This is a genomic window from Caulobacter sp. FWC2 (assembly GCF_002742625.1).
Classification (GTDB): Bacteria; Pseudomonadota; Alphaproteobacteria; order Caulobacterales; family Caulobacteraceae; genus Caulobacter.
In genome coordinates, this window is record NZ_PEBF01000001.1 from 3310393 (window position 1) to 3368063 (window position 57671).

Annotated in this window: 47 protein-coding genes and 3 pseudogenes (2 of these 50 only partly in view); 24 read left to right on the forward strand and 26 right to left on the reverse strand. The window is 68.2% G+C overall.

Features of this window, described 5'->3' with window-relative positions:
- Nucleotides 1-568, reverse strand: the 5' portion of a protein-coding gene (locus CSW62_RS15825; RefSeq protein WP_099579404.1) for a DUF882 domain-containing protein. Its footprint begins 77 nt before the window's first position; 568 of the gene's 645 nt are visible here — the first part of the coding sequence; the start codon lies at nt 566-568; the stop codon falls past the left edge of the window.
- Between the two features lie 57 nt (nt 569-625).
- Nucleotides 626-2179 (reverse strand): murein L,D-transpeptidase, encoded by a 1554-nt coding sequence (locus tag CSW62_RS15830; protein WP_099579406.1) that lies wholly within the window; start codon nt 2177-2179, stop codon nt 626-628.
- A 209-nt stretch (nt 2180-2388) separates the two neighbouring features.
- Between CSW62_RS15830 and CSW62_RS15835 the strand changes: the two genes are divergently transcribed.
- The 5 genes from CSW62_RS15835 to CSW62_RS15850 all read left to right on the forward strand — a co-directional run bounded on the left by CSW62_RS15835 (nt 2389) and on the right by CSW62_RS15850 (nt 9746).
- Entirely contained in the window at nt 2389-4200 is a 1812-nt protein-coding gene (locus CSW62_RS15835; protein WP_099579408.1) for a glycoside hydrolase family 15 protein, read from the forward strand.
- 94 nt (nt 4201-4294) lie between these two features.
- A complete protein-coding gene (locus tag CSW62_RS15840; RefSeq protein WP_233206704.1) occupies nt 4295-7210 on the forward strand; it encodes a TonB-dependent receptor in 2916 nt (971 codons plus the stop codon).
- A gap of 6 nt (nt 7211-7216) precedes the next feature.
- Entirely contained in the window at nt 7217-7333 is a 117-nt protein-coding gene (locus CSW62_RS26175; protein WP_143324463.1) for a hypothetical protein, read from the forward strand.
- A gap of 143 nt (nt 7334-7476) precedes the next feature.
- Complete coding sequence (gene otsB, locus CSW62_RS15845) at nt 7477-8271, forward strand: trehalose-phosphatase (protein WP_099579411.1); 795 nt, start codon at nt 7477-7479, stop codon at nt 8269-8271.
- Complete coding sequence (locus CSW62_RS15850; protein ID WP_099579413.1) at nt 8268-9746, forward strand: trehalose-6-phosphate synthase; 1479 nt, start codon at nt 8268-8270, stop codon at nt 9744-9746. The genes otsB and CSW62_RS15850 overlap by 4 nt, the downstream gene beginning before the upstream one ends.
- Before the next feature lie 142 nt (nt 9747-9888).
- On the opposite strand, the gene CSW62_RS15855 is transcribed toward CSW62_RS15850, so the two are convergent.
- On the reverse strand, nt 9889-10254 hold the full coding sequence (locus tag CSW62_RS15855; protein ID WP_099579415.1) for a BlaI/MecI/CopY family transcriptional regulator: 366 nt from the start codon (nt 10252-10254) through the stop codon (nt 9889-9891).
- A 254-nt stretch (nt 10255-10508) separates the two neighbouring features.
- On the opposite strand from CSW62_RS15855, the gene CSW62_RS15860 reads away from it, so the two are divergent.
- From CSW62_RS15860 to CSW62_RS15895, 8 genes are all read left to right on the forward strand, one after another.
- Nucleotides 10509-11333: a 2-keto-4-pentenoate hydratase gene (locus tag CSW62_RS15860; protein WP_099579417.1), complete on the forward strand. Its 825-nt coding sequence runs from the start codon at nt 10509-10511 to the stop codon at nt 11331-11333.
- Nucleotides 11334-11362: 29 nt separating this feature from the next.
- Nucleotides 11363-12637, forward strand: a complete 1275-nt coding sequence (locus CSW62_RS15865) for an MFS transporter (protein ID WP_099579419.1) — start codon at nt 11363-11365, stop codon at nt 12635-12637.
- Between the two features lie 71 nt (nt 12638-12708).
- Nucleotides 12709-13764 carry an oxidoreductase gene (locus tag CSW62_RS15870; protein WP_099579421.1) on the forward strand — a complete coding sequence of 352 codons (1056 nt, stop codon included), beginning with the start codon at nt 12709-12711 and terminating at the stop codon, nt 13762-13764.
- Nucleotides 13765-13815: 51 nt separating this feature from the next.
- On the forward strand, nt 13816-15051 hold the full coding sequence (locus CSW62_RS15875; protein WP_099579423.1) for a PQQ-dependent sugar dehydrogenase: 1236 nt from the start codon (nt 13816-13818) through the stop codon (nt 15049-15051).
- A 470-nt stretch (nt 15052-15521) separates the two neighbouring features.
- Nucleotides 15522-17249, forward strand: coding sequence for a serine hydrolase (locus CSW62_RS15880; RefSeq protein ID WP_199170621.1), 1728 nt, complete (start codon nt 15522-15524; stop codon nt 17247-17249).
- Between the two features lie 96 nt (nt 17250-17345).
- Nucleotides 17346-18893: a tryptophan halogenase family protein gene (locus tag CSW62_RS15885; protein WP_099579425.1), complete on the forward strand. Its 1548-nt coding sequence runs from the start codon at nt 17346-17348 to the stop codon at nt 18891-18893.
- A gap of 59 nt (nt 18894-18952) precedes the next feature.
- Entirely contained in the window at nt 18953-19306 is a 354-nt protein-coding gene (locus tag CSW62_RS15890) for a helix-turn-helix transcriptional regulator (protein WP_099579427.1), read from the forward strand.
- Complete coding sequence (locus CSW62_RS15895) at nt 19299-19766, forward strand: SRPBCC family protein (RefSeq protein ID WP_099579429.1); 468 nt, start codon at nt 19299-19301, stop codon at nt 19764-19766. Before CSW62_RS15890 ends, CSW62_RS15895 begins: the two co-directional genes overlap by 8 nt.
- Before the next feature lie 47 nt (nt 19767-19813).
- Here CSW62_RS15895 and CSW62_RS15900 read toward each other — a convergent pair whose 3' ends face one another.
- Nucleotides 19814-21178 (reverse strand): cation:proton antiporter, encoded by a 1365-nt coding sequence (locus CSW62_RS15900; protein ID WP_099579431.1) that lies wholly within the window; start codon nt 21176-21178, stop codon nt 19814-19816.
- Nucleotides 21179-21384: 206 nt separating this feature from the next.
- On the opposite strand from CSW62_RS15900, the gene CSW62_RS15905 reads away from it, so the two are divergent.
- Nucleotides 21385-21636 carry a type II toxin-antitoxin system Phd/YefM family antitoxin gene (locus CSW62_RS15905; RefSeq protein ID WP_099579433.1) on the forward strand — a complete coding sequence of 84 codons (252 nt, stop codon included), beginning with the start codon at nt 21385-21387 and terminating at the stop codon, nt 21634-21636.
- Nucleotides 21636-22136: a PIN domain-containing protein gene (locus CSW62_RS15910; protein WP_099579435.1), complete on the forward strand. Its 501-nt coding sequence runs from the start codon at nt 21636-21638 to the stop codon at nt 22134-22136. The genes CSW62_RS15905 and CSW62_RS15910 overlap by 1 nt, the downstream gene beginning before the upstream one ends.
- 4 nt (nt 22137-22140) lie before the next feature.
- On the opposite strand, the gene CSW62_RS15915 is transcribed toward CSW62_RS15910, so the two are convergent.
- Nucleotides 22141-22854: a hypothetical protein gene (locus CSW62_RS15915; protein ID WP_233206705.1), complete on the reverse strand. Its 714-nt coding sequence runs from the start codon at nt 22852-22854 to the stop codon at nt 22141-22143.
- Nucleotides 22855-23005: 151 nt separating this feature from the next.
- Here CSW62_RS15915 and CSW62_RS27005 point away from each other — a divergent pair.
- A pseudogene (locus tag CSW62_RS27005) lies at nt 23006-23149 on the forward strand (hypothetical protein); the annotation flags it as partial.
- Between the two features lie 781 nt (nt 23150-23930).
- Nucleotides 23931-24116: a hypothetical protein gene (locus CSW62_RS15920; RefSeq protein WP_099579439.1), complete on the forward strand. Its 186-nt coding sequence runs from the start codon at nt 23931-23933 to the stop codon at nt 24114-24116.
- 4 nt (nt 24117-24120) lie between these two features.
- Here CSW62_RS15920 and CSW62_RS15925 read toward each other — a convergent pair whose 3' ends face one another.
- The 8 genes and pseudogenes from CSW62_RS15925 to CSW62_RS15960 all read right to left on the reverse strand — a co-directional run bounded on the left by CSW62_RS15925 (nt 24121) and on the right by CSW62_RS15960 (nt 33842).
- Complete coding sequence (locus CSW62_RS15925) at nt 24121-25227, reverse strand: sugar kinase (RefSeq protein ID WP_099579441.1); 1107 nt, start codon at nt 25225-25227, stop codon at nt 24121-24123.
- The gene (locus tag CSW62_RS15930; RefSeq protein ID WP_099582329.1) at nt 25228-25902 is read right to left on the reverse strand and encodes a bifunctional 4-hydroxy-2-oxoglutarate aldolase/2-dehydro-3-deoxy-phosphogluconate aldolase; all 675 of its coding nucleotides are present in this window, start codon (nt 25900-25902) and stop codon (nt 25228-25230) included. It lies immediately after the preceding gene.
- Nucleotides 25902-26054 (reverse strand): annotated as a pseudogene (locus CSW62_RS27510) (hypothetical protein); the annotation flags it as partial. The pseudogene CSW62_RS27510 and the gene CSW62_RS15930, both read right to left, overlap by 1 nt.
- 423 nt (nt 26055-26477) lie before the next feature.
- Nucleotides 26478-29207: a phosphoenolpyruvate carboxylase gene (gene ppc / locus CSW62_RS15940; protein ID WP_099579443.1), complete on the reverse strand. Its 2730-nt coding sequence runs from the start codon at nt 29205-29207 to the stop codon at nt 26478-26480.
- A gap of 183 nt (nt 29208-29390) precedes the next feature.
- Nucleotides 29391-30161 (reverse strand): 2-dehydro-3-deoxy-D-gluconate 5-dehydrogenase KduD, encoded by a 771-nt coding sequence (kduD, locus tag CSW62_RS15945; protein WP_099579445.1) that lies wholly within the window; start codon nt 30159-30161, stop codon nt 29391-29393.
- A gap of 156 nt (nt 30162-30317) precedes the next feature.
- On the reverse strand, nt 30318-31160 hold the full coding sequence (gene kduI / locus CSW62_RS15950; protein ID WP_099579447.1) for a 5-dehydro-4-deoxy-D-glucuronate isomerase: 843 nt from the start codon (nt 31158-31160) through the stop codon (nt 30318-30320).
- A 24-nt stretch (nt 31161-31184) separates the two neighbouring features.
- Nucleotides 31185-32648 (reverse strand): glucuronate isomerase, encoded by a 1464-nt coding sequence (gene uxaC / locus CSW62_RS15955; protein WP_099579449.1) that lies wholly within the window; start codon nt 32646-32648, stop codon nt 31185-31187.
- 117 nt (nt 32649-32765) lie between these two features.
- Nucleotides 32766-33842, reverse strand: coding sequence for a LacI family DNA-binding transcriptional regulator (locus CSW62_RS15960; protein ID WP_099579451.1), 1077 nt, complete (start codon nt 33840-33842; stop codon nt 32766-32768).
- A gap of 162 nt (nt 33843-34004) precedes the next feature.
- Here CSW62_RS15960 and CSW62_RS15965 point away from each other — a divergent pair, with 162 nt between their 5' ends.
- Both CSW62_RS15965 and CSW62_RS15970 read left to right on the forward strand, forming a co-directional pair.
- Nucleotides 34005-35513 carry a UxaA family hydrolase gene (locus CSW62_RS15965; protein WP_099579453.1) on the forward strand — a complete coding sequence of 503 codons (1509 nt, stop codon included), beginning with the start codon at nt 34005-34007 and terminating at the stop codon, nt 35511-35513.
- A gap of 86 nt (nt 35514-35599) precedes the next feature.
- Nucleotides 35600-37048, forward strand: a complete 1449-nt coding sequence (locus CSW62_RS15970) for a mannitol dehydrogenase family protein (RefSeq protein ID WP_099579455.1) — start codon at nt 35600-35602, stop codon at nt 37046-37048.
- On the opposite strand, the gene CSW62_RS15975 is transcribed toward CSW62_RS15970, so the two are convergent.
- The 3 genes and pseudogenes from CSW62_RS15975 to CSW62_RS27515 all read right to left on the reverse strand — a co-directional run.
- Nucleotides 37045-37605, reverse strand: coding sequence for a sugar transferase (locus CSW62_RS15975; RefSeq protein ID WP_099579457.1), 561 nt, complete (start codon nt 37603-37605; stop codon nt 37045-37047). The two genes, CSW62_RS15970 and CSW62_RS15975, sit on opposite strands and share 4 nt — an antisense overlap.
- 8 nt (nt 37606-37613) lie before the next feature.
- Nucleotides 37614-40283 carry a polar localization protein TipN gene (locus CSW62_RS15980; protein WP_099579459.1) on the reverse strand — a complete coding sequence of 890 codons (2670 nt, stop codon included), beginning with the start codon at nt 40281-40283 and terminating at the stop codon, nt 37614-37616.
- A 307-nt stretch (nt 40284-40590) separates the two neighbouring features.
- Nucleotides 40591-40663, reverse strand: a pseudogene (locus CSW62_RS27515) (hypothetical protein); the annotation flags it as partial.
- A 228-nt stretch (nt 40664-40891) separates the two neighbouring features.
- Between CSW62_RS27515 and cysD the strand changes: the two are divergent.
- Together cysD and cysN are read left to right on the forward strand one after the other, a co-directional pair.
- Nucleotides 40892-41872, forward strand: coding sequence for a sulfate adenylyltransferase subunit CysD (cysD, locus tag CSW62_RS15990; protein WP_199170622.1), 981 nt, complete (start codon nt 40892-40894; stop codon nt 41870-41872).
- The gene (gene cysN, locus CSW62_RS15995) at nt 41872-43779 is read left to right on the forward strand and encodes a sulfate adenylyltransferase subunit CysN (RefSeq protein ID WP_099579464.1); all 1908 of its coding nucleotides are present in this window, start codon (nt 41872-41874) and stop codon (nt 43777-43779) included. Before cysD ends, cysN begins: the two co-directional genes overlap by 1 nt.
- On the opposite strand, the gene CSW62_RS16000 is transcribed toward cysN, so the two are convergent.
- The 4 genes from CSW62_RS16000 to CSW62_RS16020 all read right to left on the reverse strand — a co-directional run bounded on the left by CSW62_RS16000 (nt 43767) and on the right by CSW62_RS16020 (nt 49275).
- The gene (locus tag CSW62_RS16000) at nt 43767-44966 is read right to left on the reverse strand and encodes an MFS transporter (RefSeq protein WP_099579466.1); all 1200 of its coding nucleotides are present in this window, start codon (nt 44964-44966) and stop codon (nt 43767-43769) included. The genes cysN and CSW62_RS16000 overlap by 13 nt on opposite strands.
- A gap of 1 nt (nt 44967) precedes the next feature.
- Nucleotides 44968-46677 carry a methionine--tRNA ligase gene (metG, locus tag CSW62_RS16005; protein ID WP_099579468.1) on the reverse strand — a complete coding sequence of 570 codons (1710 nt, stop codon included), beginning with the start codon at nt 46675-46677 and terminating at the stop codon, nt 44968-44970.
- 215 nt (nt 46678-46892) lie between these two features.
- A complete protein-coding gene (locus tag CSW62_RS16015) occupies nt 46893-48425 on the reverse strand; it encodes an acyl-CoA carboxylase subunit beta (protein ID WP_099579470.1) in 1533 nt (510 codons plus the stop codon).
- A 127-nt stretch (nt 48426-48552) separates the two neighbouring features.
- Nucleotides 48553-49275 (reverse strand): ATP12 family chaperone protein, encoded by a 723-nt coding sequence (locus CSW62_RS16020; RefSeq protein WP_099579472.1) that lies wholly within the window; start codon nt 49273-49275, stop codon nt 48553-48555.
- Nucleotides 49276-49330: 55 nt separating this feature from the next.
- Here CSW62_RS16020 and CSW62_RS16025 point away from each other — a divergent pair, with 55 nt between their 5' ends.
- Together CSW62_RS16025 and CSW62_RS16030 are read left to right on the forward strand one after the other, a co-directional pair.
- Complete coding sequence (locus tag CSW62_RS16025) at nt 49331-50761, forward strand: DUF1800 family protein (RefSeq protein WP_099579474.1); 1431 nt, start codon at nt 49331-49333, stop codon at nt 50759-50761.
- Complete coding sequence (locus CSW62_RS16030; RefSeq protein ID WP_099579477.1) at nt 50758-52038, forward strand: DUF1501 domain-containing protein; 1281 nt, start codon at nt 50758-50760, stop codon at nt 52036-52038. Before CSW62_RS16025 ends, CSW62_RS16030 begins: the two co-directional genes overlap by 4 nt.
- Before the next feature lie 3 nt (nt 52039-52041).
- Here the strand turns inward: CSW62_RS16030 and CSW62_RS16035 are convergent, their stop codons facing one another.
- A complete protein-coding gene (locus CSW62_RS16035) occupies nt 52042-53037 on the reverse strand; it encodes an RluA family pseudouridine synthase (protein ID WP_099579479.1) in 996 nt (331 codons plus the stop codon).
- Nucleotides 53034-53417 (reverse strand): fluoride efflux transporter CrcB, encoded by a 384-nt coding sequence (gene crcB, locus CSW62_RS16040; protein ID WP_099582330.1) that lies wholly within the window; start codon nt 53415-53417, stop codon nt 53034-53036. Before crcB ends, CSW62_RS16035 begins: the two co-directional genes overlap by 4 nt.
- Nucleotides 53418-53581: 164 nt before the next feature.
- Between crcB and CSW62_RS16045 the strand changes: the two genes are divergently transcribed.
- The gene (locus tag CSW62_RS16045; protein ID WP_099579481.1) at nt 53582-54814 is read left to right on the forward strand and encodes a hypothetical protein; all 1233 of its coding nucleotides are present in this window, start codon (nt 53582-53584) and stop codon (nt 54812-54814) included.
- Here the strand turns inward: CSW62_RS16045 and CSW62_RS16050 are convergent, their stop codons facing one another.
- The 4 genes in view from CSW62_RS16050 to CSW62_RS16065 are tightly spaced (at most 34 nt apart) and all read right to left on the reverse strand, a layout consistent with a single transcriptional unit that may run on beyond the window.
- Nucleotides 54815-55324 carry a hypothetical protein gene (locus tag CSW62_RS16050; RefSeq protein ID WP_099579483.1) on the reverse strand — a complete coding sequence of 170 codons (510 nt, stop codon included), beginning with the start codon at nt 55322-55324 and terminating at the stop codon, nt 54815-54817. It abuts the gene before it with no gap.
- Nucleotides 55325-55335: 11 nt separating this feature from the next.
- Nucleotides 55336-56151, reverse strand: coding sequence for an RluA family pseudouridine synthase (locus CSW62_RS16055; RefSeq protein WP_099579485.1), 816 nt, complete (start codon nt 56149-56151; stop codon nt 55336-55338).
- Nucleotides 56148-57449, reverse strand: a complete 1302-nt coding sequence (locus tag CSW62_RS16060; protein WP_099579487.1) for a replication-associated recombination protein A — start codon at nt 57447-57449, stop codon at nt 56148-56150. Before CSW62_RS16060 ends, CSW62_RS16055 begins: the two co-directional genes overlap by 4 nt.
- Nucleotides 57450-57483: 34 nt before the next feature.
- Nucleotides 57484-57671 carry the final stretch of a DegQ family serine endoprotease gene (locus CSW62_RS16065; RefSeq protein WP_099579489.1) on the reverse strand. Its footprint extends 1249 nt past the window's final position, so only the last 188 of its 1437 coding nucleotides appear in the window; its start codon lies beyond the right edge, outside the window — the gene reads right to left on this strand; the stop codon is at nt 57484-57486.

Here is a 57671-nt window from a genome sequence, read left to right on the forward strand (position 1 = left end):
CGCGCCCGAGGTCCAGGGCCGCGGCCCGGAGGTAGCGCAGGTCGACGTCTTCGAGGAACACGTCCATGGCCTTGCCGTCCATGTGCAGGCTGCGCTTGGCCACCTCGCCGCTGCGCTCGGACAGCAGCTTGTTGGTGGCCGGCGAGCGATAGCCGGAGATGATCTGGAACGGCGACTTGCTCTGGGTCTTGGCCCGGATCTGGTCGAGGATGTCGTAGAGGCCCGTATCCATCGGATGGGTCTCGTCGTTGCGATAGTCGCGCAGCACCTTGTTCAGGGCCTGGACGGCGTCGGGCACGTAGTCGCCCTTGTCCCAGTAGACCGCTTCCAGCTTCTCGTCGGTGTGGATGTTGCGCAGGTGGACCCAGCGCGGCTCGACGGCCGTGTTGGCGGCGAAGCTCTCGACCGGGGTCGGCCGCAAGCCTACCGGTGGAACCGAAGCGGCCGGCGGGATTTTCCCTTCCAGGATCTGGCCGATGATGTCGTCATCGGCCCGAGCGTCCGCGACCGGCAGCAGGCCGGCGCCAAGCACGCCAAGCCCCATACGAAGCAGCTTACGTCGATCCATGCGTACGCCCTATCCCGACACTAAGGTCGGGGAGGACATCCTAAAAACGTCGGGAGATCAAGCTGAGCCGGGACGAAGTGCGGCGATACGCTGCACCAGTTCGCGATCCCAGCCGTATGGGTCCTCGCGGAAATTGACCTGCCCGTCGGGGGTCACATAGGCCGTCCAGTACAGCAGGAACACCGCGATCTGCTGCGGCAGCTTGGCCCGCACGGTGTCGCCCGAGGCCAGGGTCTCGTCGATCTTTTCCGGCGTCCAGGTCGCATCGCCGGCCAGCAGGGCCTTGGCCAGCTCGACCGGCTTTTGCAGGCGCACGCACCCGTGGCTAGCCAGGCGGCTGAAGCTGTCGAAGCGCGCCCGGCTGGGCGTGTCGTGCAGATAGACGCCGTAGGGGTTGTTGAAGTCGAACTTCAGCTTGCCCAGCGCGGCCTTGGGGCCGGCCTTCTGCTGCAGGCGCGAGCCGCCATCGCCGGTCGGGATGACGATGAAGTCGTTGCGGCTGAAATAGCCCGGACTCTTGCGCTCCTTGGGCCACAGCTCCTTGGTCGCGATCGAGGACGGCACGTTCCACGGCGGGTTCAGGACGATCGAGTGGATCATCGACGTCAGCATCGGTGTCTCGTCGCCGGGACGGCCGGTGACCGCGCGCATGGTCAGGGTCGGGGTGTCGTGGCTGAACACCGACAGGATGGCGGCGGCGACATTGACCTGGATGCGATCGGCCGGCAGCACCTGGGGCAGCCAGCGCCAGCGCTCCATGTTGGCGGTGATCTGGTCGATGCGGCGTTCGACCGGCGTGTTCAGCGCGTCCAGCGTGGCCTTGTTGACGATGCCGGTGGGATTGAGGCCGAAGCGCTTCTGGGCGCGCTGCACGGCCTGGGTCAGGGCGACGTCGAAGACCGGCGCGGCGTCGACGGCGACGGTCGGATCCTCGGCGGCCAGGCGGGCCTCCAGCGCCACGACGCGCGGACCCGTTGAGCCTTCCTTCAGCTCCGGACCGGCGGCCAGCAGCGCCCACCCGCCCCTGGCGGCGATGTCGCGATAGGTGACCAGGCCCTTCTGCAGGGTCTGGTAGCCGGTATAGGGCGGCGGCAGCGTCCCCAGCCACGCGGCCAGGCGGTCCTGCTGGACGGCGGCGTAGAATTCGGGCGCGGGATCATAGGCGGCGGGACGCAGGCCCCACTCGTTCATGAAGCCGCTGACCGGCAAGCGGCCCGAGCGCACGGCGCGGGCATAGGCCAGGGTCAGGTTGATCAGTTGGGTCTGGCCGACGATCCGGGCCATGGCGTCCCGCGACTGCAGCTGGGCGATCGCCTGGTCCGGCGCGAAGGCCCCAGGCTCGAAGCCATGCAGATAGGCGTCGCTCAGCACCTGACGCAGCAGGTCGATCTGCTCGGACCGCAGCTGGATGTTGGAAGAGTCCGGCGGGATCACCGACGCCCGGGGGGCCTGGATCTGTGGGACCGACTGAGGCGCCATCTGGGGAGCACGGCCGCCCGCCAGGGGCGGACGCTGCGACTGACCCATCGACGGTTGAGCTTGCGCGACCTCCAGGGACAGCAGGCTTATCGCCGCCGCCAGGACGCCGCAGGATCTCGAAACTCGCATCACCGTCGAACTGCCCGCCCGTACATACCCGCGGCCAGACCGCGTTAAGGTTTCCAGATGGCCGACCTCGGCCCCCCGCGTCAACGAAGGTAGCGTGAAGGGCGAACCCTCCCGCGTCTCCTGAAGACGTTTTCCAACAACAGGAACCCGCAAGCCACACCGTCGGTTTCATTCAAAACGGGGACCGCCGGAAAACGAACCGGCCAAAGGCGATGGACAAGGCTTTGCATCAGAAGACTCTCGACCTGTATCCGATCGGCAATTGCGCCGTCAGCGCGTTGATCGACACCCACGGCCGCTTCGTCTGGGGCTGCGCCCCGCGCGTGGATTCCGATCCCGTGTTCAGCGCCCTGCTCGACAATGCCGACATCGAGGGCGTCGAGGCCAAGGGCGTCTGGGACGTGCAGGTCGATCGCCGGGCCGAGACGCGCCAGGGCTATCTGCGCAACACGCCGATCCTGCGCACCGAGATCGCCGACGAGGACGGGGCGCGGTTCGAGATCCTCGACTTCGCCCCCCGCTACCAGCAGTTCGGACGCACCTTCCGCCCCACCGCCTTCATCCGCCTGATCCGGCCGATCGTCGGCGTGGCCCGGATCACCCTGCGCCTGAGGCCCACCGCCGGCTGGGGCGCCAAGGTCGCCGAGCACACCTCGGGCTCCAACCACATCCGCTATCTGTGCTCGGACATGACCCTGCGCCTGACCACCGACGCGCCGGTCTCGCACATCCTGGAAGAGCGCACGTTCCGGCTGGAGCGGCCGATCGCCATGTATCTCGGGGCCGACGAGGGCTTCGACGCCAATATCGGCGCGACCTGTGAGCGGATGCTGCGCGAGACCGACGCTTACTGGAAGCACTGGGTGCGCGGCCTGGCCGTGCCGCTGGACTGGCAGACGGCGGTGATCCGCGCGGCCATCACCCTCAAGCTCTGCATGCACGAGGAGACGGGCGCCATCGTCGCGGCCCTGACCACCTCGATCCCCGAACACGCCGACAGCGGCCGCAACTGGGACTATCGCTACTGCTGGCTGCGCGACGCCTATTACGTGGTCCAGGCCCTGAACCGGCTGGGCGCGGTCGATATCCTGGAGAACTATCTGGGCTATCTGCGCAATATCGTCGACCGGGCCGGCGGCGGCCATATCCAGCCGCTGTTCGGGGTCGGCTTCGAGGAGGTGCTGACCGAGCGCTTCGCCCCCGACCTGCCCGGCTATCGCGGCATGGGCCCCGTCCGGGTGGGCAACCAGGCCTTCGAGCACATCCAGAACGACGTCTACGGCCAGATCGTCCTGTCGACCGTCCAGGCCTTCTTCGACGAGCGCCTGCTGCGCCCCGCCACGGTCGAGGACTTCGAAGCCCTGGAGCCTGTGGGCGAACGGGCCTTCCAGCTGCACGACCAGCCCGACGCCAGCCTGTGGGAGTTCCGGGGCCGGGCCAATGTTCACACCTACTCCTCGGCCATGTGCTGGGCAGCCTGCGACCGCCTGGGCAACGCCGCCGAGAAGCTGGGGCTGAAGGACAAGGCCGCCCTTTGGAACGGCCGCGCCGCCCAGGCGCGCAAGGTCATCGAGGATCGCGCCTGGAACGACGAGCTGGGCCGCTTCGCCGCCACCTTCGAGGGCGCCGAACTGGACGCCTCCCTGCTGCAGCTCGTGGACCTGCGCTTCCACACAGCCGACGACCCGCGCAATGTCGCCACGCTGAAGGCGGTCGAGGACGGGCTGCGGCGCGGGGCTTATTTGCTGCGCTACGCCACCCCAGACGACTTCGGCTCGCCGCAGACGGCGTTCAACATCTGCACCTTCTGGCTGATCGAGGCCCTGCACATGTCCGGCCGCTCGGACGAGGCGCGCGCGCTGTTCGAGGACATGCTGTCGCGCCGCACCGGCGCGGGACTGCTGTCCGAGGACATCGGCTTCGCCGACGGCGAGCTGTGGGGCAACTATCCCCAGACCTATTCGCTAGTGGGCCTGATCAATTGCGCTGTGCTGCTGAGCCGTCCCTGGACGTCGGTCCGCTAGACTTGCCGAGCCGTGTTGCGGCTTTGACATCCAGCCGTCACAACTCGCGGGCAACTGCGGAGCTGGGACGCTCGAAAATCGGAGACGCTCTTTGTTGAGCCGCAAACTGGCCTTGGCCGGCGCCCTGAGCTGTGTGGCCGCGAGCGCCCACGCTCAGGCGACCAAGCCCGCTGTCCCCGCCCCCGCCGAGCAACCCGCCAAGCCGGCCGCCAAGCCGCCCGTCACGCCCGAAGACCTCGACACCGAGGTCGAGGCCGTCACCATCACGGCCAGCGGCAAGGCCTATGGCGCGGTGATGGGCGACATCCCGCCGGAAGAGACCTTCAGCGCCGCCGACGTGCGGTCGTTCGGGGTCTCGTCGATCACCGACCTGCTGACCGAGCTGACGCCCCAGACCACCAGCGGCCTGGGCGGCGATCCGGTCGTGCTGCTGAATGGCCGCCGAATCTCCGGCATGGGCGAGATCCGCGACATCCCGACCGAGGCCATCCAGCGCGTCGAGATCCTGCCCGAGGAGGTCGCGCTCAAATACGGCTACTCGGCCGACCAGAAGGTCGTGAACGTCGTGCTGCGCCAGCGCTTCCGCGCCGCCACGGTCGAGGGTCAGGTCGGCGGCTCCACGGCGGGCGGCCAGCTCAGCGAGATGGGCAACTACAGCCGCCTGCAGCTGAACCGCCAGGGCCGCACCAACATCGCGGTGAAGGTGCAGAACAGCGACCGGCTGCTGGAAAGCGACCGCGACCTGATCAGCCGCACCGACAGCGGCCTCTATGACCTGGTGGGCAATATCGGCCCCGCCCTGCCCGGCGCGACGCAGATCGACCCGGCCTTCAGCGCCCTGGTCGGAACGCCCGTCACCGTGGCCGGCGTGCCGGGCTCGGCGGCCAGCGGTCGCCCTGCCCTGTCGGCCTTCGCACCGAACGTGGCCAACACCAGCGACCTTTCGGACAGCCGCACCCTGCTGCCCGAAAACCAGCAGCTGAGCATCAACAGCGTCACCAACCGCTACATCCTCGACAATGTCTCGGCGACCTTGAACCTGGGCCTGACCGCCTCCCGCAGCAATTCGCTGCTGGGCCCGGCGCGGGCGCGGTTGCTGATCCCCGCCGGCGATCCGTTCTCGCCGTTCAGCCAGACCGTGGCGCTGTATCGCTATCTGGGCGAGCTGGCGCCGCTGGAACAGACCAACCAAAACCTCGCGGGTCACGCCGGGTTCACCCTGAACCGCGACACCGAGACCCTGCGCCTGTCGCTGACCGGCAATTATGACCACGCGATCAGCAAGACGCAGACGGACCGGAGCGCGGACCTGACCGGCGTCCAGACCCGCCTGACGGCGCTGGATCCGACCCTGAACCCGTTCGCGCCGCTATCGGGCCTGTCCCTGACGCAAGACCGCGCCCGCTCGACCACCGACACGGCGGACCTGCAGTTCGTCGCCAACGGCGCGCTCGCCAAGCTCAAGGCCGGGGATCTGTCGACCACTTTCAAGCTGGGCGTCAGCGGCACGAAGCTGGACGCCAGGTCGTTCCGCAACGGCGTTGAGGCCGACAGCGATCAGTCGCGCGGCGATATCAGCACCCAGGTCAGCTTCGACCTGCCGCTGGCCAGCCGGCGCAAGGGCGTGCGGGCCGGGATCGGCGACCTGTCCGCCAACCTCAACCTGGCCGCACGCCAGGTCTCGGACTTCGGGACCCTGACCACGCTCGGCGGCGGCCTGAACTGGTCGCCGGTCAAGCCAGTCAGCTTCATCGTCTCGATGACCCGCCAGGAGAACGCCCCCAGCATCGCCCAGTTGGGCAATCCGCTGGTCACCACCCCGAACGCCCAGGTCTTCGACTATGTGCGCGGGGTCAGCGTCAACCTCACCCGCGTCAGCGGCGGCAATCCCAACCTGCGGGCCGAGGAGCGCAACGTCCTGAAGCTGGGCGCCAGCTTCAAGCCCGAGAAGATCCAGGGCCTGTCCCTCACCGCCAACTACACCCGCACCCGCATCGACAACCCGGTGGCCGGCTTCCCGGCCGCGACGGCGGCGGTCGAGGCGGCCTTCCCCGACCGATTCACGCGCGACGCCGACGGAAACCTGACCCGCATCGACAGCCGCCCGGTCAACTTCGCCAAGCGCGAGAGCGAGCAGATTCGCTGGGGCCTGAACTTCTCGCGCCAGATCGGCAAGACCCCGCCCCCGCCGCCCGGCGGCTGGCGCGAACGGCAAGGCGGCGGCCAAGGCGTCGGCGGGCAGCGTCAGGACGGATCGACCGTTCCTGGCGCCGAGCTGCTGCGTCGCTCGCCTGGCGGCGCCACGGGCGAACCCACCCGGGCGCCGCAACCTGACGACCAGGCACAAAACCAGCAACCGCAGCAGAACCCGCCCGCCCAGACCGGCGAGGAGCCGTCGCGCCCGACCTTCGGCGACCGGGGCGGCGGCGGCGATGGTCCCCGCTTCGGCGGTGGTGATGGCGGCGGCGGGCGCGGCGGTGGCGGCGGCTTCGGCGGCCGGGGCGGCGGCGGCAATCCGCGCGCCACGCGGCTGCAGTTGGCGCTGTTCCACACCCTCCACCTGCGCGAGCGGGTGACCATCGCCGACGGCGTTCCGGCGCTCGACCTGCTGGACGGCGACGTCCTGGGCTCGGGCGGCGGCCAGCCGCGCAACGAGGTCGAGGCCCAGGCGGGGATCACCCGCTACGGCCTGGGCGCGCGCGTCTCGGCCAACTGGCAGAGCGCCACCCACGTCCGCGCGGGCCTGGGCGGAGCGTCGACCGATCTGGACTTCTCGGACCTGGCGACGATCAACCTGCGCCTGTTCGCCGATCTGGGCGTGCGGCGAGAGCTGGTCCAGGCGCACCCGATCCTGCGAGGGACGCGCCTGACGTTCGCGATCAACAACCTGTTCGACCAACAGCAGACCGTGCGCGACGCCACCGGCGCGGTCCCCCTGACCTACCAGCCCGACTACCTGAACCCGCGCGGTCGAGTCGTGTCGTTCAACGTCCGTAAGCTGCTGTTCTAGCGACGTCTGCGCCCCCTCCGTCACGCTGCGTGCCCGCAGCGCGCCACCTCCCCCGTTTCCCGGGTGAGGGAGGAAGAGACCTCTCCTGCCCCGCTTGCGGGGGAGGTGGCGCGGCGCCGATAGGCGACGTGACGGAGGGGGCGCTCCCCCTCCGCCCGCCCGCAATCAGCGACGCAAAATCCCGTGAGCTTCACCGCCTCGCGGGATCGAACCGGGCCTTCCGGCGTTCTTGGCGCATGTTGCTTATTGATGAGGGGGTTCTCGCCATGACCGCGGCTCACACGGTCTCGCGCCTGGAATCTGTCGATCTCGCGCCCCCGCCTATCGCGTTGCCGCGCCGATCGGCGCTGTTTCTCGACCTCGACGGCACGCTGGCGCCGATCATGCCGCGTCCCGACGACGTGGGTCCCGATCCACGCCGCGCGCGGGTCCTGGCGCGTCTGCGCGACGCGTTGGATGACCGCGTGGCGGTGGTCAGCGGCCGGGCCCTGACCAATCTCGACTACATCCTGGACGGCGCCATTCCAGCGATCGGCGCCGTTCACGGCCTGGTGCGCCGCAGCGCCGATGGCCAGGTGGTCGAGCGCGAGCCCCACGCCGGCCTGGCCGACGCCCGCCGCATCCTGGTCGAGCTGGCGCACTGCGAGCGCGGCCTGCTGTTCGAGGACAAGGGCCTGTCCGTCGCCCTGCACTACCGCAACGCCCCCGCCTGCGCCGAGGCGGTGATCGAGGCCGGCGAGCGCCTGTCGCAGTCCACCGGCCTTGTCCTGCAGCTGGGCGACATGGTCGTCGAACTGCGCACGCCCGGCGCCGACAAGGGGGCGGCCGTGACCGCCTTTCTGCGCGAGGCCCCGTTCCTGGGATCGACGCCGATCTTCGTCGGCGACGACCTCACCGACGAGGACGGCTTCGCCGCCGTCAACCGCCTGGGCGGGTTCGGCGTCCTGGTCGGCGCGCCCCGCCCGACGGAGGCCCGCTATCACCTCAAGGACACCAAGGCCGTGTTCACCTGGCTGGAGGGCCTCGCCGCGCCCCAAGGTGCTGTCGAGGTCACCGCATGAGCCGGCTGATCGTCGTTTCCAACCGCGTCAATCCGCCGAACCCGGCGGAGGGCGGCGAAGGCAGCGTCGGGGGCCTGGCCATGGCCCTGGCCGCGGCCCTGCGCGAATATTCCGGCATCTGGTTCGGCTGGAGCGGCAAGACCATCCCGGAGTTCACCGGTCAGCTGAACATGCAGCGGATCGAGGGCGTCACGGTCGCCACCGTCGACCTCGAGGAGACCGACTACCAGGAGTATTACAACGGCTACGCCAACAAGACGCTGTGGCCGCTATTCCACTATCGCGTCGACCTGACCGCCTATGACCGCTCGTTCGGCGAGGGCTATGACCGGGTCAACAAGCGCTTCGCCGAGACCCTGCTGCCGCTGATCGAGCCGGACGACATCGTCTGGGTCCACGACTACCACCTGATCCCGGTCGCCCGGGAGCTGCGGCGGATGGGCGTGACCAACCGGATCGGCTTCTTCCTGCACATCCCCTGGCCGGCCCATCAGCTGGTCACCACCCTGCCGCGCCACAAGGCGCTGGTGGAGGCGCTGTTCCACTACGACCTGATCGGCTTCCAGACCGAGGAGTCGCTCCAGGCCTTCGAGGGCTACGTGTTCTCGGAGGTAAACGGCCGCAAGAACGAGCGCGGCGAACTGGTCGCCTTCGGCCAGCGCACCTGCGCCGCCGCCTTCCCGATCGGCGTCGACGCGGCCGACTTCGCCCAGATCGTCCAGGGCGAGAACGCCCGCAAGGTCTACGACCGGATGATGGCCCACAGCGTCTTCCGCAAGATGATCGTCGGCGTCGATCGCCTGGACTATTCCAAAGGACTGGAAGAGCGGCTGATCGGCTTCGAGCGGTTCCTGCACGACCATCCGGACATGGTGCGCGACGTCATGCTGCTGCAGATCGCCCCGATCTCGCGCGACGAGGTCGAGGCCTATCAGGATCTGCGCGCGCGGCTGGACGGCCTGATCGGCCGGATCAACGGCGCCTATGCCGAGATGGACTCCACGCCGATCCGCTATGTGAACCGCTCCTATCGCCGCGACGAGCTAGCCGGGATCTACCGCGCCAGCCGCGCGGCCCTAGTCACACCCCTGCGCGACGGCATGAACCTGGTGGCCAAGGAATATGTCGCGGCCCAGAACCCGGACGATCCCGGCGTGCTGATCCTGTCACGCTTCGCCGGCGCGGCGCGGCAGATGAAGGACGCCCTGATCATCAACCCCAACAGCCCGGAGGAGATCTCCGACGCGCTGGAGCGGGCCTTGTCGATGGAGCTGCCCGAACGCCGGCGCCGCTGGGAAGCGCTGTTCGACAATGTCAGCCGCGAGGACGTCACCGCCTGGCGCGACGACTTCGTCACCGCCTTGCGCGCGCGGCCGGGACCGGATGGGGATAAACCTGAAAAGCCGGTGCTGACGCTGGACGTGGCGGCCAAGGCGCTGAAGGCCGGGCCTGAAGCGAGCGCGATGCGGGCTTAGCCGAAACCGTTTTCCCCGGCGAACGCCGGGGCCCAGATACCAGAACGCCCGCAGTCTGGTCAGGATCGCGGGCGTTTCTGCATGCGCCTCACAGCCGTACGATCTGGGTCCCGGCCTTCGCCGGGAAGATCGGCGGTGGGGATTACTTCTCCGCCATCCCGTCGATCAGCGTCTTCAGCTTCTCCACCTCATCGGCGCGCAGCGGGCGGTGCTGGGCGAAGTGGCTGATCAGCGGGGCCAGCTGGCCTTCGAACAGGCGGTCCAGCAGGCCCTGGCTTTCGGAATGGACATAGGCGCTGCGGTCGATCAGCGGCCGATAGCCGTGCTTGCCATCGGCGCGCTCGGACTTGATCGCCTTCTTCTTCAGCAAGCGGTTGATCAGCGTCTTGACGGTGGCCTCGCCCCAGTCCTGGGACGCGCCGACCTCGGCCACCAGGTCGTCAGCCGACATCGGCTGGCGGCGCCAGAGGGCTTCCATGACATGCGCTTCGGCGGCGGTGATGTGCATGACACTTACATCCGTAATTCATCGGGGACGCTATACCCGCTATTACGCGTGTCAAGCCGCGTCTGGCGCGTAGCTCTGGGGGAGGCCCGCCAGCAGGGGCTCGGGCTGGATCAGCTCGGGCGCCGCCGCGCGTGTCACGTCGACGTTCGCGCCTCATTGTCAATGACACCGGTTTCCACTAGAGACTCCCCAAACCTGTGACCATGGCCCGCCAAGCGGGACCTGTGCCGAATATGCGAGGGAGGACTAGCGGCGTGACCGTTTCTGAGGCCGATAGCGAGGTTTTCGCCCCCGCGGCCATTGCTCCCCAATTCGTCAAGGCCCGCCAAGAGGGCGTCAGCGTCCCCGGCTATCCGGGCGGGGTGATTCCCTCGACCATGGCCGAAGGCTACGCCGTCCAGGATCTGGCCATCGCCGCCTGGCCGGACGAGCTGGTCGGCTGGAAGGTCGGCCTGGTGCCGCCGCAGCATCGCGAGCGCCTGGGCGTCGACCGCCTGGCCGGCTGCATCTTCAAGTCCAAGGTCCAGGACGCCTCGACCGACGGCCAGCCTAATAAATTCCGCGCTATCGACGGCGGCTTCTGCGCCGTCGAGGCCGAGTTCATCGTCCGCCTGGGCAAGGACGCGCCCGCCGACAAGACTCAGTGGACCGCCGAAGAGGCCGCCGAGTATGTCGGCGAACTGCTGGTCGGCGTCGAGATCGCCGGCAGCCCGCTGAAGACCATCAACGCCCTGGGCCCGACGGTCGTGGCCTCGGACTTCGGCAACAACGATGGTCAGATCATTGGTCAGGCCATTTCCAACTGGCGTGACATCGCCTGGGAGGATATGCCGGTCGAGACCATCATCAACGGCAAGTCGCTGGGCACGGCCTCGGCCGCGACCATCCCCGGCTCTCCGCTGGCCGCCCTGGCCTTCCTGCTCGGAACGGTCGCCGCGCGCGGCAAGCCGCTGAAGAAGGGCATGATCGTCACCACCGGCGCCACCACCGGCATCCACGACGTGGTCGCCGGCGATGTCGCCCATGTAAGCTTCGGCCCGTACGGAACCGTGGACTGCATCGCCGTCCCGGCCAAATAAGAAGACCATAAGGGGAAGGACGCGTGTCCATGGACTTTTCGAAAGCGCCCGCCCCGTCCGAAAAGATCGGACGGTACCGTTGGGTGATCGTCAGCCTGCTGTTCGCGGCGATGGTCATCAACTACGTCGATCGCCAGACGATCGGCCTGCTGAAAGCGGACCTGTCGAAGGAATTCGGCTGGGACGAGACCCACTACGCCGACCTCGTGTTCTACTTCCAGATGGCGTACGCGATCGCGTACCTGGCCTGGGGCAAGATCATGGACAAGATCGGGGCCCGCTGGGGCTTCGGCGTCGCGTTCGCGATCTGGCAGATCGCCCACATCGCCCACGCGGCGGCGGCCGGCTTCGGCGGCTTCGTGGCCGCCCGCATGGGCCTGGGCATCGGTGAAGCCGGCGGCTTCCCCGGCGGCATCAAGGCCGTGGCCGAGTGGTTCCCGAAGAAGGAACGCGCCTTCGCCACCGGCCTGTTCAACGCTGGCACCAATATCGGCGCCATCGTCACGCCGCTGGTCGTTCCCGGCATCGTCCTGGCGTTCGGCTGGCAGATGGCCTTCATCGTCACCGGCATCGCCGGCCTGGTCTGGCTGCCGATCTGGTTGCTGGTCTATCGCCGCCCGCGCGAGCAGAAGAACCTGGGCGCCGCAGAGCTGGCCTATATCGAGCAGGATCCGGCCGACCCCGTCGAGAAGATCGGCTGGGCCAAGCTGCTGACCAAGCGCGAGACCTGGGCCTTCGCCCTGGGCAAGTTCCTGATCGACCCGATCTGGTGGATGTTCCTGTTCTGGCTGCCGGACTTCCTGGGCAAGCGCTACGGCCTGGACCTGAAGTCGTTCGGCCCGCCGCTGATCGCCATCTATCTGCTGAGCGACGTCGGTTCGGTCGCCGGCGGCTGGATGTCGTCGACCCTGATGAAGAACGGCGCCACCATCAACAAGGCCCGCAAGCTGACCATGCTGGTCTGCGCCCTGCTGGCCGTGCCGGTGATGTTCGCCGCCAAGGCCGACAGCGTCTGGCTGGCCGTGCTGATCATCGGCGTCGCCACCGCGGCGCACCAGGGCTTCTCGGCCAACCTCTACACCCTGCCGTCGGACGTGTTCCCGCGCGCCGCGGTCGGCTCGGTCGTCGGTATCGGCGGCATGCTGGGCGCCTTCGGGGGCATGGCCTTCTCGAAGTACATCGGCAAGGTCCTGGACCAGATCGGCAGCTACACCCCGATCTTCATCGTCGCCGGCAGCGCCTATCTGATCGCCCTGCTGGTCATCCACCTGCTGACACCCAAGATGGAGCCGGTGAAGATCTAGCCGATCGAAACCGCACCGAAACGACGAAGGGCCGGGGAGCAATCCCCGGCCTTTTTCGTTAGAAGGCGGTCATGGCCGCCTCCCCTCTCCACGTCGCGCCCCTCAAAGTGGCTCTGGTCGGCTACGGCTATGTCGGCAAGACCTTCCACGCCCCGCTGATCGCCGCGACGCCGGGCCTTTCGTTGCACACGGTAGTGTCCAGCGATCCGGCCAAGGTCGCCGCCGACTTTCCGGACGTCCGCGTCGTCGCCGAGCTCGAGGCGGCCCTGGCCGATCCCGCCATCGACCTGGTGGTCATCGCCACCCCCAACGCCCTGCACGCGCCCCAGGCGATCGCCGCGCTGAACGCCGGCAAGGCCGTCGTCGTCGACAAGCCCTTCGCCGTCACCGCCGCCGAGGCCCAGACCATGGCCGATGCCGCCAAGGCCGCCGGCAAGCTGCTGGCCGTGTTCCACAACCGCCGCTGGGACAGCGACTTTCTCACCCTCCAGCGCTTGATGGCTGAGGGCGTCCTGGGCGAGATCGTCCAGTTCGAGAGCCATTTCGACCGCTTTCGCCCCGTGGTGCGCGACCGCTGGCGCGAGCGGGCCGGCCCGGGCGCCGGCGCCTGGATGGACCTTGGCCCCCACCTGCTGGACCAGTCCCTCGCCCTGTTCGGCCAGCCCCTGGCCATCGCCGCCGATATCGGCGTGCAGCGTCACGGCGCGGGCGCGGACGACTATTTCCACGTCACCCTGCGCTATCCGGTCCTGCGGGTGATCCTGCACGGCAGCCTGCTGACCGCCGCCGCCGACCTGCGCCTGGCCGTCCACGGCACCAAGGCCAGCTTCGTCAAACACGGCCTCGACCCGCAGGAGGGCCAGTTGAAGGCTGGCATGACTCCGGGCGCGGCCGGCTATGGCGTCGACGCCCGCCCGGGCGTGCTGACCACGGTGGAGAACGACGCCCAGGTCCACGCTCCCGTCCCGCCCGAACCGTCGGACTATCGATCCTTCTACGCCGGCGTTCGCGACGCCGTACTCCACGGCGCCGCCTCCCCCGTGCCGGTGGAGCAGGCGCTACGGGCGATGGCGCTGCTGGAACTGGCCCAGCGCGCTTCGGACGAACGGCGAGAGCTGCCGATTTAGCCGCCCGAACCGGGTAGCCCCCGCCCCGAAAACCCGCTTAACCTGCCGCCCATGCGCGCTTCCTTGCTCACCGCCTCCGCCGCCCTCGCCGCCGCTCTGGTCGCCTGTGGTCCCGCTCCCGCCCAGACCCAGGCCGGAGCGCCCGTCGAGAGCCGCCCGGCCAATGCGCCCGGCCAGAAGCCGGCCTTCGTGGGCCAAACCCGCGCGCCGGGCCTGAACTCCGGCGTGGTTGGCCAGTACACGACCCTGGCCAGCGGCCTCTCCCACCCGTGGGGCATGGCCTTCCTGCCCACTGGCGACCTCCTGTTGACCGAGCGGGCGGGACGCCTGCGGATCTTCGGCAAGGACGGCAAGCTGTCGCCGGCCGTCCAGGGCCTGCCGGCGGTGTTCGCCGAGGGTCAGGGGGGCCTGCTGGGCGTGGCCCTGGACCCCGCCTACGCCAAGAACGGCCTGGTCTACTGGGCCTATGCAGAAGCCGACGGCGGCGTGAACGGCACGGCCGTGGCGCGCGGCAAACTCGTCTTAAGCGCCCCTGGGGGTCCTGCCCCGAAACTGGAGAACGTCCAGGTCCTCTGGCGCCAGGCGCCGAAGATGGACAGCGCCCTGCACTTCGGCGGCCGCCTGGTGTTCGCCAAGGATGGCACGCTGTTCATCACCACCGGCGAGCGTTCGATCCTGGAGGGCCGCGTCCAAGCCCAGCACCTGGACGCCACGCTCGGCAAGGTGATCCGCATCAACGCCGACGGCTCGATCCCCAAGGACAACCCGTTCGTGAAGACGCCCGGCGCCAAGCCGGAGATCTGGTCGCTGGGCCACCGCAACCTGCAGGCCGCCGCCCTCGATCCCAGCGGCAGGCTGTGGACCGTCGAGCACGGCGCGCGCGGCGGCGACGAACTGAACCACCCCGAGGCCGGCAAGAACTACGGCTGGGCCACGATCACCTATGGCGAGGAATATTCCGGCAAGCCGATCGGCGACGGCGTCACCGCCAAGCCCGGCATGGAGCAGCCGGTCTACTACTGGGACCCGGTGATCGCCCCCTCGGGCATGGCCTTCTACGAGTCCAACCTGTTCCCGGCCCTGAAAGGCAGCGTGCTGATCGGCTCGCTGAGGGAAAAGCACGTCGACCGCCTGGTCCTCAAGGACGGCAAGGTCGTCGGCGAGGAACGCCTGTTCACCGACATCGGCGGCCGCGTGCGCGACGTCGCCGTCGGCCCGGACGGCGCGATCTATGTCCTGACCGACGAGGAAGACGGCAAGCTGATCAAGGTGACGCCGAAGGGGTGAGGCGCTGGGGCTTCGACCTTTCACGCTTGTAACTTGATCGTTGTTCACCGGCCGACGCAACCTTGTCTGGCCTGGTCCGCGAGGAGCGGGTTCGCCAGCGTGCCTGTGTCGCGCGGGTATTCTGCAGCCCCACGCCAGCGAGTCATCTTGCAGCCTTCTTCAATCGCTCCGCCTCCCAGCCTCACCCTCGGCGCGCGTCAGACCGGCTGGCGTGGAATGGCTTTGGTTGTCGCCCTTGGCGTCCTGGTCACGACGCCGGGCGTCGCGATCGGCGGATCACAGCCGACCAAGGCCGCAGCCGTCGCGGTCATAGGCGTCGATACGCCGCTCAAGACCCTGAACGGGACGGGGCTGGTCGCCCCGCGGGATGGTCCGTCCGCAAGACTTCCGGCGAGATCCGTCTGGACGCGCCGGAGAGCGGGTCTTCGATCCTGGTATCCGACACGGTCGGCGGCGAGGCCGATGCGGCGGTGGCGGCTGCCTGGGCGGCCTATAGACCCGCCGCCGCGCCGGCCTTGGCGGGCGCGAAGGATCGTCCGGTTCGCGACGGGTGGGACCAGATCCGGGTCTACAGCTACCGACCGCCGGCCGGCGAGGCGCGCACGGTCTGGGCTCGCGCGCTGCGCAAGGGCGACCGCTGGACCGTGGTCCTCCTCGACATGGCCGACGACGTTCTGGAAAAGCGCGATTCCCAGGTCGAGGTGATCCTCAATAAGCTGCTGCCCGCCGGCTATGCGCGCGAGACCTTCGCCGGACGACCGGCGCACAAGATCGACGCGGCGCGTCTGGCCGCCTTGACGGACCTGATCGAAACCGCGCGGGCCGACCTCGACATCCCCGGCGTCGGCTTTGGCCTGATCCAGGACGACAAGATCCTGTTCGAGGGCGGCTTTGGCGTGCGCGAGCTGGGCAAGACAGCGCCCGTCGACGCCGACACCGCCTTCATGATCGGCTCGAACGGCAAGGCCCTGACCACCCTGATGCTGGCCAAGCTGGTCGAACAGGGGAAGATGGACTGGGAGACGCCCGTCTCGTCGCTTTGGCCGGCGTTCCGTCTGGGCGACGCCGCGACGACGGCGAAGGTGCGGGTCAAGCATCTGGTCTGCGCCTGCACGGGCCTCCCCCGGCAGGACCTGCCGTGGCTCTTCCAAGGCGACCAGGCGCAGGCCTCGACGGTGCTGACCTGGCTGTCGACGATGCAGCCGACCAGCGGCTTTGGCGACCTCTACCAATACTCCAATCTGCTCGCGGCCTCGGGCGGCTATCTGGGCGCCCACGTCCGCGAACCCAATCGCGAGCTGGGCGCGGCCTATGACGCGGCCATGCAGGCCCTGGTGTTCGATCCGCTGGGCATGTCGCGTACGACCTTCGACTACGCCACGGCCCTGGCGGGCGACCACGCCGCGCCGCACGCGCTGGACATCGATGGCCGCCAGCAGGTCGCCGTCATGGGGCTGAACGCGGCCGGCATCCCCTCGCGCCCTGACGGCGGCGAATGGAGCACGACGCGCGACATGCTGCGCTATGTGCGGATGGAACTGGCCAAGGGGCGGCTGCCGAACGGCGAGCGCTACATCGCCGAGGCGCCCCTGCTGGCGCGCCGCATCGCTCAGGTCACTGAAGGCAGCGACGAATATTACGGCATGGGCCTGAAGATCGACCGCATCTGGGGCGTGCCGGTCATCCACCATGGCGGCACACAGTACGGCTATCGCGCCGATATGATCTGGCTGCCCGATCAGGGCGTCGGCGCGGTCATCCTGACAAATTCCGACTCTGGCGCGGCGTTACGCTCGGCGTTCCGGCGGCGGCTTCTGGAGGTTCTGTTCGACGGCGAACCCCGGGCGGCGGCCGACCTGGCCAACTACGGCAAGGCCTTCAAGGCCAGCCGCGGCGAAGGCCGCCAGACCCTGACCGCGCCCGCTGACCGCGCGGTCGCCGAAAAGCTCGCGGCCCGTTACGCCAACGCCGACCTGGGCGATCTCCTCGTCCGGCGTGAGGGCGAAAAGACGGTGTTCGACTTCGGCGGCTGGGCCAGCGAGGTCGCCAGCCGCAAGAACGACGACGGAACCGTCACCTTCGTCACCATCACACCGGGCGCGGACGGCTACGAGTTCGAGCTCGCCGACGATCCCCAGGGCCGAGGTCTTATCATCCGCGAAGCGCCGCGCGCCTATCGGTTCGCGGAGAGGCGCTGAGGCGAAGGCGCCCGTCGACGCGCCCTCCAACGTTCGTGAGGCCGCCTCCGCCCCCAAACCTCCCTCCCCCGCCACGAACTCTGCTATCAATTCCCCATGCAGCGCAGGCGAAGCATCCTCATCGTGGGCGGCGGGACGGCGGGGTGGCTGACGGCCGCCTATCTGGCCAAGGCCTTGCGGGCAGCCGACCGGGGCGACCTGTCGATCACCCTGCTGGAGTCGCCCGACATCGGCATCGTCGGGGTCGGCGAGGCCACCTTCCCCACCATCCGCAACACCCTGCGGTTCCTGGGGATCGACGAGGCGCGGTTCATTCGCGAGACCTCGGCGACCTTCAAGCAGGGCATCCGCTTCGTCGACTGGGCGGAGGCGCCGACGGACGGCCGCCACGAGAGCTTCTTCCATCCGTTCGAGGCGCCGTTCTCGACCGAGGGGACCAGCCTGGCCCCCTACTGGTTGCTGCAGAGCGAGGCGACGCGCGCGCCGTTCGCCGAGGCGGTGACCATCCAGGCCCGCGTCGCCGACGCCGCCCGCGCGCCCAAGCGGCCGCACGAGAGCGATTTTTCGGGCCCGCTGAACTACGCCTACCACTTCGACGCCGCCAAGCTGGCCCAGGTGCTGGCCGAGCGGGCTCGCGAGCTGGGCGTGCGCCACCTGCGCGGCGCCGTCTCCGACACGATCCTGGACGAGACCGGCGCCATCGCCCGGATCACGTCACCCGAGCATGGCGAACTGACGGCCGACCTCTATGTCGACTGCTCGGGCTTCCGCGCCGAGCTGATCGGCAAGGCCCTGGGTTCGCCGTTCAAGTCGGTCAAGCCGATCCTGTTCGCCGACCGGGCGCTGGCCTGCCATACGCCCTATGAGCGCCCCGACGGGCCGATCCAGAGCTACACGGTCGCCACCGCTCACGAGGCCGGCTGGATCTGGGACATCGGCCTGGTCGGCGCGCGCGGCGTCGGCTGCGTCTATTCCAGCGACCACATGGACGACGCCCGCGCCGAGACGGTGCTGCGGGACCATGTGGGCGGGGCGAAGATCGAGGCCCGCAAGATCAGCTTCGACGCCGGCTATCGCGAGCAGCAATGGATCGGCAACTGCGTCGCGGTGGGCCTGTCGGCCGGCTTCCTGGAGCCGCTGGAATCCACCGGCGTGGTGCTGATCGAGGCGGCCGTGGCGATGATCGCCGAGCTGTTCCCGCACAACGGCCCGGTCAGCGCCCCGGCCCGGCGCTTCAACGCGCTGATGGCGGCGCGCTATGACAACATCATCGTCTTCCTGAAGCTGCACTACGCGCTCAGCCGCCGGACCGAGCCGTTCTGGCGCGCGAACCGGGATCCCGCCTCGATCCCGGAGCGGCTGGCCGAGCTCTTGGAGCAGTGGCGCTATCGGCCGCCGGCGCGGTTCGACTTCATCTTGGATCTCGAGACCTTCGCCTTCTTCAACTACCAGTACATTCTCTACGGTATGGGCTTCAAAACCGACCTGGGCGACGCCGCGGGCGAGTTCCCGGACGTGGCCGCGGCCGCCAAGCTGTTCGCCAAGATCCGCGGCTTCGCCGACCGCGCCACTCAGGACCTGCCCAGCCACCGCGACCTGATCGCCCAGATCAATCGCTTCGGCTTCGCGCCGGAGCAGGTCTAGCCAACTCTCGCCAGGTCGCCCCTTGCGCGTCGCGAGGCCTCGCGCTAACACTGAACCAGATGGTTCATTATTCTTCCCCCTCCGGCCTCGACGCCGCGTTCGCCGCCCTCTCGGACCCCACCCGACGCGGCGTGCTGGAGCAGCTCGGCCGTTCGGACGCTTCGATCACGGAGCTGGCCGACAAGTTCCACATGACCCTGACGGGCATGAAGAAGCACGTCGGAGTCCTGGAAGACGCCGGCTTCGTCACGACCCAGAAGGTCGGGCGGGTGCGGACCTGCCGGCTGGGCCAACGCCGGCTGGAGGAAGAGGCCGCCTGGATCGAGACCTACCGCCAGCTGTGGGCCAGGCGCTTCGACGCGCTGGACCACGTGGTCGAAGCATTGATGCGCAAGGAGAAGATGGATGAGTAACCCCACCACAATCGAACGAAGATCCGACCGTGAGTTCGTCGTCACGCGCCTGTTCAACGGCCCGCCGCGCATCGTGTTCGAGGCCTGGACCAAGCCCGAGCTGATGCAGCTGTGGTGGGCGCCCAAGTCGTTGGGCGTGCCGCTCTGGTCCTGCGAAATGGATGTCCGCGTCGGCGGCGGCTACCGCATGGCGTTCGGCCGCGACGCCGAGAACACCATGGCCTTCTTCGGCCGCTACCTCGAAGTCGAGCCGCCCTCCCGCCTTGTCTGGACCAATGACGAAAGCGAGGACGCCGCCGTGACCACGGTGACCTTCGAGGACCGCGACGGCCAGACGCTGCTGACCGTCCACGAGCTCTACCCCAGCAAGGCGGCGCTCGAGGCCCAGGCGGGCGGGGAGCAAGGCCTGCCCGAGCAGTTCGAGCAGCTGGACGCTCTGCTGGTCACCCTGGCGGCGTAACAGGTGAAGCTCCCTCCCCCTTGTGGGGAGGGAGACCGCAGAAGCGACTAGGCCCGCGCGGCGTCCGGCACGGCGTCCAGCTCGCCCGACTCGCGGGCCTTCTTGCCGTAGACCGCCTCGAACAGCGGGGTGGCCATCACGGTGGTGACGATCGCCATCAGCACCAGCATGGCGAACAGGGTCGGGCCGATGATGCCCTTCTGCAGGCCGATATTGATGATGATCAGCTCCATCAGGCCGCGCGAGTTCATCAGGGCGCCGATGCCCATGGCGGTGTTGTGCTTCTCGCCCGCCAGGCGCGCGGCGACATAACAGGCCACGCCCTTGGCCAGGATCGAGGCCAGCAGAACCCCCACCGCGATCAGCAGCAGGGTCGGCGAGTTGACCATGTCCAGGCGCGTGTTCAGGCCCGAATAGGTGAAGAACATCGGCAGCAGCAGCACGACGGCGACCGGCTCGACCTTCTTCTTCAGCTCCTCGACGAACAGGCCGCGCGGCATGACCGCGCCCAGCATGAAGCCGCCGAAGATGGCGTGAATGCCGACCGCGTCCATCAGGAAGGCCGACAGGCAGAACAGCATCAGGGTGATGGCCATGACCGTCGGGGTCATCTCGCCGGCCTTGTCGACCATGCGCCCTAGCGGGGCCAGCAGCTTGCGGCCGAAGACGGTCAGGAACAGGGCGTAGGTGACGCCGCCGCCGATCGCCAGCACCGCCACGCCGGGTCCGCCGCCGAAGGTCGCCAGCACGATGGCCAGCACGCACCACGAGCAGGCGTCGTCGAACGCTCCGGCCGTCAGGGACAGGGTGCCCAGCGAGGTGTTCTGCAAGCCGCGCTCATTGATGATCCGGGCCAGCATCGGGAAGGCGGTCAGGGCGATGCAGGCGCCCATGAACAGGGTGGCGTTGGCGACGCTGATGGTGGGCGCGAACAGGCCTGGAACCTTCAGCAGCAACGGGGTGATGGCCACGGCCACCAGGAACGGCACGAGGATGCCGGCCAGCGACACGCTGAACGCGCTCCTGGCCTTGGCCCGGAAGTGCTCGACCTTGAAGGTCGTGCCGACCAGGAACATGTACAGCCCCACGCCCAGCTGCGAGCCCACATAGAGGACGGTCTTGGTCTCCTTGGGGAACAGGGCCAGCTGGAAGTCGGGGAACAGCAGGCCCAGCAGAGACGGGCCCAGGACCACCCCGGCGATCATCTCGCCCACCACCTGCGGCTGGGCCAGCAGCTTCTGCCCTAGCCAGCCGACCACCCGGCAGGCCAGCAGGATCACCGCCAGTTGCAGGAAGAAGTGCACCGAAAAGTCGCTCGGCGCGTAGCTGTGGGCGGCGGCCTTGGTGGCGGGGCCGTGCGGCGACAGCACGTCGGCCAAGGTGGCGAGCGTGCTCGCGAGGATGTCTGACACTGGAGTTCGCCCCCGAAATGGATCGTCTTGGCTTTGCGCCTTGAGCCCATGCAAGGCGAAGATCGGCACGGAGCGCAATCTGGAACCCACGTTTTTGACATGGCCGTCAGTCGATTGTTTTCGTTGTCCATTTTTTGTTGCCGGAACGCCACTATGTAGTAACGTACCTACAGACAGCCTTGTCATTTTCCGGCGGTGAGCAAGCCATGAAGGTCCTGACGAGCCGCGAATTCAACCAGGATGTCAGCCAGGCCAAGCGCGCGGCGCGACTCGAGCCGGTGTTCGTCACCGACCGCGGCCGGCCCACCCACGTGCTGATGAGTGTCGAGACCTACCGCCGGCTGAGCGGCCAGACCGAGACCATCGTTGACCTCCTGGCCATGCCCGGCGTGGCGTCGATCGACCCGCCGCGCTCGACCGAGACCTGGAGCCGCTGGGAAGCGGAGGACGGCGGCTGATGCACCTGCTGGACACCGACCTCGTCTTCGAGCTGCGCAACGCCAAGGCGGGCGCGACCGATGCGGGCCTGGCCGCCTGGGCCGGCGCGGCGCCGCGCTCCAGCCTGTTCATCTCGGCCCTGACCCTGCTGGAACTGGAGACGGCGGCGGCCCGCGCCGAGCGCAGGGACAAGGTCCAGGGGCCTCGACTGCGCGAATGGCTGGACAGCCGCGTGCTTCCCGCCTTCGACGGCCGCGTGCTGGCGATCGACGCCGCCGTGGTCCGCCGCCGGACCCATGTTCCGCTGACGGACGGTCGCGACGCCCTGCTGGCCGCCACCGCCCTGGAGCACGGCCTGACCCTGGCCACGCGCGACACGGCCACCTACGCCAAGGTCCCGCGCCTGAAGCTGTTCAATCCCTGGGGCTTCAAGCCCGAGGCGCTGGACGACGACGAGGACTGGGGCCAGGCCGCCAAGGCCGGCACGCAGTGGCTGCGCAACATCTTCGTCCGGGGCTGAGGCCCTACTGAACGCCCGTCACGTCGCTGGCGGCGACCCGCACGGTCATCGTGAACGGCGCGAGCGGAGCATCGACGCGCGGCGTCGGGGCCTGCGCTTCGGCCGCGACCAAGACCGGCGCGGGCTCGGCGGCGACCAGCGCCGGCGGCGGCGCGGGCTTGGCGGCGACGAACACCAGGCGGTTCCCCTTGCAGGTCCCGGCGTTGTACAGCCCCTTCAGATAGCCGCGCCGCACGAAGCCGGCCTTGATGGCGTCGCGGACCATCTGGTCATGGCGCTCGGCCCCGGTCAGGCGACGGACCCAGCCGCGCATCGGGATCACGTCTGTGATCGTGCTGGCCACCACGCCCAGGACCGGCCGCGTCATGCCGCCCTGCTCGTCTTTCTTGTCCTCGTCGCGGTCGTCATAGTCGTCGCCGAGAACCTCGTCGAACCGCGCGATCTCGGCCTTAAGCGGCCCGCAGCCGGGCGACGGCGGGGCGTAGGGGTCGGTCTGGGCCTTCTTCAGCAGGTCGGGGATGTCCGAGCGCACCAGATTGATGTCGCGCAACGGCGCGGCGACGGCCGAGCCGAGGCTGTCGGTATTGGCCTCGGCGGAGGTCTGGGGAGCCTTCTGCCGCTTGCCTGCCAGAGCGGTGTCGGCGGCGCCCACACCCACGCAGAGCGCCAGCAAGGCGGCGCCGACCGTTCGGGTGGATATGAGGACTGGCGACGTCATGTCCATGAGCTCGCACGATTAAACCACGCCGCATCAACCCGGGAATCGGCCCGGCCGTTCCGCCAGGCGCGCGAACGTGAACGGCGGAGGTCCCAGCGCCGCCGCCCAGCGCCACATCGGGCGCCGGAAGCGGACCTATTCAGAGTCATCGATGGGTGGATGTCGGACATGCTCCCTCTCCCATAGGGAGAGGGCTGGGGTGAGGGGTTACAGCGCTCGACTGAGTGCCGGCACGCCGTCAAACCTCGTAACCCCTCACCCTCCCACCGCTGCGCGGCGGGCCCCTCCCTCTCCCTAAAGGAGAGGGGCTCAAGATCGCCTAAGGGTCGGGAACAGAAATTGGATCCGTCGCTAAAAGCGGACATCCTGCCTATCGGGCGCGCGAACACCCGTCCGAGCGCGGGGTTTGAAACCCTCTCTCTTTGAGAGAGGCAGGGGCCCGCGCCGCAAGGCGTGGGAGGGTGAGTGGTTAGGCGAAGCCGGTGGCCGATGTGGGCAAGCCTCTGAATATCCTGAGTTTATTCGGCTAAAGGTGTAACCACTCACCCTCCCATGCTGCGCATGGGCCCCTCCCTCTCTCAAAGAGAGAGGGTTGCTGTGGGGCACGAGCGTTCGCCCCTCCCCGTCCCCGGTCCCAAAACCTGCCGTATCCTCTATCCACCTCGAAGCACTGGGGAGGGCGCGCGGCCAGCTACCTTCGCGGCTTTGGGGGGCGGTCGAGCGGGCGTGCTCGTCGGCGCGGGGGAGACTCCGCAACTGCATCCTTCTGGCGGCGGTCGGCCCTGGAACACAGAAACGACGTGGGATGTGGACCGACGGCGCGACGGGGGAGTTGAAAGGCTCCTGTCCGGGACCGGGCTTCGCGGCCCGGCCCGCCTGTCGGAGGCTTCAAGGGCGATCAGGCGCGAACAGCGTCGGCGCGCCACGCTTCCGGATAACGATCGCGCGGGGCGCTGAGCTTCGTCGAAACGGTATTTTCTCCATCTGCTCCGGGCGAGGCCCGGGCGCCCCGCTCCCCTCCCCACTCCCTCCGCCGCGCCGCGCCGGAGCGCATCGACCTGCCTGGAGAAGAGCTCATGCCGCGCCGTCACAGCCCCATTCCGCCTGACACCGCCTGGCCGCCGGCCCGTAAGGCGCAGCTGCGGCGGAACGTCTGGAAGAAGATGCGGAAGTTCCGCGCCTCGGCCGAATACGCGCGGATGGTCGCCAAAGAAAAAGCCCCCGGCCTTTCGACCGGGGGCTCATCATCGTCCGAGGACTGAAGGCCTAGCGAATGACCCGCGCGCCCTTGCCCTTCATCACGGCCTCGACTTCCGCCTGGCGCACCATCGAGGTGTCGCCCGGGGTGGTCATGGCCAGGGCGCCGTGGGCCGCGCCGTACTCGACGGCGGCCTGGGGACCCTTGCCTTCCATGAAGCCGAAGGCCAGGCCCGAGGCGAAGCCGTCGCCGCCGCCGACGCGGTCATAGATCTCGAGGTTCTCGCGCATCATCGAGGCGTAGAACTCGCCGCCGGCGTACAGGATCGCCGACCAGTCGTTGACCGAGGCGGTCTTGGCGTTGCGCAGGGTGGTGGCGGCGACCTTGAAGTTCGGGAACTGCTTCACAGCGGTCTCGATCATCTTCTTGAAGTTGGCCGGGTCGATCGAGCTGATGTGCTCGTCCAGGCCCTCGACTTCAAAGCCCAGGCAGGCGGTGAAGTCTTCTTCGTTGCCGATCATCACGTCGACATACTGGGCGATGTGACGGTTGACCTTCTGCGCGCCTTCCTTGCCGCCCTGCGACTTCCACAGCGAGGCGCGGTAGTTCAGGTCGTAGGAGATGACGGTGCCGTACTTGCGGGCGACTTCCACGGCTTCGATCACGGCTTCGGCCGTGTTCGAGGCCAGGGCCGCGAAGATGCCGCCGGTGTGGAACCAGCGCACGCCTTCTTCGCCGAACAGCTTTTCCCAGTTCACTTCACCGGGGCGGATCTGCGAGGCGGCCGAGTGACCCCGGTCCGAGCAGCCGAGGGCCGGACGAACGCCGAAGCCCTTTTCGGTGAAGTTCAGGCCGACGCGGGTGTTGCGGCCCAGGCCGTCGAAGTCGCGCCAGATGACGTGCGAGGTGTCGACGCCGCCTTGCATCATCAGGTCCTCGACCAGCCAGCCCAGGTCGTTGACCGGCAGGGCCGTGACGGCGGTCGAGCGCTTGCCCCAGCACTTCTTGAAGGCGCGGGCGACGTTGTATTCGCCGCCGCCTTCCCAGACCTGGAACTGGCGGGCGTTGCGAACCCGGCCGAAGCCCGGGTCGAAGCGCAGCATCACTTCACCGAAGGACGCGCAGTCCCACTTGGTTTCCGAAGCCGGGCGGATGTTGAGGATATTGTCGGTCATTTAGGCCTTCCCACGAACCTTCTTGATCAGGTCAACAGTCTCGCGGACCTTCTTGGTGATGCCCGCGTAGTCCTTGGCGTCCAGCAGCTCTTGCGTGATCAGCTTGGAGCCCATGCCGGCGGCGACGATGCCCGCGCCGAACCACTTCTTGACCGAGGCTTCGTCCGGATCGACGCCGCCCGTCGGCATGATGCGGGTCCAGGGCATCGGGCCCAGCACCGCCTTGACGAAGTCCGGGCCGCCGACCGACGAGCCGGGGAACACCTTGACGATCTCGCAGCCCAGTTCTTCGGCGTACGAGATTTCCGAGGCCGAACCGCAGCCCGGCGAATACGGGATCTTGCGGCGGTTGCAGACCTTGGCGACGTCGGCGTTGAGGATCGGGCCGACGACGAACTTGGCGCCGTTGGCGATGTAGATGCCGGCGGTCGGGGCGTCGACGATCGAGCCCACGCCCATGATCACGCGCGGATCGGCCTCGTGGAAGTAACGGGTCACTTCGTAGAAGACGTGGCTGGCGAAGTCGCCGCGGTTGGTGAACTCGATGCAGGGCGCGCCGCCGTCGGCGCAGGCCTGGATCACGGCCTTACAGACCTCGACGTCCGGGTGATAGAAAACCGGGATGACACCCTGGTCCATCAGGGCGGTCAGCACCGCCATACGGTCTTTTACCATCATAGACTCCTTCCCGAAGGATCGATCTTGCGCGGAGGGCCTGTTGGGCCGCCGCGCGTGGAAGATTTCGCCGGAATTGGCTCAGGGCGATCCCTTAGACCGCGTTGCCGACGAGCGCCACACCGGGCTTGCCGCAACGTCAAACTAAGGGGTCGAGAGGGCGTATTGAGTGCGCGAGAATGGGAGCCAGTGGCTGAACCGGTTTCCGCTAAATCTCTGGTCTCGTTTCCATCCCCGAACGTTTTTCCTTCGGCCGCCTCGCCCCGCTCCAGACGCAAAAGTGAGGGCGCCGGTATGACCCGACGCCCCGGAAGTTTGCGCAGGAGCGAGCTCAAAGAGCCGCGAACGAAACGGACCGACCACGACGCCGAACCGAAACGTCTTGACACCGGTGTCACGGAAAACCGGAAAAGTGGCCAGGCCACTTCGCCACCGGTGTCATGAGGAGATAACCAGAAACCGCCAGGGAGCGCAAGCGCCGTTGGGAGGGGAAATCGCGAGCGCTAACCGTTTGAAAAAATGCGGCTTCGCGGCTTGGAAGAGCCGCGCTCCCCCAAGCCCTTGCCCGGCAAGGATCAGCCCGTATTCCGCAAGCCCGCCGCGATGCCGGCCACGGTCAGCTGGATGGCCAGGCGCAGCTCCTCGTCGGCCTCCCCTGCCCGGCGGCGCGACAGCAGTTCCAGCTGCAGGTGGTTCAGCGGGTCCACCGAACGGCTGGCCAGGGTCACCGACTCGGCTAGGTCCGGCTGGTTGTCGAGCAGGCTCGAACCGCCCCGGATCTCCAGGGCGATGCGCGAGGCCGCGTCGTGTTCGCGCTGGATGGTCGCGAAGATGCGCTCGGCATTGGCCTTGTCCGGCGACAGGGCCGTGTACCGGGCCGCGATGCCCATGTGGCTCTGGGCCAGGGCCAGCTCCATGTTCGACAGCAGCGAGGCGAAGAAGTCGAAATTGCCGGCCAGGTCGCGCAGTTGCTCGACCGACAGGTTGGCCCGCTCGACGCCCGAGGCGAAACCGTACCAGCCCGGCAGCATGAATCGGGCCTGCGACCAGGAAAACACCCACGGGATGGCCCGCAGGTCCTCGATCTTGCGGCTGGCGGTGCGGCTGGCCGGACGGCTGCCGATGTTGAGGCCCACGATCTCGCTGATCGGCGTGACCGACCAGAAGAAGTCCTCGAACGCCGGATCGTCGTACACCAGGGCGCGGAAGCCGTGGAACGACGCCTCGGCCAGGGCGGTCATGGCCGCCTCGACCTTGGGATCGGGCTTTTGGACCGGGCGCTCGCTGGACATCAGCACGGCGGCGGCCAGGCCGTCGAGGTTGCGGCGGGCGGTGGGCTGGTCGCCGAAGCGGCGGGCGATCATCTCGCCCTGCTCGGTCATGCGGATGCGGCCCTGCACGGTGCCGGCCGGCTGGGCCAGCACGGCCTCGGCGGCGGGACCACCGCCCCGCCCGACGCTGCCGCCGCGACCGTGGAACAGCTGCAGGCCGACGCCCATCCGGTCGGCCTCGAACGCCAGGGCCGAGGCGCCGCGCGCCACACCCCGGCGGCTGGCGACGTACCCGCCGTCCTTGTTGCTGTCGGAGTAGCCGAGCATGATTTCCTGCACCGGCCGGTCGCCCAGGATGGTCCGCGACAGCGGCAGTTCCAGCCACTGGCGCAGCACGGCGGGGCCATTCTCCAGGTCGCCGATGGTCTCGAACAGCGGTGCAACCTTGACCGAAGCGCGCGGCGCCGCCCCGCCCCAGACCATCCCGACCTGCTTGAGCAGGACCAGCGGCTCGAGGATGTCCGACAGGGTCGCGGCCTTCGAGATGATGTACGCCCCGATGCAGCCATGGCCGTAGTCGCGAACCGCCTGGGCGGCGGCGCTCATCGTGGCCAGCTCCTTGGTCGTCTCCTCGCTATAGGCGGTGAACGGCGAGACCAGGGGGCGCTGGTGCGACAGCTCCTCGATCAGGACCTTGCAGCGGGCCTCCTCGTCGAGCTTGAGGTAGGAGACGCCCGTACCGGCCCGTTGGAACAGCTCGTCGACGGTCCGTTCGTGGACGTCGGCGTTCTGGCGCAGATCGAGGCTCATCAGGTGGAAGCCGCAGGCCTTGGCCACCTCAACCAGGGTGCGCAGGGTCGAGCCGACCAGACGCTCGCCGCCGTTGCGCTCCAGGCTGTCGATGATGACGGTCAGGTCGGCGACGAAAGCATCCGGATGACCATAGGCCTCGACCTCGGTGGCGCCGGTGGCGTAGGCGACCGGCGCGCCGGTCAGCTTCTGCGACACGGCGGTCAGGCGGTCGAAGACCAGCTCCAGCGCCAGGCGATAGGGCTCGTCAAGACGATGGATCGACGGATCACGGGTCTGGGCGGCCAGGGCCAGCAGCTCGTTCGAGACCGGCGTATAGGCGGTCGAGACGGCGAGATTGGACCACAGCTTGCGCACCTCACCGGCGTACCAGTCGAGGATCACCCGGGACTGGCTGGCGAAGGCCAGCTTCAGGGTCTCGCCATTGACGCCGGGGTGGCCGTCGCGGTCGCCGCCCAGCCAAGAGCCCATCTTCAGCAGCGGCGCGAGGTGACCGTGCGAGCCGATCTTGGCCGTCCAGTCGCCATACAGGTCGATGATCGCCGGCAGGATCGAGGTGCGGACGATCGACAGGGCGTTGCGGATCTCGTCCTTCACGGTGATGCGCTCGGGACGGTACAGGCGGGTGCGCCACATCAGGGCGATCTCGCGGAACAGGCCCTCGCGGATCTCGGCGTCCAGGTCCGGCGGCAGGTGGTGGCGGCGCAGCGCCATCAGGCGCGAGATCTCGGTCTCGCGGTCGACCATGCTGCGGCGACGGACCTCCGTCGGGTGGGCGGTGAGAACCGGCACCACGTTCATGGCGGCGAAGACCTTGGCCAGCTCCGCGTCGGTCTTGCCGTGGGCCTTCAGCACCTTGACGGCGTCGATCAGGGTGCGCGGACGCTCGTCGCCCGGCTGGGCGTCGGCCTCGGCGTGGCGGCGGCGGCCGGCGACGTCCTCGCCGATATTGGCCAGCAGCGAGTGGCTGGCGAAGGCGCGGGCCAGAAACACGGCCTGGTCGTTGCTGAGGTCGGCGAACAGGTGGTCGAGGACCGGCGAGTCGCCGGTCTCCTCGTCCTCGCGAGAGGCGGCCTTGCGGGCCTTGGCCACCAGGGCGGCGGCCTCCTCGCCCTCAAGGTAGGTGATCGCCTCGCTCAGGAGGTCGCTCAGCAGGTTGGCGTTCTGGCGGACGTGACGGCTGGTGGGACGGTCGACATCGATCGACAGGGCCGGATTGCGCATGCACGAACTCCAGGAGCGGCCGGGGCCGTTCGGGACGGAAAGGGATCACGAGAAAGCGTCGGCGACGCAGGATCGATCCCGGCCGCTAACGCTGCGGCGCCCTCTAGCGCGCTTCACCGGGCGGGAAAACCCGCCCGGCACGATGGTTGCGCTACCATCGCATTTTTGCGTGGATTTGTTTCGTTAGCGCGCCAGCCAACCGCCATCCACGGGCAAAGTAATGCCCTGGACGTAGTCAGCGGCCGACGAGGCCAGGAACACAGCGGCGCCGCCGATGTCCTCCGGACGCCCCCAGCGGCCGGCCGGGATGCGAGCCAGAATCGAGGCGTTGCGGTCGGCGTCGGCGCGCAGGGCTTCGGTGTTGTTGGTGTCGAAATAGCCCGGCGCGATGGCGTTGACGTTGATGCCCTTGGCCGCCCACTCGTTGGCCAGGATCTTGGTCAGGCCGGCCAGGCCCGACTTGGCGGCGGTGTAAGACGGGACGCGGATGCCGCCCTGGAACGAGAGCAGCGAGGCGATATTGATCACCTTGGCGGTCACGCCGTTCACGGGACCCTGCTTCAGCGCCTGCTTGGCGAACGCCTGGGTCAGGAAGAAGACGACCTTCAGGTTGGTGTCCATCACCGCGTCCCAGTCGGCTTCCGAGAACTCGATCGAGTCGGCGCGACGGATGATGCCGGCGTTGTTGACCAGGATGTCGACCTTGCCGAACGCGGCCACGGTCTCATCGACAACGCGCTGCACGGGCTCGGTCGAGCCGAAGTCGGCCTTGATCGAAAGGAACTTGCGGCCCAGGGCCTCGACGGCTTTCTGGGTCTCGGTCGGCTCACTGCGGCCCGCGGCGGCGATGTCCGCGCCGGCGGCGGCCAGGGCGACGGCGATCCCTTGCCCGATGCCGGTGTTAGCGCCAGTGACGAGCGCGACCTTGCCTTCGAGGCTGAACGGATTGGCCATGGTGCTGATTTCCTGATCCTAAATCTTGTCATCCCGGAAGCCTCGAAGAGGCTGTCCGGGACCCGGGGGCCGGCGCACTGCCAATGGCCCCTGGGTCCCGGGTCTACGCTTCGCTCCGCCCGGGATGACAAGCTAAGAGCGGATGACCTCGCGGTCCTACTTCAGCTGGCAGATGTCCAGCACGTTCATGTCGGTATAGTCGAGGTTCTCGCCACCCATCGCCCAGATGAAGGTGTAGTTGGCGGTGCCCGAGCCCATGTGGATCGACCACGGCGGGCTCATCACGGCTTCCTCGTTGGCGATGACGATGTGACGCATCTCGTCCGGCTCGCCCATGTAGTGGAAGACCCGGTCGTTCTCGCCCAGACCGAAGTAGAAATAGGCTTCCGAGCGGCGGTCGTGCAGGTGGGGCGGCATGGTGTTCCAGACGCTGCCCGGCTTCAGCACCGTCATGCCCAGCAGCAGCTGAGCCGACTTGCAGGTCGTCGGGACGATGTACTGGTAGATCGTGCGCTCGTTGCTGGTCTCCAGCGCGCCGCGCTCCAGGGCCACGGCATCGGCGAAGGCCAGCTTCTTGGTTTCGAACGAAGCGTGAGCCGGCAGGCTGACCAGGTAGAAGCGCGCGGCGGCGCCGTCGACGCCTTCGAAGGTCACGTCCTTGGCGCCCATGGTGACGTACAGGCCGTCACGCGGAACGATCTCATAGACAACGCCGTCGACGGTGATCTTGCCGGTGGTCTCGCCCACATTGATCACGCCCAGTTCGCGGCGCTCCAGGAACGGGTGGCCGGCGGCCGAGGCCGGCTGGGTCTGGTCGGGCAGCTTGACGGCGGCGGTGGCCACGACGCCGCCGACGACAAAGCGTTCGGCGTGGTTGTAGGTCAGGACGATCTGGCCGTCCTGGAACAGGCCGTCCATCAGATAGCGCTCGCGCAGGTCGTCATTGCTGACCGCGAACATCATGTCCGGATGGGTGGCGTGGTAGGTCTTGGCGAACATCGGGAAGTCTCCGGAAAGGTGTTCTTATTCGGCGGCCGCGCGCAGCGTGGTGGGGCGAGCCCAGTCCGGACGCTGGTCGAGCTTGTAGGCCTTCTTAGGCAGGTTGTACGTCAGATCGACGATCAGCTCCTCGGCCTCGACCAGGTCCATCCGGTGCTCGGCGACCATGCGGGCGAGGAACGAGGAGTCGACGCGACGCGCCACGTCGTGGCGGGCCGGGATCGACAGGAAGGCGCGGGTGTCGTCGTTGAAGCCGACGGTGTTGTAGAAGCCGGCGGTCTCGGTGACCTGCTCGCGGAAGCGCATCATGCCTTCCGGGCTGTCGTGGAACCACCAGGACGGACCCAGCTTCAGCACCGGATAGTGGCCGGCCAGCGGGGCCAGCTCGCGGCTGTAGACGGTCTCGTCCAGGGTGAACAGGATCACCGACAGGCGCGGATCGTTGCCCAGGCGGCCCAGCAGCGGCTTCAACGCCGAAACGTACTCGGTGCGCATCGGGATGTCGGCGCCCTTGTCGCGACCGTGCGACGCCAGCAGGCCGGCATTGTGGTTGCGGTGAGAGCCCGGGTGGATCTGCATGACCAGCCCATCGTCCAGGCTCATCTTGGCCATTTCGGTCAGCATGTGGGCGCGGAACAGCTCGGCCTTTTCAGGCGTGACGTCACCCTTCACCAGGCTCTGGAAAAGCGCCTCGGCCTCGACGTCCGACAGGTCGGCGGTGGCGGCCGTCGGGTGGCCGTGGTCGGACGAGGTGGCGCCGGCGTCGATAAAGGCCGCCCGGCGCAGGCGGTGCGCTTCGAGGTAGCTCTTCCAGCTGTAGACGTCCTGACCCGACACCTCGGCGAAGCGTTCGAAGGCGCGCGGGCTACGCTCGTCCTCGAAGTCGATGACCGCGTCGGGACGGTAGGCGGTGATGACGTGGCCGCCCCACCCGCTCTCGCGGATGGCCTGGTGGTGCTTCAGGCTCTCGTGCGGCCCCTCGGTGGTGGCCAGGGTCTCGATGTTGAAGCGGTCGAACAGGGCGCGCGGGCGGAAGGCGTCCGTGGCGAGGGCTTCGTTGATGCGGTCGAAATAGTCGTTGGCGTTCGAGGCCTCGAGGAACTCGGTGAAGCCGAACACCTTGGAGAACACGTGGTTCAGCCAGATCCACGACGGCGTGCCGCGGAAGAGGTGGAAGTTGCTGGCGAACAGCTTCCAGGCCGCGCGCGGATCGGTGTCCGGAACACCGGCCTTGGAACGCACCTTCAGCGCGTCGAGGCTGATGCCCTGGCTGTAGAGCATACGGTAGAGATAGTGGTCCGGCGCCAGCAGCAGGTCGGTGGCGTCCTGGAAGGGCTCGTTCGTGGCGAACCACGACGGATCGGTGTGCCCGTGCGGGCTGATGATCGGCAGGTCCTTGACCAACGCATACAGGCCACGCGCGTAAGAGCGCGTCGTGGCGTCCGCCGGAAACAGGCGATCCTCGTGGAAATTCAGCGGTCTGGGCATTCTACGCTTCCTCTTCCCAACGTCAGGACGGCCTCGCAGCGGGCTGTCGTGACGCGCTTGGTAACCGGTGTCACGACGCGTTGCAAGAAAGGAGGCAGGCGTCGCGGCGGGTTGTCCTCAGGACTTCGGCGGCGCGGCCGAGGACTCCCGCAGGACAAGATACGGGATCGTGCTGGCGGGATCACGCGCTTCGCGATTTTCCCGTCCGATCAGCTTTTCGGCGGCCATACGGCCAACCTCCCGCGTCGGGATGTGGATCGTGGTCAGCGGCGGCCACACGGCTTGGGCGATCTGGAAGTCGTCGAAGCCGACGACGGTCAGATCCTCGGGCACCCGCAGCCCCGCGCGCCGCGCCGCCTGCAGCGCGCCGGCGGCCATTTCGTCGTTGCCGCAGAAGATGGCGGTGGGACGCGGCTCCATGGCCAGCAGCGCCTCGCCGCACGCCAGGCCGGACTCGAAGGTATAGGCGCCCTGGACCACATAGTCGGGCTTCAACTCGACCCCGGCCTTCTGGAGCACATCCTCAAGCCCGCCCCTGCGTTCGTGCGAGGACCGGAAGTTGGGCAGACCGCTGATGAAGCCGATCAGCGTGTGACCCAGGTCGATCAGGTGCTGGCCCATCACCTCCCCGCCCATGCGGTCGTGACCGACGATCATGTGCTCGGGCTTGTCCAGCTCGACCGAGGCGATGCGGATATAGGCGCAGCCGATCTCGTTCAGCAGCTTGGCGACCCGCTCGTCCTCGGACACCGACGGCGGCAGCACGACGCCGAACAGCTTCTGGCGCTCCACGAAGGCGCGGATGTCGGTCAGGAAGGTCGGGCTGGCGCGGTTGCAGGGGTGAACGACCAGCTCGAAGCCCGAACCGCGCATGCCGTCCAGCAGGCCCAGCTGCATGTTGACGACATATTGCGGGTTGGGGTTGTCGTAGATCATGCCGATCAGGAACGAGCGGCGGAACGCCAGGCCCCGCGCCTGCGGATCGGGCGCATAGCCCCACTCGGCGATCACCGCCTCGATGCGCTCGCGCGTCTCGTCACGAACGAAGGGAGACTGGTTGATGACGCGTGAAACGGTCTTCTTGGACACCCCGGCAAGCCTGGCGATGTCGTTGATCGTGGCTCGCTTGCGACCACCCTCGACGCTGCTCTCTGGATCTTCCGGGGACGAGGAAGGCGTCTTCGAAGAGTTCACGGCGTTTCCAAGCAGCTTTAAGCGTTGTCTTTTGTCATACTCTAGCCGCGCTGGCGTCGCCAACCTAGGACGAAACGCCCGCTTTTGGGGTGACTGACACCGGTTACCATGTCACTACGCACTGAAAACGACGACACGAAACTCGGCGGCGAAGACCAAACCATGACCGATACGACCCTGGCGCCTCGCGAATCGATCCACCCCGTCGACCCACGCGACCACGTGGCCACCGCCCTGCGCGACCTCGTGGCCGGCGAAGTCCTGGACCTGCACGGCCAGACGATCACCGTGCGCGCCGATATCCCCAAGGGCCACAAGATCGCTATTCGCGATGCCAGCGCTGGCGCCGACGTCCTTAAGTACGGATGGCCGATCGGCCGGGCCACGGCCGACATCGCCGTCGGCGACCATGTCCACGTCCACAATGTCGCGACCCGCCTGGAAGGCGTCGAGGGCTACAGCTTCGCCCCGACCGCTCCGGAGCCGCACGCCGAGCCCGCCGCTCGCACCTTCGACGGCTATCGCCGCAAGAACGGCCGAGCCGGCACCCGCAACGAGATCTGGGTGCTGTGCACCGTCGGCTGCGTCGCCAACACAGCCCGCCGCATCGCCGAGAAGGCCAACGCCCACTTCGCCGGCCGCGTCGATGGCGTCTACGCTTTCCCCCACCCGTTCGGCTGCTCGCAGCTGGGCGATGACCTGACCCACACCCGCAGCCTGATCGCCGGCCTGGCCGCCCACCCCAACGCCGGCGGCGTGCTGATCCTGGGCCTGGGCTGCGAGAACAATCAGCTGAAGGCCCTGCTGGACAGCGCGCCGGACATCGACCGCGAGCGTCTCCGCAGCTTCACGACCCAGATGGTCGAGGATGAATTCGAGGACGGTCTCGCCGCGATCGAGGCCCTGGTCGAGATCGCCGAGAAGGACAGGCGCGAGCCGATCCCGGTTTCCGAACTGATCGTCGGTCTCAAGTGCGGCGGCTCGGACGGCTTCTCGGGCGTCACCGCCAACCCGCTGGTCGGCCGCATCGCCGACAAGGTCGCCGACGCCGGCGGCACCCCGGTCCTGACCGAGATTCCGGAGGTCTTCGGGGCCGAGAACGTGCTGCTGCAGCGCGCCGCCAGCCGCGAGATCTTCGATCAGGCCGTCGGGGTGATCGACGACTTCAAGCGCTACTTCATCGACAACAACCAGCCGATCTACGAGAACCCCTCGCCCGGCAACATCGCCGGCGGCATCACCACGCTGGAGGAGAAGTCCCTGGGCGCGGTGCAGAAGGGCGGCCGGGCTCAACTGGTCGAGGTGCTGCGCTACGGCGAACGCGTCGGCCCCCACGGCCTGACCCTGCTGGAGGCTCCTGGCAATGACGCGGTCTCGTCGACGGCCCTGACCGCCGCCGGCGCGACGGTGATTCTGTTCACCACCGGCCGCGGCACGCCGCTGGGCTTCCCGGCCCCGACGCTGAAGATCGCCTCGAACTCGGGCCTGGCCCAGCGCAAGCCCGGCTGGATCGACTTCGACGCCGGCCAGGTGCTGGAAGGTGTCTCGATGGACGACGCGGCTGACCGACTGATGGACCTCGTGGTCGACACCGCCTCCGGCAAGGCCACCAAGGCCGAGCTGAACGGCGAACGCGAGATCGCCATCTGGAAGTCCGGCGTGACCCTCTAAAAAATGGTCAGGCCAATTGCCAGACTTGTCAGACTACCGCATTTAGGCAACCGACCCTTCCGTTACGAAACTCCAGGCGTGCTCCCTTGACGGCTTCTCCCACGACCTCCCCCGCCCTGCGTCTGAGCGCGACCAGCTATCCGGGGGCGATCCCCGGCACGGCGCTGCCGACCTATGACCGTGACAAGGTGCAGGTTGGCGTCGTCCACTTCGGCCCCGGCGCCTTCCACCGCGCCCACCAGGCCTTCTATTTCGACCAGCTTCTGACGACCGATCCGCGCTGGGGGATCTGCGCCGTCTCTCTGAAGAGCCCGGGCGTCCGCGACGCCCTGCAGCCGCAGGACGGCCTATACACCCTGGCGCAGCTGGACGCCGAGACCACCTTCCGCATTGTCGGCTCGATCGTCGAGGTGCTGGTCGCGCCGGAAGATCCGCCTTCGGTCTTCGCCCGTCTGGCGGCCCCTACCACCCGCATGGTCACCCTGACGGTGACTGAAAAGGGCTACACCCTGTCGGTCGAGGGCGGCCTCGACGAGAAGCATCCGGACATCGTCCACGACCTGGCCCATCCGCGCGAACCCAAGAGCGCCGTGGGCTACATCGTCGAAGGCCTGCGCCGCCGGTTCGCGGCCAGCCTGCCGCCCTACGCCGTCGTGGCCTGCGACAACCTCGCCGACAACGGCTGGCGTCTGAAAGCGGCCGTGGTCGCCTTCGCCGCCAAGATCGACGCCGATCTGGCCGCCTGGATCGACGCCGAGGGCAGCTTCCCGCGCACCATGGTCGACAGCATCACCCCCGCCACCGACGACACCTTGCGAGCGCGAGTCCAGACCGCCACCGGCCTGGAAGACGCCTGGCCGATCCAGCGCGAAGCCTTCACCCAGTGGGTGGTCGAGGACGTGCTTCCCGCCGACGCGCCGGACCTGTCCAGCGTCGGGGGCATCCTGACCGACGACGTGCGCGGTTTCGAGCGCGCCAAGCTGCGCCTGCTGAACGGCGTCCACTCGACCCTGGCCTATGCCGGCATCCTGCGCGGCCACGAGACGGTGTTCGAGGCGGTCAGCGATCCGGCGCTGGAAGCCTTAGCCCGCGACCTGATGGCCAAGGACATCATCCCGACCCTGACGGCGCCGCGCGGCCTGGATCTGGCCGACTACGCCGAGGCGATCCTGGCCCGCTTCCGCAATCCCGAAATCCGCCACTACCTGGCGCAGATCGCCTGGGACGGCACCCAGAAGCTGCCCTTCCGCATCCTGGGCACGCTGACGGAAACCCTGGAAGCCGGCCGTTCGATCGAGCGTTTGGCGATACCGCTGGCGGCCTGGATGCGCTTCATCGCCCTGCGCGCCAAGACCGGCGAGGCGATCACCGATCCGCTGGCCGACAAGCTGACCGAGATCGGCGTGGGCGTCACCGGCGACGCCAACACCGACGTGGCGGCCTTCCTGGCCTTGGACACCGTGTTCCCGGCGGCCTTGACCTCGAACCCGACCTTCGTCGCGGCGATCGAGAAGGCCTACGCCGACCTCGGCTAACGCGTAACACCTCGAGCGGTCAGCACCGGCACGACGGTGCTGACCATGATCTCCAGGTCGAACAGGAACGAGCGCCGGGCGAGATACTCGGCGTCCAGCGCCACCTTGTCCGGGATGGCCAGCTCGTCGCGGCCGTTGATCTGCGCCCAGCCGGTGACGCCGGGCCGCAGGACATCGACGCCGGCGGCCTTGCGGGCGGCGATCAGGTCGTCCTGATTGAACAGCGCCGGGCGCGGCCCGACCAGGCTCATCTGGCCCACCAGCACGCTCCACAACTGCGGCAGCTCGTCTAGGCTGAGCTTGCGCATCAGCGGCCCCAGCGGCGTCAGCCAGCGGTCCGGGTTCTCCAGCAGATGCGTGGCGACCTCGGGCGTGTCGATCCGCATGGTCCGGAACTTGGGCATGGCGAAAAGCGCGGAGCCTCGGCCCACGCGCTGCGACCAGTAGAGCCCCGGCCCGGGCGAAGTCAGGCGCACCAGCAGCCACAACCCGGCGAGCGGCAGGGCCAGGACGATCAGGCCTAGCGCCGCCGCCGTGAAATCAAAGGCGCGCTTCACCTTAAGGCTCAGCCGAGATCGCCGCTGGCCGCGTCAAGCAGCAGGTAGGCCCGGCCAGCGTCCGACGACAGCAGCGCCGCCAGCAGGAAGCCTTCGCGATCCTGGCCAGCCGCCTCGTCGATCATGCTCGCGTAACGCTTCAGGAAGCGCTCGGTATTGGCCTTCAACGTCGAGTCGGAGAACAGGCGGCGGACCAGGCGACGGATGGCGGCGGGCGCCAGTCGCTTGACCACCTCGCGGGCCCCGCCATCGTCACGCGTCTGCAGGGCCGCGGCGATCTCGTCGATCCGGCCGCGCGGCAGCAGGGCGTGCGGATCAATCCCCATGGCCGTGATCTCGGCGGAGAGCCTCTCGCCCAAGGCGGCGTCGCCCGGAGAGCTGTTCTCGATACCGGCCAGCAGGTTGCGCCAGCTCCAGCCGCCCTCGCCCTCCGGTTCGGACGCCGACTGCGCTGGCGTCTGCTTGCGGGCGGAGGCTTGCTCGAACACCGAACGGAACTCTTGGTCGGTCGCCGTTGGCGTCAGGCGCAGGCGGCGACGGTCGGTCGGCGGCTCGTCCTCGTCGTCGAAAACGGCCATCGGCAGCGGTTCGGGCTGGGAAGGCGGCGGCGCGGGGCGCGCACGGCTGACCGGGGCCTGGGTCGGGGCGGCGCGGGCGGCGATGGTCGAGGCGCTGGACGCGGTGACGGCCCCGGCCGCCTCGCTCAGCATCTCGTAATTGCGGCGGACGCGCTCCTGGAAAGCCTGGTCGATCGCGGCCGTCTCCTCGGCGGTGCGGCGGATGGCGTTCATCAGATGCTCGACGCCCTGCTCGATGGATACGCGGACTTCGGCGGCCTTCTGCAGAGCCTCGGCTGGCAGGTCGGCGGTGCGTTTGCCGATCTCGGCCAGCATCGTCTCCAGTTCGTCCAGCGTGCCGCGGGCCGCCTGCACCGAGTCCGCCAGCTTCTGCGAGGTGCGCGCCCCGGCTTGCTCGACCATCTGGGCCGAGTGCTCGATGATGTCGCGCGCCTCCTCCATGCGGGATTCGAACACCGCGTCGGCCTTCTGGCCGGCGGCGAAGGCGATCTCGTTCAGTTGGTCGACGCGGCTGCGGGCGGCCTCGACGCGAGCCTCCACGCCCTCGGCCGCCTTCAACGCCGACTCGGCCATGGCCTCCATGGCCGCCTTCAGCTCGTCCTCCAGCAGGGTGCGCTGGTTCTCGGCGACGTCGCCGATGGTCTCGAGCGTCTTCTTGGCGTTGTCGGCCAGGATCTCGCGCTGGCTGACAGCGCCCTCGGCCAGTTCGCGGAACTGGTCGGCGGCCGCGCTGATGAGGCCGCGCAGGATCTCCGCGCCCATGGCGGCGGCGTCCGACAGTTCGGTGGCGCCGACACGGGTATAGGCGACGAACTCGGTGAGCTGAGCGGTGCGAGTCTCGGCCTCGGAGGCGAAGTCCTCCTGGTCCGAGCGCAGGGCCTGGCTGATCTCGACGAGCGCGGCGCGCTGGGCGGCCAGGCTCTTCTCGACCGACGAGACCTGGTCGCCAACGCCGTGGCCGGCGGTCTCCAGCCGAGCGATCTGGCGCGACAGGTCCTCGGCCCCGACGCGGGCGGCGTCCGAGGCTTCGGCGGCGGCGGCCGCCAGGTCGGCGGCGCGGGCCGCCAGGGCGGCTTCTGCTTCGCGCAGCTGGGTCTCGGCCAGATCGGAGGCCTCGGCCACCATGCGGGCCTGGCTGCCGATCGCGTCGACCACCGCCGTGGAGCGGGCGTCCAGGGACTGCGACAGGGTCTCCATGGCCGTACGCTCGTGGCCCAGCCCTTGGGCCAGTTGCTTGGCCATCTTGGCGGAGTCGGCAGCGGCCTCGGCGAGGCGCCCGGTCTCCTCGGCCAGGGCCTGGCGCAGCGAGACGATGTGCTCACGCGCCCGCTGGGCGGCGTTGGCGGCGTCATCGACGCCTTGGCGCAGGGCGTCTACCGCGCTGGACGCACCGACGGCGGCCAGAGCGGCCGGGGTGACGATGCGATCGGTCAGGGTCCGGGTGCGGCGCAATTCATCGGCGATGCCGTTCGCCTGGCGCAGCAGATAGGCGCCCAGCAGGGTCAGGAGGGCCGGGCCGATAGCCAGGCCGGCGAACACCGTCAGGGCGAAGCCCTCGACCTTGAAGGCTGGCACGCCGCGCGCGTAGCCCAGGGCGAAGGCGATCGGGGCCAGGGCCCAAAGGAAGGCGATGGCGGTGGCCAGGGTCCAGAACAATACGCCCGACATGCGGCGCGGAACGTCCTCGCTGCGCAGCGGCACGGCCGCTTCGGGTCCGCGCAGGTCAAGCGTCGGCTCTCGGCTCTCGGCCTTGGCCGGCGCGGCGCGTTCGGGCTCGACGACGGGGGCAGGCGGTTGGGCTGTGGCGGCCAGCGAGGTGGCCAGTTTCAGCTCGGGCTCCGAGAAGCTCTCGACCGGCTCGGGATCCGGCTCGCGGCGACGGCGCGAGCGCACGGTCATCGGCGGCGGAACAGCCAGATCGTCGTTCAGCGTCTCTTGCAGAGTCAGGGGCTCGGCGCTCGGAATGGCCGCCTCGGAGTCGGAAAAAGACGTGGCCTCAGACAGCTCCGGAGGGAGCTCAGGCGTGGTCTTGGCTTCCTCGGGAGGGACACCCGTCGGCGTGGCGGAAAAATCGAGCGGTTGGCGCTTCTTAGGCTTCATACACAGCCAGGGTCCCAGGACGTCGGCAAAGGGGGCGTCGGCGAGGGGCGCAGGAGACAACTTTCGCGCGCTGGACCCCTCCTTCGCGCACCACATGAACCTAACGGCGAAAAGCCTTGGCGAAAAGCGACTTTGCTTGAGTTTGCAAGGGTCTCGACGCCTTAAGCGCCGGTTCAGGCGTCGCGTGTGGTCGCATCAACCCTCTTGTCGGGCGCGTTAACCGCGATCGGCGCACCCCGGGGCGAGCGAGCGACCGACTTGGCCGGGGCGGCCTGGGTATGGGTGCAGACGCGGTTCTCCACGCTCACGCCCAATTGGCAAAGCGCGAACGACGACAGCCAGACGACCGCCACAGCCAGCATTTCCGTCAGAAAGCCCATAGCCCGTCCCTGGACCAATATCAGCGTTATGCGAGCATTTTCGGAGGAGGACGAGTGAACTTTTGGTCATGAAAGCGGAAGCTTACCGACCGGGGCGCCACGTCCGCTGACAGCGCCCTCAGAATTCCGACGGTTGTCCGGCGCCGTGGCCGGGCCTAGGTCCCAGCCTGCACCGGTGCGCCCTTCGACGGGATGCGACCGGACATTTTTCCTTTGCGGACCTTCGCCTTGGCCCTTACCCAATTCGCACCCGCCGCGTACCCGCCGGAACCGATGACGCCCGATCTGACGAAGAACGCGATCTCGCCGGCCCGCCTCACCCACCTCCAGCGGCTGGAGGCCGAGAGCATCCACATCCTGCGCGAAGTGGCGGCCGAGTGCGAACGCCCGGTCATGCTGTATTCGATCGGCAAGGACAGTGCGGTGATGCTGCACCTGGCCGCCAAGGCCTTCTATCCCGGCAAACCGCCCTTCCCGCTGCTGCACGTCGACACGACCTGGAAGTTCCGGGACATGTACGCCCTGCGCGACAAGGTGGCGTCGGAGCTGGGCTTCGACCTGATCGTCCACAAGAACCCCGACGCCGAGGCGCGCGGCGTCAATCCGTTCGACCACGGCAGCGCCCTGCACACCGGCCTGTGGAAAACCGAGGGCCTGAAGCAGGCCCTGTCCAAGTACGGCTTCGACGCGGCCTTCGGCGGCGCCCGCCGCGACGAGGAGAAGAGCCGGGCCAAGGAACGGGTCTTCTCGTTCCGGACCGCCGAGCATCGCTGGGACCCAAAGAACCAGCGGCCGGAACTGTGGAACCTCTACAATACCCGCAAACACCCGGGCGAGAGCCTGCGCGTCTTCCCGATCTCCAATTGGACCGAGCTGGACGTCTGGCAATACATCCACCTTGAGAACATCCCGATCGTGCCGCTGTACTTCGCGGCCGAGCGGCCGGTGGTCGAGCGCGACGGCGCGCTGATCATGGTCGACGATGACCGCTTCCGCCTGCATCCCGGCGAGACGCCTCATATGAAGAGCGTCCGCTTCCGCACCCTGGGCTGCTACCCGCTGACTGGCGCGGTCGAAAGCACGGCGGCCACCCTGCCCCAGGTCATCCAGGAAATGCTGCTGACCACGACGTCGGAACGGCAAGGCCGGGTCATCGACCACGACCAGTCCGCCTCGATGGAGAAGAAGAAGCAGGAGGGCTACTTCTGATGGCGCACCAGTCCGCCCTGATCGCCGAGGACATCGACGCCTATCTGCACCAGCACCAGCACAAGTCGCTGCTGCGCTTCATCACCTGCGGCAGCGTCGACGACGGCAAGTCCACCCTGATCGGCCGCCTGCTGTACGACAGCAAGATGATCTTCGAGGACCAGCTGGCGGCCCTCGAAGCCGACAGCAAGAAGGTCGGCACGCAAGGCGGGGCGATCGACTTCGCCCTGCTGGTCGACGGCCTGGCCGCCGAGCGCGAGCAAGGCATCACCATCGACGTCGCCTACCGCTTCTTCTCGACCGAGAAGCGCAAGTTCATCGTCGCCGACACCCCCGGCCACGAGCAGTACACGCGCAACATGGTCACCGGCGCCTCGACCGCCGACGCGGCCGTGATCCTGATCGACGCCCGCAAGGGCGTACTGACCCAGACGCGTCGCCACAGCTACCTCGTGTCCCTGCTGGGCATCCGCCACGTGGTGCTGGCGGTGAACAAGATGGACCTGGTCGGCTGGGATCCGGCGGTGTTCGACCGCATCGTCGCCGACTATCGCGCGTTCGCCGAGCAGATCGGCCTGACCGTGTTCACGCCGATCCCGATCTCCGGCCTGGGCGGCGACAACATCGCATCAAGCAGCGAGCACACGCCCTGGTTCAAGGGTCCGATCCTGATGTACTGGCTGGAAGGCGTGGAGGTTGAGGACGACCTGCGGTCCAAGCCGTTCCGCATGCCGGTGCAGTGGGTCAATCGCCCGAACCTCGACTTCCGGGGCTTCTCGGGCCTGATCGCCTCCGGGACCATCAAGCCGGGCGACCGCATCCGCGCCCTGCCCTCGGGTCGTGAGAGCCGCGTGGCCCGCATCGTCACCCTCCCCGGCGATCTGGACCAGGCCGTCGCCGGCCAGTCGGTGACCCTGACGCTGGAAGACGAGATCGACATCTCGCGCGGCGACGTCATCGCCACGGCCGACGCCCCTGCGCCGGTCGCCAACCAGTTCGAGGCCACGCTCGTCTGGATGGACGACGAGCCGCTACCCCCTGGCCGCACCTATCTGCTGAAGATCGGCGCTCGCACGGTCGGCGCCAGCGTCACCGACATCAAGCACCGGGTGAACGTCAACACGCTGGAACACACGGCCGCCAAGCGGCTGGAGCTGAACGAGATCGGGCTCGTGAACCTGTCGCTCGACCAGGCCATCCCGTTCGAGGCCTATGCCGACAACCGCCAGATGGGCGGCTTCATCCTGGTCGATCGCCTGTCCAACCGCACCGTTGGCGCGGGGATGATCAACTTCGCCCTGCGCCGGGCCGATAATATCCACTGGCAGCACACCGACGTCAGCAAGGCCTCGCGGTCGGCGCTGAAGAGCCAGCGCGGCCAAGTCGTCTGGCTCACGGGCCTGTCGGGCGCGGGCAAGTCGACCATCGCCAACCTGGTCGAAAAGCGCCTGCACGCCCTGGGCCGCCACACCTACCTGCTGGACGGCGACAATGTCCGCCACGGCCTGAACAAGGATCTCGGCTTCACCGAGGAGGACCGCGTCGAGAACATCCGACGGGTGGCCGAGGTCGCCAAACTGATGGTCGACGCCGGTCTCATCGTGCTGACCGCCTTCATCTCGCCATTCCGGGCCGAACGCCAGCTGGCGCGTGACATCCTGGAGCCCGGCGAGTTCATCGAGGTCTTCGTCGACACGCCCCTGGCCGTGGCTGAGGCGCGGGATGTGAAGGGTCTCTACAAGAAGGCCCGCTCGGGCCAGTTGAAGAACTTCACCGGCGTCGACAGCCCGTATGAAGCGCCGGAAACCCCGGAGCTACGCATCGACACCACCGCGATCGATCCCGTCGAAGCGGCCGAACGGATCGTCGCCTGGCTGGAAGGCGGGGAGATCGACTACACGATCTGATGTCTTGATCGGCGCGAGAGCATGATCGCGCCGATCAGCCCTAACGCGGCCATGACGGCGGTGGCCAAATAGCCCTTCGCGCCCAAGGCGTCGAACAGAGGCCCCGACGCCAAGGTCGCGATGCCCAGGGTAAAGCCCGACGACAGCGCCGAGTTGATCGCCTGGGCCGGTGACGCCGCCGCCGGCGGGGCCAGCTTCTCGATCAGGCGCAGCGAGGCCAGGAAAGAGGCCGCGAAGGTCATGGCGTGCAGCATCTGCAGCGGAAACAGCGCCCATAGCGGCGGCTCGAACGCGTAAAGCGTCCAGCGGACCACAGCGGCGCTGGCCCCCAGGATCAGGAACCGCTCCGGCCCCCAGCGGCGGCGCAGCGGCTCCAGGAACCACATGAAGCCGACTTCCGCCGCGACGCCCACGCCCCACAGCACGCCGATCATCGGCTCCGAGATCCCCTGCTTGCGCCAGAGGATGGCCGAGAAGCCGTAATAGAACGCGTGCGCGCCCTGGATCAGGCCGGCCGTGACCACCGCCAGCAGGAAGGTGCGGTTGCGCAGCAGTTCCGAGAGGCCCTTCCAGCGCTCGGACCGGTCGGGCTTGGCGCCCTCGGCATGGACGCGTTCGGGCGGAACCAGCAGGGCGGCGGCCAGGGCGGCGACGAAACACGCCGCGACGATCCAGAAGGCGATGATCGTCGGCGCGGCGAAGGTCAGGATCGCGCCCATCGCCAGGTTGGCGGCGATGAAGGCGCTGGAACCGGTGCCGCGCGGGATCCCGTAGTTGAATCGCTCTGCCCGCGCCCGGCGCAGGGTGATGATGTCGATCAGCGGCGAGACGGTCGACAGCAGGGTCTGGCCGATGAACCACGCCAGGATGAACCACCACAGGTTCGGCGCGGCCAGCAGGCCCGCATAGCCCAGCCCCGCCCCGGCCAGCAGCACCACCATCGGCGTGCGTCGCAGGGTGAAGCCGTCGGCCCACACCGCCAGCGACGCGCCCGTAAAGGGCTTCAGCAGCAGCGGCACGGCCAGGATCAGGCCGATCTCGCTGCCGGTCATCCCGCGCGAGCGCAGATAGGTGCCGATATACGGCAGGCTGACGCCCGAGCTCAGAAAGATGGCGGCGTAGAACAGGCAGAGGCGGACGAGGGTCGGGAGCCCCTTCCCATCCGCCCTGTACGCCGTATCCGGCACCTTAATCCGCGCCGCCGAAGCGAGCCGTCCATTCGGCGATCTGCTCGTCCTCGATCTTCTTGAACAGGACGTCCGGCACCGTCACCTTCGTGCCGACCGCCAGCTTGTCCAGCTCGACCTTGGCGTCGTTCGACGGCCATTGCGCCGGGAACTCCAGGCCGAACGCATCGCCGATGGTCTCGGCGGCGAACGGGATGAACGGGGCCGAGAGCTTTGCGTACAGCGCCACCAGGTTCAGGGCCGTGCGGACGATGACGGCGGCGCGGTCGCGATCGGTCTTGATCGCGGTCCACGGCGCGGCCTCCTGCAGGTACTCGTTGCCCACCACCCACAGGGCCCGCAGCGCCTGGGCGCTCTTGCGGATCTCGATGGCGTCCATCTGTTCCGAAAGGTCGGCCAGACGCGCCGAGACGTCGGCGAACAGCTTCTCTTCCAGCGGGCCAGGCTCGCCGCCCGCCGGCACCACGCCCTCGAACTTGCTCTCGTTGAACTTCAGGATCCGGTTGACGAAGTTGCCCAGCACGTCGGCCAGGTCGCGGTTCACGGCGCTGGCGAACTGCTCCCAGGTGAAGGCCGTGTCGCTGCTCTCCGGCGAGTTGGCCGTCAGGTACCAGCGCCAGAAATCCGGCGGCAGGATTTCCAGGGCCGCGTCCATGAACACGCCGCGCTTGTTCGAGGTCGAGAACTTGCCGCCGTACCAGTTCAGCCAGTTGAAGGCCTTGAGCATGTCGACCCTCTTCCACGGCTCTTCCGAACCGAGGATGGTGGCCGGGAAGCTGACGGTGTGGAACGCCACATTGTCCTTGCCCATGAACTGGACGTAGCTGACGTCATCCGCGCCGCTATCGGTGCGCCACCAGCGCTTCCAGTCGCGGTCGGGCGAGCCCTCGGCCCACTCCTGGGTGGCGGCGATATATTCGATGGGCGCGTCGAACCAGACGTAAAAGACCTTGTCCTCGAAGCCCGGGCGCGGCACGCCGTCCTTGGCAACCGGGATGCCCCAGGCGAGATCCCGGGTGATGCCGCGGTCGATCAGCCCCTCGTCCAGGTGCTTATAGGCGATCGAGCGGGCCAGCGGCGGCCAGTCGGCGTGGCTGTCGACCCAGGCGCGGATCTTGTCAGCCATCTTGGTTTGCAGCAGGTACAGGTGGCGAGTGTCGCGCACCTCGATGTTCCGCGAGCCCGAGATCACCGAGTACGGATTGATCAGGTCGGTGGGGTCCAGCAGGTTGCCGCAGTTGTCGCACTGGTCGCCGCGCGCTTTTTCGAACCCGCAGTGCGGGCACGTGCCTTCGACATAGCGGTCCGGCAGGAAGCGCTTGTCGTCGACCGAATAGACCATCTGGTCGACGCGTTCCTCGATCAGGCCGTGGTGTTCCAAAGCCTGGCAGAAGTGCTGCGTCAGGCGATGGTTCTGCGGCGAGGACGAGCGGCCGAAATGGTCCCACGACAGGCCGAAGGCGCGGCCCACGTCATGTTGAAGCACGTGCTGCTCGGCGCAATAGGTCGCCACATCCTGGCCGGCGGCGGTGGCCGCGAGTTCAGCCGGCGTGCCGTGCTCGTCGGTGGCGCAGATGTAGAGGGTCTCATGCCCCTGGGCCCGCTTGAACCGCGCATAGACGTCCGCCGGCAGCATCGACCCGGCAAGGTTGCCCAGATGCTTGATGCCGTTGATGTACGGCAGGGCAGACGTAATCAGGATGCGAGCCATGCGGGCGCGGCCTTTCGGGGAGTCACGGGAAGCTTAGAAGGCTCCGCATATAGAAGGGTCGGGCGACGAGGGAAAGGTTTGGCGAACGCCAGATCCTCCCCCGCGTCGCGGGGGAGGTGGCCCAGAGGGCCGGAGGGGGCTAACGCGGCTTGCGTCCAGCTAGCCCCCTCAGTCACTCCGTGACAGCTCCCCCGCATCGCGGGGGAGCATCTTGCCTAAAGCGGAATATTGTCGTGCTTTTTCCAGGGGTTGGACAGCTCCTTCCCCTTCAAGCTCTTCAAGCCGCGCACGATCCGGCGGCGGGTGCCGTGCGGCATGATCACGTCGTCGATATAGCCGCGCGACGCCGCCACGAACGGGTTGGCGAAGCGATCCTTGTACTCGGCCTCGCGGGCGGCCAGCGCCTCGGGGTCCTTGGCCTCCTGGCGGAAGATGATCTCCACCGCCCCCTTGGCGCCCATCACCGCTATCTCGGCGGTCGGCCAGGCATAGTTGAGGTCGCCGCGCAGGTGCTTGGAGCTCATCACGTCATAGGCGCCGCCATAGGCCTTACGGGTGATGACGGTGATCTTCGGCACCGTGGCCTCGGCATAGGCGAACAGCAGCTTGGCGCCGTGCTTGATCAGGCCGCCGTACTCCTGCTTGGTCCCCGGCATGAAGCCCGGGACGTCGACCAGGGTGATGATCGGGATGTTGAAAGCGTCGCAGAAGCGCACGAAGCGGGCGGCCTTGCGCGAGCTGTCGATGTCCAGCACGCCGGCCAGCACCTGGGGCTGGTTGGCGACGAGGCCGACGGTCTCGCCGTCCATCCGGGCGAAGCCGACGACGATGTTCTTGGCCCACTCGCTGGAGATCTCGAAGAAGTCGGCTTCGTCGACGATCTTCAGGATCAGCTCCTTCATGTCGTAGGGCTTGGTAGCGTCGGCCGGGACCAGGGTGTCGAGGCTCTTTTCCTCGCGATACGCCTCGTCGAAGCTCTGGCGCTCGGGCGCGGCGTCGCGGTTGGACGAAGGCAGGAAATCGACCAGGCGGCGCACCTGGGTCAGGGCTTCCAGGTCGTTCTCGAACGCGCCCTCGGCGACCCCCGACTTGGCGGCGTGGACCCGCGCCCCGCCCAGTTCCTCGGCGGTGACAACCTCGTTGGTCACGGTCTTCACGACGTCGGGACCAGTCACGAACATGTAGCTCGTGTCCTTGACCATGAAGATGAAGTCGGTGATCGCCGGCGAATAGACGTCGCCGCCGGCGCAGGGACCCATGATCACGCTGATCTGCGGGATGACGCCACTGGCCAGGGTGTTTTCAAGGAAGATGTCGGCATAGCCCGCCAGGCTGTCGACGCCCTCCTGGATGCGTGCGCCGCCCGCGTCGAACAGGCCGATGATCGGCGCGCCGACCTTCATGGCCTGGCGCTGGACCTTGATGATCTTCTGGGCGTGGGCGTTCGAAAGGCTGCCGCCGAACACCGTGAAGTCCTTGGAGAACAGATAGACGACCTTGCCGTTGATCGTACCCCAGCCTGTGACGACGCCGTCGCCGGGGATCTTCTGGTCCTGCATGCCGAAGTCAGAACTGCGGTGCTCGACGAACATGTCGAACTCCTCGAAGGAGCCCTCGTCCAGCAGCAGGTCGATGCGCTCGCGGGCGGTCAGCTTGCCCTTGGCGTGCTGGGCGGCGACGCGCTTCTCACCGCCGCCGGCCTTGGCCTGCTCGCGACGGCGGTCGAGTTCCTCGAGAATGTGCTGCACGCGCGTACTCCCTGCCCGGATCTTCATGCTGGTGGTTCGTCCACCTTAGGAAGCCAGCCCTAGCGAGGCCAGGGGTCGCAGGCAAGGCGGACCTTGCGGCAGCGCAGCAGACGGAAAGGTCCTGCCCTTAGCGGAGCGCGGCGAACCAGCGGTCGATCATCTCGGCTTCGACCGCAAGGAACGCGGCGCGGGCGGTGGCCTCGGCGTCCTCTCCCCATTGCTCGGCCTGGAACATCTCCTCAAGCCGCGAAAGGTCCAGGGCCTTGCGGCCGGTCAGGCGGCCGGCGCGCACGGCCAGGGCCAGCACGGTCGAGCCGTAGAGGCCCGAGGCGAAGGCGACGCCGGCCAGGCTGAAATCGTCCAGGGTGAGAGCCAGGGCCTCGACCGCCGCCAGGGTGGCGGGCGGCTGCGGCTGGTGGATGATCCCGCCGACGGGGATAAAGACCAGGCCGAACTCGGCCTTGGCCCAGTCCAGGATAGCCCCCCACTCACGGTCCTGGCGCTCGACCAGCGGCGTCGGGTGCTCGGCGCGGTAGCACAGGTGATCGGAGCCGGCGTAGGCGGTGATCTCCTTGGCGACCTCGGCGCGGGTCTCGCCGATGCGATCGATGGCGGTGAAGGCCAGGCGCGTGGCCGGCATCAGGCTGTTGTCGATGTACTCGACCTGGGCCTCCCACTCGGCGGCGATGGTGTCGGCGAGGGCCTTGTTCGGCGCGATCAGCGGCTTCCTGGCCGGCGACTTGGGCGTGCGGCCGTCAAGTTGGATCGCGAAGCCGCCCTCCACCGGCGCGGCGGCGGCGGTCTTGTAGAAGCGCTTGGGTTTCAGCAGCAGCTCGGACTTGTCGGACACGGCGAGAACTCTTTTTCGGGCCGCCCGCGACGGAACGGCCAATGACCCGCGTTGAATGAGCAAGATCGCGTGTCAGTGCAAGGGAGAGCGCCGCTTGAGCTTACCGTCCAAGGACATGATGGCCGCCATCGCCGTCACCCGTTTCGGCCTCGGCGCCCGCCCCGGCGAGATCGACGCCGCCAAGGCCGATCCCCAAGGCTTCCTCATCGACCAGATCCGCCGCGAAGGCGCCGACATCCCGCAGGATGGCGGCGAGACCTCGGCACAGCGCTTCGAGCAGATGCGCGACTACCAGCAGCAGCGGAAGATCGAACGCGAAAAGAAGGACGGCGAAGGCGACAAGAGCGCGCCCCAGGCCGCAAAGGCCGCCGACCGCGCCCTTCGCGACAAGGTCAGCGCCGACTTCCTGGCCCGCGCCCAGCTGGCGACCAACACCTCGGCCGGCTTCCGCGAGCGCTGGGCGCTGTTCTGGGCCAACCACTTCACGGTCTCGTCCACCAAACAGATCACCTCGGTGCTGATCGGCCCGTTCGAGCGCGAGGCGATCCGGCCTAACGTGTTCAACAGCTTCGAGAACCTGCTGGTGGCCTCGTCGACCCATCCGGCCATGCTGACCTATCTGGACCAGGCCCAGTCCATCGGTCCCAACAGCCAGATCGCCGTCCGCCGTCGCGGCGCCAAGGTCGGGCTGAACGAGAACCTGGCGCGTGAGATCATGGAGCTGCACACGGTCGGCGTCGACGCCGGCTACACGCAAGGCGACGTCACCGAATTCGCCCGCGCCCTGACCGGCTTCTCGGTTGGCCGCGACAACGAGGACCGCCAGGGCCAGTTCGTGTTCCGCGACCCCGCCCACGAGCCCGGCGCGCGCACGATCATGGGACGCCAGTACGCGCAAGCCGACATCAAACAGGGCATGGCGGTCCTAAAGGACCTGGCCGCCGACAAGCGCACCGCCCGCCACGTCTGCGGCAAGATCGCTCGCCACTTCGTCTCCGACACGCCCCCGCCCGCCCTGACGGCGCGGCTGGAGAAGCGCTGGATGGCCACGGGCGGCGACCTGGCCCAGGTGGCCAAGGCCCTGGTCGAAAGTCCCGAGGCCTGGGATCCCACGCCCGCCAAGTTCAAGACGCCCTACGAATACACCCTGTCGACCTGGCGGCTGATCGGGGCCGAGCCCTCGGCGATCGAGCGCCTGGCGCCGATCCTCACGGGCCTGGGTCAAAAGCCCTTCTCGGCCCCCTCCCCCAAGGGCTGGCCGGAGGACGCACAGACCTGGGCTTCTCCCGATGGCCTGATCAAGCGGATGCAGTGGGCCCAGGGCTTCGCCGCCGTGGTCGCCGACCGCACCGATCCCAACGCCCTGGCGGTTCAAGCCTTGGGCGATCGCCTGACGCCCCCCGTCGCCAAGGCCGTGTCACGGGCCGAGACCCGCAAGGAAGCCTTCGCCCTTCTCGTGATGAGCCCGGAGTTTCAACGCCGATGACCGCTCAACTGAACCGCCGCTCGCTGCTGGGCCTTGGCGCCAGCCTGGGCATCACCGTCAACTTTCTCGGGACCCAGGCGTTTGCCGCGTCCGAGGGGGATCTGGCCAAGAAGAAGCTGGTCGTCGTCATCTGCCGCGGCGGCATGGACGGCCTGTCCGTATCTCCGCCGGTGGGCGACGCCAACTACGCCAACCTGCGCGGTTCGATCGCCATGAAGCCCGATCAGGTGCTCCGGCTGGACAACACCTTCGGCCTGCACCCTGAGCTGACGACCGTCCACGCCCTGGCGCTGAAGGGCGAGGCCCGCATCGCCCCGGCCATCGCCAGCCCCGACCGCGCCCGCTCGCATTTCGAGGCCCAGGACGTGCTGGAGACCGGCGCGGCCCATGTCTACGGGACCGAAACCGGCTGGTTGAACCGCACGCTGGAAGCCCTCGCCCCCGTCCGCAAGGTCGAAGGACTGTCGGTCGGGACCACCGCTCCGCTGATCCTGCGCGGCAAGGTCCAGGCGGCTAGCTGGTCGCCGGGCAAGGGCGTCGACGAAACCGCCCGCCTGCCGACCCTGCTGCAGGATCTCTACAAGAACGACCCGATGCTGGGTCCGGCCTTCGCGCGCGGCCTGGAGACCGAGACCATGGCCCAGCAGGCCATGACCGCCATGGCGCCGACCCCGGCCATGAACGTGGCGGCGGCATCCACCCCCGCCATGCCGGGCATGCCTGCCCCGATGTCACAAAACATCGCCAACGACCGCCAGAACCGCGCCGGCAGCGACGCGGCGCGCAAGCTTGGCTCGACCCTCGGCGGCTTCATGATCCAGGCCGGCGGACCGCAGATCGCCGCTATCTCGCTGGACGGCTTCGACACCCACGCCGGCCAGCAAGGCCAGATCGCCACGCGCCTGTCCTATATGGACGCTGTGCTGGACGGCCTGCACGACGGGCTGGGCGCGGAATGGAAGAACACGGTGGTCATCGCGGTGACCGAGTTCGGCCGCACCGCCCGCGTCAACGGCACCGGCGGCACCGACCACGGCACGGCCTCGACGGGCCTCGTCCTGGGCGGCGCGTTGAAGAAGGGCGGCGGCATCGTCGGCGACTGGCCGGGCCTGGCCGACAACGCCCTGTTCGAGAACCGCGACACCGCGCCGACGGTGGACATGCGCGGCCTGTTCAAGGGCGTGCTGGCCGACCATATCGGCGTCGACCGCGCGATCCTGGAGAGCAAGGTGTTCCCCGACAGCGCGGCGGCCAAGCCGGTGACGGGGCTGGTCTAGCGCCTACCGCCGCTTGGTCTGGCGCCGCGCGAAGGGTTCGGCGTCGGCCTCGTCTTCCGAGAAGCCGAACTTGCGGAAGCCTTCCTTCATCTCGGCGCTCAGCGGGGCCTCGATGTGCAGCATACCCACCGACGGGTGCGGCAGCAGGATCGAGCGGGCGTGCAGCTGCAGCTTCAGCCCTTCCGACAGCGGCGCGGATTTCTCGTCGCCGTACTTGGGATCGCCCAGGATCGGGTGGCCCATGGCCTTCATGTGAGCGCGCAGCTGGTGGGTGCGACCGGTGTGCGGCCGCAGCGCCATCCAGGTCACGCGCGGACCGGCGCGGCTGATGGTGACGAATTCGGTCTCGGCCGGCTGGGCGTCCGGATCCTTGGGCTGGGCCGGGACGACCAGTTCGCGGTCGCCGACCCCGCGCTTGGCCAGGTGCAGTTCCATCACGCCCTCGGTCGGGTGCGGATTGCCCGCGACGATGGCCCAGTAGGTCTTCTGCGCCTTGCGCTTGGCGAAGGCCCCCGACAGGCGCGCGGCGGCCGACGGCGTCTTGCCCAGCAGCAGCACGCCGGAGGTGTCGCGGTCCAGGCGGTGGACCAGCTTGGGCCGATTGACGCCCTCGCCCCAGGCGCTGAGCAGCTTGTCGACGTGGTGCGTGGTCTTGGTGCCGCCCTGCACGGCCAGGCCGGCTGGCTTGTTCAGCGCCAGCACTTCCTCGTCCTCGTACAGCACCAGCGACCTCGCATAGGCGATGTCGCGCGGCGACAGCTTGGCCTTTTCGTTCGGATCGGGCGCGTCGGGCAGCGGTGGTACGCGGATCTGGCTGCCGGCGGCCAGCTTGGTGTCGGCCTTGGCGCGCGAGCCGTCTACCCGGACCTGGCCCGAGCGGAACAGCTTGTTCAGCTGGATGTGGTTCAGATGCGGCCAACGGCGCTTGAACCAGCGATCGAGGCGGACCCCGTCCTCGCCGGAATCGACGTACAGCGTGCGGACTTCCTTGGTGCTCATGCGAAAACCTTGCGGGCGATAAGAAGACCCGCGAATAGGGCCGCCACGGACAAAAGCACGCTGGCGGCGGCATAGGAGAAAGCTGGGACATAGTCGCGCTTCTGGATCATCAGCGCGGTCTCCAGCGAGAACGAAGAGAACGTCGTGAAGCCGCCCATGACGCCCACGCCCAGCAGCACGCGCCACGGCTCGCCCGAGCCATTGCCGCGAAGCGCCAGCCAGGAAGCCAGGCAGCCCATCAGGAAACCGCCGACGATGTTGACGGTGAAGGTGCCATACGGCCAACCGGGTCCCATGACCCGCATGGCGCCGACGCCGACCAGATAGCGCGCGACCGAGCCGACGGCTCCGCCAGCGGCCACCAGAAGCAGCTTGTTCATGAACGCCTTATGCGCCGAGCGGGCCAAAACGCCAAGCATCCAACGAAGTTCCCTTGATTTTCCCCGGTTTCTTTCACGGTAAACACCGTTGGAAACCCTCTTTCCGAACCCCCGGTTAAGCGCGCTTCCCGCATTCTGATGGGCACATCAACAGCGCCAGACCCATGCCCTTCGACACCCCCCTTCCCTCAGACGCGACCGAACGCGTGGCCCTTCCGGGCCCGGTGGCTCAGCGCCTGTCGGGTTCGGAGCTGGTCTCGCGCGGCTCGGTCAACGTGATCAGCATCAAGGCCATCCGCCAATGGGCGGGTGACTGGTGGAGCGACAAGCGCAGCGATGTTTGGACCTATGTCGAGCTGAAGCTGAACGAGCATCTGGACCGCAACGACATGCGGGCCCGTATCTCCGACAGCGAATTCCTGATCGCCATGAACAACGACCAGGGCCTGGCCGCCCAGGCGACCAGCGTGCGGATCCTGGAAGACGTTCTGACCCACCTGTTGGGCGCCGCCTCGTCAAAGGACCTGGGCATCCGTTCGGTGATCGGGCTGGAGGGCGGCCAAGCCATCTGCAGGCCGATCGACCCCAGCGTGATCCTGGCCGCCCGCGCCCGCCGCGATTCGGCGCGCTCGCCGGTCCGCATCGAAGTCGATCCGGCCGATGAGGCCCGCCGCACTCCCGTGGCCTTCACCACCGCCGGCGGCGCGGCGCTTCGCGTGGACTTCACGCTGGAGCACGTGGTCAGCCTGCGCCGCAACATCACCACCGCCGTGCGCGTCGAGCCGATGGTCACCCACCTGGCCAGCGGCCGTCAGGCCTCGGCCCGCGCCCTGACCAAGCTGTCCGACCGCGACGTCGCCTTCATCGACGAGTCGACGCTGAAATACGCCTCGGTGTTCGCGCGCTCGGCCCAGGGCCACAACACGCCCGAACTGATCCTGCCCGCTTCGTTCCGCACCCTGGGCACCCAACGCGGCCGCGACCTGCTGACCGGCACCGCCGGCCTGTCGCTAAGCCTGCTGCGCGGCGGCGTGATGATCGAACTGGTCGACGTCACGCGCGGCACGCCCGCCGGTCGTCTTCTGGAAGTGGTCGGTCTGCTGCGCGCCCTCACCCGCGGCGTCATCGCCCGCGTCCCCCCGGACAAGGAAGCGCTGCGCGTGCTGCGCGACGCCCGCCTGGCCGGCCTGGCCTTGGACGCCTCGGACCTCTCCGGCGAAGCCGCCAAGATCGCCATGGAGATGATGGCCTTCGGACGCGACGCGCGCGGCCTGGCGCCGATGACCATCCTGCAAGGCCTGCCCCAGGACGGCTATTTCGCCGCCGCCGAGACGGCCGGCCTCACCCACGCTGCGCTCCGCGCGAACTATCCGCTGGGCAAGAGAGCGGCGGCCTAACTAGGTCCGCTGGCGTCCGTAGCCGACGTTCTTGACCACGTCCCGCGCGTCATAGGCGTCGCGATCCTTGGGCGTCGGGCCCTTGCCGAACACGACCTCGATCGAACGCGACACGGCCGGACCCGGGCCGAGGTCGAAGCTCGTCCCCAAACCCAAGCCGAAACTGGAACGCCGTCCGAAGCTGGCCGAGCCGCCGCCGACCGAGACACGCGGCCCGCGATCGTAGCCGCTGACATTGGTCGAGCGATCGGCGATGCGGAACCAGTCATAGCCGTCGCGCAAGGCCAGTTCGGCGGCGCGCAGCAAGGCGTAGTCGGCGATCTGCGCCTCCTTGGCGCCAGGCCCGCCTTGGAAGGTGACGCGGTAGCGCCCTGCCTCCAGGCGATATTCCGAATAGCCGACGTCGTTCGGCGCGCCCAGTTGAGCGCGGTAGACGGTCGGGGTCGTCGCGCAGGCGGCCAGCAGGAAACCGGCCAGCGCGGCGGCGATCAGGGGTTTGGTGATTGTCATGGCGCGTGTCCTCAGACCTGATCAACGGCCTCGGAACCTGGCTGTTCCGGAACCGCCAGATCCAGGGCCTGGAGCATGGCTTTGAAATCGGACGGAAGCGGGGCCATGACCTTGCGTTCGCCGCCCAGCGGATGCGGGAAGGTCAGGCGCGCGGCGTGCAGCATCAGGCGCGGCACGGCGATGCCGCCCAGCATCAGCGCCCCGCCATAACGGCTGTCGCCGGCCAGCGGCCGGCCGATCGAGCCCATGTGGACGCGCAGCTGGTGCATGCGGCCTGTGTCGGGCGACAGTTCGACCAACGCCGCCACGCCATTGCTGGCCAGGGTGCGGTAGCGGCTGCGGGCGGTCTCGGCGTCCGGATGGTCCGGCTCGCACACCCGCATATAGGCCTCACGGCCGATCGACTCCCGGCGCAGCGGGCTGTCGATCATGCCGCCCTTCGGCTCGGGCGCGCCCGGCGCGACGATGGCCAGGTAGGACTTGCGGAACCGCTTGGCCATCATGGCCTCGCCCAGGAAGGCCGCGCCCGGCTTCGTCTTCGCCGTCAGGATCACGCCCGAGGTGTCGCGGTCCAGGCGGTGGATCAGTCGCGGCCGAGCCTTGCCCGGCTTGGCGAACGCCCACAGCAGGTCGTCCAGCGTATGGGCCTTGATCCGCCCGCCCTGGCTGGAGAGGCCCGCGGGCTTGTCCAGCACGATGATCGTCTCGTCCTCGTACAGGACCCACGACCTGGCCGTCTCGATCTCCTCGGGTGTGAGGGTGATCGGACACTCGACGGCCTTGGGCTTGGCGACACCGGGCGGACGGCGGAATTTCGGACTGCTCATTTGCCGTCCTTACGCACCTTGCCCCAGGCTTCCAAGCGCTCACGCACTTTCGCTTCCGCGCCGAACGGCTTCGGCTCATAGAACCGTCGCCGCTCCATGCCGTCCGGGAAGTAGTTCTGGCCCGAAACCCCGCCCTCGACATCATGGTCGTAGGCATAGCCGTCGCCATAGCCCAGCGACTTCATCAGCTTGGTCGGGGCGTTGAGGATGTGCGACGGCGGCATCAGGCTGCCGGTCTCCTTGGCGGCGCGGCGGGCGGCCTTGTAGGCGTTATAGACGGCGTTCGACTTGGGCGCCGAGGCCATGTGGACCACGGCCTGGGCCAGGGCCAGCTCTCCTTCCGGCGAGCCCAGGAAGTCGTAGGCGTCCTTGGCGGCGGTGGTCAGCAGCAGGGAAAGCGGATCGGCCGCGCCGATGTCCTCGGACGCCATGCGCACCAGGCGGCGGGCGATGAACAGCGGGTCCTCGCCGCCCTCCAGCATCCGCGCCAGCCAGTAGAGCGCCGCGTCGGGATCAGAGCCGCGCACCGACTTATGCAGGGCCGAGATGAGGTTGTAGTGCTCCTCGCGGTCCTTGTCGTAGGCCGGCCGGCGCTTCTGCAGGAACTGGCCTAGCTGGGTCGCATTCAGCGGGCTGTCGGTGCCGATCGAGAACAGGGTCTCGGCCAGGGTCAGCAGGTAGCGGCCGTCGCCGTCAGCCATGGCGACCAGGGTCGAGCGCGCCTCCGCGTCGATCGGCAGCGGCCGGTTCTCGGCGACCTCGGCGCGCTGCAGCAGTTGGTCCAGCGAGTCCTCGCCCAGGCGTTTCAGCACGAAGACCTGGCAGCGCGACAGCAGAGCGCCGTTCAGCTCGAACGAGGGGTTCTCGGTCGTGGCGCCGACGAGGGTGACAATCCCCTCCTCCACGAACGGCAGGAAGCCATCCTGCTGGGCGCGGTTGAAGCGGTGGATTTCGTCGACGAACAGCAGCGTGCTCTGGCCGGCCGCGCGGCGCATGCGGGCCTGTTCGAAGGCCTTCTTCAGGTCGGCGACGCCCGAGAAGACGGCCGAGATCTGCTGGAACTCGTAGCCGCCGGCCTTGGCCAGCAGGCGCGCGATGGTCGTTTTGCCGGTTCCCGGCGGGCCCCAAAGGATCATCGAGGCCAGACGATGAGCCGCCGCCATCCGGCCTATGGGACCTTCCGGACCCAGAAGATGCTGCTGGCCCACCACCTCGTCGAGGCTCTGGGGCCGCAGTCGGTCGGCCAGCGGAGCCGGCGCGTGGGGCGTCAGGCCGGCGGCCTGGAAAAGATCGGACATGAGTCCTTTCTAGCAGGCCGCCGGACGCAAGTCGTCAGCCCGAGAAGCGGGCCGTGATGCGCTGGCCATTGCGCTCGATCGTCACCACCCAGTTGCGGGTCTTGACGGCCGCCGCTGCGTTGAGTTCGGCGACGGTGTTGACCGCGCGACCGTTCACCTCGCGGATGAAGTCGCCGGGCTGCAGGCCGATATTAGCCGCATAGCCGCCGGTGATCTTGGTCA

Bases quoted from the DNA above. Each gene is read 5' to 3' on its own strand.
- CSW62_RS15835 (WP_099579408.1), top strand. From the start codon at position 2,389: ATGGACAAGGCTTTGCATCAGAAGACTCTCGACCTGTATCCGATCGGC.
- otsB (WP_099579411.1), top strand. From the start codon at position 7,477: ATGACCGCGGCTCACACGGTCTCGCGCCTGGAATCTGTCGATCTCGCG.
- CSW62_RS15850 (WP_099579413.1), top strand. From the start codon at position 8,268: ATGAGCCGGCTGATCGTCGTTTCCAACCGCGTCAATCCGCCGAACCCG.
- CSW62_RS15855 (WP_099579415.1), bottom strand. From the start codon at position 10,254: ATGCACATCACCGCCGCCGAAGCGCATGTCATGGAAGCCCTCTGGCGC.
- CSW62_RS15865 (WP_099579419.1), top strand. From the start codon at position 11,363: ATGGACTTTTCGAAAGCGCCCGCCCCGTCCGAAAAGATCGGACGGTAC.
- CSW62_RS15870 (WP_099579421.1), top strand. From the start codon at position 12,709: ATGGCCGCCTCCCCTCTCCACGTCGCGCCCCTCAAAGTGGCTCTGGTC.
- CSW62_RS15875 (WP_099579423.1), top strand. From the start codon at position 13,816: ATGCGCGCTTCCTTGCTCACCGCCTCCGCCGCCCTCGCCGCCGCTCTG.
- CSW62_RS15885 (WP_099579425.1), top strand. From the start codon at position 17,346: ATGCAGCGCAGGCGAAGCATCCTCATCGTGGGCGGCGGGACGGCGGGG.
- CSW62_RS15890 (WP_099579427.1), top strand. From the start codon at position 18,953: ATGGTTCATTATTCTTCCCCCTCCGGCCTCGACGCCGCGTTCGCCGCC.
- CSW62_RS15895 (WP_099579429.1), top strand. From the start codon at position 19,299: ATGAGTAACCCCACCACAATCGAACGAAGATCCGACCGTGAGTTCGTC.
- CSW62_RS15905 (WP_099579433.1), top strand. From the start codon at position 21,385: ATGAAGGTCCTGACGAGCCGCGAATTCAACCAGGATGTCAGCCAGGCC.
- CSW62_RS15910 (WP_099579435.1), top strand. From the start codon at position 21,636: ATGCACCTGCTGGACACCGACCTCGTCTTCGAGCTGCGCAACGCCAAG.
- CSW62_RS15915 (WP_233206705.1), bottom strand. From the start codon at position 22,854: ATGACGTCGCCAGTCCTCATATCCACCCGAACGGTCGGCGCCGCCTTG.
- CSW62_RS15920 (WP_099579439.1), top strand. From the start codon at position 23,931: ATGCCGCGCCGTCACAGCCCCATTCCGCCTGACACCGCCTGGCCGCCG.
- CSW62_RS15925 (WP_099579441.1), bottom strand. From the start codon at position 25,227: ATGACCGACAATATCCTCAACATCCGCCCGGCTTCGGAAACCAAGTGG.
- CSW62_RS15930 (WP_099582329.1), bottom strand. From the start codon at position 25,902: ATGGTAAAAGACCGTATGGCGGTGCTGACCGCCCTGATGGACCAGGGT.
- ppc (WP_099579443.1), bottom strand. From the start codon at position 29,207: ATGCGCAATCCGGCCCTGTCGATCGATGTCGACCGTCCCACCAGCCGT.
- kduD (WP_099579445.1), bottom strand. From the start codon at position 30,161: ATGGCCAATCCGTTCAGCCTCGAAGGCAAGGTCGCGCTCGTCACTGGC.
- kduI (WP_099579447.1), bottom strand. From the start codon at position 31,160: ATGTTCGCCAAGACCTACCACGCCACCCATCCGGACATGATGTTCGCG.
- uxaC (WP_099579449.1), bottom strand. From the start codon at position 32,648: ATGCCCAGACCGCTGAATTTCCACGAGGATCGCCTGTTTCCGGCGGAC.
- CSW62_RS15965 (WP_099579453.1), top strand. From the start codon at position 34,005: ATGACCGATACGACCCTGGCGCCTCGCGAATCGATCCACCCCGTCGAC.
- CSW62_RS15980 (WP_099579459.1), bottom strand. From the start codon at position 40,283: ATGAAGCCTAAGAAGCGCCAACCGCTCGATTTTTCCGCCACGCCGACG.
- cysN (WP_099579464.1), top strand. From the start codon at position 41,872: ATGGCGCACCAGTCCGCCCTGATCGCCGAGGACATCGACGCCTATCTG.
- metG (WP_099579468.1), bottom strand. From the start codon at position 46,677: ATGGCTCGCATCCTGATTACGTCTGCCCTGCCGTACATCAACGGCATC.
- CSW62_RS16025 (WP_099579474.1), top strand. From the start codon at position 49,331: ATGAGCAAGATCGCGTGTCAGTGCAAGGGAGAGCGCCGCTTGAGCTTA.
- CSW62_RS16030 (WP_099579477.1), top strand. From the start codon at position 50,758: ATGACCGCTCAACTGAACCGCCGCTCGCTGCTGGGCCTTGGCGCCAGC.
- CSW62_RS16035 (WP_099579479.1), bottom strand. From the start codon at position 53,037: ATGAGCACCAAGGAAGTCCGCACGCTGTACGTCGATTCCGGCGAGGAC.
- crcB (WP_099582330.1), bottom strand. From the start codon at position 53,417: ATGAACAAGCTGCTTCTGGTGGCCGCTGGCGGAGCCGTCGGCTCGGTC.
- CSW62_RS16045 (WP_099579481.1), top strand. From the start codon at position 53,582: ATGCCCTTCGACACCCCCCTTCCCTCAGACGCGACCGAACGCGTGGCC.
- CSW62_RS16050 (WP_099579483.1), bottom strand. From the start codon at position 55,324: ATGACAATCACCAAACCCCTGATCGCCGCCGCGCTGGCCGGTTTCCTG.
- CSW62_RS16055 (WP_099579485.1), bottom strand. From the start codon at position 56,151: ATGAGCAGTCCGAAATTCCGCCGTCCGCCCGGTGTCGCCAAGCCCAAG.
- CSW62_RS16060 (WP_099579487.1), bottom strand. From the start codon at position 57,449: ATGTCCGATCTTTTCCAGGCCGCCGGCCTGACGCCCCACGCGCCGGCT.